A 56,001-nucleotide genomic window follows, 5' to 3' on the forward strand; every position below is an offset into this window, starting at 1 on the left:
TCCACGGTGAAGTCCCCACGGCCCGGACAACGCCCAACTCGCCTACGAGGCACGGCCACCAGGGCTGATGTACCTCATTGTGTTAGCCGTTCTTAGACGTCGTTGCAATTGGTCAGCTCTCCTGCCGTTGCCCCAGCAGGCGGGTCTGTTCCTTCTTCAGCGCGGAGAATCCCTGACGCGCGTAGGCGGCGAGTTCCTCGCTGGGGAACGACACCACCGAGAGGTGCTGGTCGTGGTTTCCCTGTGCCCACCGGGCAGCTGTGATCTCGTAGCCCGACACGTGCGCGCACAGCTGGAGCAGGAGCGGTGGCATCTCTGGTTCGCTCAGCAGGTCCGCGTGCTTGATGACCAGGTCGCGCATGGCCTGGATGTTCGGCAGAAAGACGGTAGTCACCCACAACCGCCACTCGGTGAGCTCTTCTGGAGTGGGCGGGGTCTCATGAACGAACGGTGACGTTCCACCAGGGCGAGCATGACGTTCCAGGAACGCACCGAAGGTGCGACTGTTCGCTTCCGTAAGGGCGAACAGGGGCCCATAGAAGTCGCTGAGCTGGCGATTCACGCGGGCCAGGTGTTCTTGCCGCTGCGAGAGGCGCAGGCCGTTGAGGTAGGTGACAACATAGCCGACGAACGCCAGCCCAATGGTGACGACCACTGCGATCATGAGGGGCGATGCTAGCGAGCAGGGCGTCCCCTCGTTAGACGGCCGTAGCAGATAAGGGTTGCTGCGATGCCTACGAAGACCAGGAAGTGTTCGGCCTTGCGTTCGTAGCGGCGGTGGAGTCTGCGGATCCCGCCGAGCCAGCTGACCGTCCGTTCGACGGTCCAGCGGTGTCGGCCGAGCCGGGCCGAGGAGTCAACGCCCCTACGGGCTATCCGGGGCACGATGCGGCGGCTGCGGAGCCATCGACGCAGGTGGTCGTAGTCGTACCCCTTGTCGGCATGGAGCTTGGCGGGACGGCGTCGTCGGGGACCGCGGCGGGAGCGGATGGGCGGTATACCCCGCACCAGCGGCTCAAGTCCCAGACTGTCATGGGTGTTTGCGGCGGAGATCCCGATCGAGAGAGGCAGACCGGACCGATCGGTCAGTAAGTGGATCTTCGAGCCCTTCTTGCCTCGATCCACAGGATTCGGGCCTGTCAGATCCCCCCTTTCAGGGCCCGCATATTCACCGAGTCGATCGCGCACCGCGACCAGTCCAGATCCCCTTGCGAGCCGAGCTCGTCCAGGACAAGGCGATGAAGCTTGGCCCATACCCGAGCCTGGCTCCACTCGGCGAAGCGCCGGTACACCGTTGACCACGATGGTCCGAATGCTTCCGGCGTCTGTCTCCACGTACAGCCGGAGGCTGCTACGAACAAGATCGCGGCCAGTACGTTCCGGTCGCTGTACCGTCGCCGGCCGCCTCCTTGGGGTCGTACCGGCGCTGCTGGCACAACCCGCTCGAACAACTCCCACAGCCTGTCAGGGACCAGACGCTCCACGATCGTCACGCCCGAACACTAGCGATCGAACCAAATGCAACGACGTCTTAGCCGCAGGAGGAGGTTACAGATCCACGGTTCGCCCAGGTCGGCGGCCCAACTGCCCCAAGAGCTCGCAACTTCCCAAGCTGAAAGCTTCCGTGCCGTCGTCACAGACCCGCCCGAGGCTTGCTCTGGCCGGCGGCGGACACGCACTGAGACCGGTGGAGGTGCAGCGAGGCACGCGTGCGTAGTCGGTCGGCTGGACCGGCCGCCGCGGCTGTCTGTCGTCGGCTGAGGTACCAGTGCACACCGGGCGCGTTCGCGGCTATTGACACTCCGCCGACCTCATTCGGAATTAATTCGCTCATTCGCAGCACCCACAAGCATCCTAGCCCGCGTCCTGATGAAAATCTCGTAATCATCATCAAACAGCTCATCGGGTGGGCACAGGGCTCGCCTTAAAACGGTTTCTTGGTTAGAAATTCGAGCCCTATAAGCACTTGGCGCGTCACCGCCGAGGACCTTGTTATCAATAGCATTAATGAAGCACATATTCGCTAGCGGACTTTGCCTGTCGGTGGGGACGCCGACGGTGCGCAAGAAGGCCTGCGGATAGAGGTGATGGAATTCGTTCCTATTGTACGCCTGCAACGCCTCAGAGAGGCTGATGGCTGAACCGCCGACCAAGCTGAGGGGGCGCTCTTGAGCCAGAAGGAGGACGAACGTCTTAGAACTGACTGCATTCAGGTTAAAGTTGTTCTCCAAGAAGAATCGATCATCTACCTGAACAGGGATATCGTCGAGCTCAGAAGGCTCACCATTCTTGAGCTTAATGATCTCTTCGATGTCAACCTGAAGATTGCGCTGAACTACTCGGCCGTACCGTGCAGAAAAGCAAGCTTTCCAGAACCAGCGCAATAGGACAGCTCGCTGATCGCTCGAAATCTTCACAGACTTAGAGTCGGGAACGGCAAAGAATACTGCGAGAGGTACCAGAAGCGTCGCATGGGGTAGGTTGTCAAGCTTCTGAACACGCAACTCCTTCCGCACAAAATCGATCGCTCCCTTGATCCCATTCACTACATGCTGGAACTGCTCTCGAACCTTCGTGCCGTTCAAAGCCATCAGGGTCTTTGGTGAAGCATCGCCATCGACTACAGCGGCACAGCACCGCAGCAGCAGCGTGATATCCTCCCCGACTCCTTTGAATCCGAAAGGTTCGAGCTCTTCGCTTAGATCCTCGAAACGCCGCTGCAAATCGAAGTCGTCCGACCAAGTCCAAGCACTCAGCAATTGCAGTGTATCGAGCTCTACCCCAAGTCTATTAACTCGCTCGAAAACAATTGCAACGCCGGCGCGATCGTCGGTAGTGAATGTTTGCACCGGCACGTCTGCTTCCTTGAAGCGACTATACAGATCATCAATCTTAGGCGTGACCTCTTCAGGGAGAGCGCGAAATGCGGGCCCATATTTAGCCGCATCGAAAAATACATTGAGTGGGAAGTGGCGCTCCGGGTCAACCTCACTCTCGTCAAGAGATACAAATAGACTCTCTTGAGCGTCTGCATCGACACGATAGTCGAAATAAATGTCGGACCAGACAGCCTTCTCCTTCGGGTGAAGCTCGGTCTGAAAAACGCCAAAAATACTTGTCAATCTCTGCTGACCATCAAGTACATAATCGATCGGATAGTCATCTGGTCGCGGAGGCAACTGGAACGGGCCCAAATCGCGCTCGGTTTTAAGCTCGGCGCGAGTTCGCCAAAAAAGCAGGGCGCCAAATGGGTAACCTTTGTAAATGCTGTCCATTAGCTGAGCGACGCGATCCGCATCCCACACAAATCCTCGCTGAAAAGCTGGGATTCGAACGCGGCCATCAGATACAGCTTCAATCAGCTGACGAATGGACGGCATGAGGGCTCCTCACTCTAGTTGAGCGCAAGCGTAGCCGGATGCCTGGCTTCTAATGCCGGTTTTGCTCAAAATGGTGCAGAGCGAACTTTGGATACCTCGGCAGCCTCGATGAGCGATGAGCTGCACGCGATCACCCTCACCCAGTACGAGCAACTCCTCGCCGATGCCCACCCCGACGCCTTGGCCAGCCTCAACAACCTTGCAGGCGCTCGACTTTCGGCGCGGAGCAGGCTGCACCACAACCGCACCAGATCGAGCGGGGAACAGCGGGGAACCACGGTGACAGCAGCCTGGGCCAGCGAGACCTCAAGGCGACCGTCCATGCAGGTCAGCGCCCGAGCCTGCCGTGAATGCTCGCAGCTTCCCAAGCTGAGGTTCCAGGCGCGTCCGCGCAGAGGAAGCCGTAGGGTTCCGTCCATGGTGACTGCGACTGTCCGCGAGTGGGACGACGAGGCAGGGTGGGGCGTTCTCGACTCCCCCGATACCCCCGGCGGCTGCTTCGGCCATTACTCCAACATCCAGGCGACAGGCTTCCGCGCGCTGTCGCCCGGACAGCAGGTCGAACTCACCTGGGAAGCCCCTGGCTTCAAGCAGGACGGGTACGACTACCGCGCGGTGAGCATCGTGCCTCGGCCTGCCTGACATCCACAGCTGACATCAACGACGGCGTACACCCACGGTCCCCAGCGGTCCGCTACGCCAACGCATCCTTTACCGCAGCATGCAGTAGCACCCAGTTGATCGAACTCCTAAAGCGAGTGTCACAAGGTGCGAGCCGTGCCGGGGCACCAGCACACGCACCCAGGACGCATAAAGGCCGACCAGGGTGCTCCGGGGCGTCGGCCCCTTGACCGTGATCACCCGTGGGAGAAGGATCCTCCTCCTGATAAAGGAGTTGTGATGCTGCGGTTCATGGACTGGTCCGTGGTCGCGATGGGGTGCTCACTGGTCCTCATGAGCCTCGGCGGCCAGTGGTGGGAGCGGACCAGGGTTCGGAAGGGAAAGAGTCCCGATCAGGACATGCGCTTCTATCGGGCATGGCTCCCTCTCCTCGTTGGTCTGGGGTTGATCAGCGCCAAGGTGCCGAGCCTGCTGCTCGCACCCCACCCCATCGTCATAATCATGGACACTCTCGACGGCGCGCTCTGGGTCACAGTGCTGATCTTGGTCCTTCGGGCCGGGCATCGAGTCTCCCGGGCGCGGAGTCCCCGCACCTGATTGCCGGCAGCGCTGCTGGCAACGAGCGCGAGGGATGAGTGTTTAACTGCGTGACAACGCCGACGCACAGCGGCGGACGGGCGCGTAAGCCTACGGACGGTCAGCGCAGGTGAGCACCACACCAGCCCAAGGCAGCACCCCCACCCAAGTTGCTTCGGGACGAAGAGGTCCTCACGCAAGGTCTCACCGCCACGCTTCCGCCGGCGCAGCTTGCTCTGGTCGACGGCATGGCAGCGTGGCTGAGGCCAGTGGGGGTGCAGCGAGGCACACGCGTGCGTGCTCGGTCGGCGCGCCCCTCCGTCGTGGCTGACTGTCGTCGGCTGAGGACCAGACACTCTGGAGCCCCAGCTCCACCAAGGGACTTTCGAGGCGGAGAGACCGTGCCATTCGCGTGCCAGATCCTGCGGGGAACCACGGGGAACAGCGGGAAGTTGCCCAAGGTGCGACCAGAACTCCAACAGGACTCCGAGGCAGTTCAGCGCAGCAACCGCCACGGGAAAACCCAAGCTTCCCAAGCTCAGGGCGCTCATCCCGTTTCCGGTGGCGTGGCCTCTTGATACGAGCTCTGTGGCGAGTTGCACGTGAAGCGCGGCCACGTGCAACTGGCCACTGTCGGGCGTCACCCCGCTCCGGCACGTTCCTTCGCTGATGCTTGCCGGGGCGTCGGGGGGTCCAGGTGGACTATTACGGTGGTGTAGAAGCGGTGCACGGCGTCGTCGACGCTTCGGATGAAGCCGGATTCGGCGTTCCCGCGGCTGCTTCCCATGCTTTTGAAGAGGGACAAGCGGAAGCCGGTGATGTGGGCGTCGTTGTTCTTCGGGAGCATGTCCGCGGGCTCCGGGCGGAGCCGTTCCAGCGTGCCCCGTGGCCCCCCGGTCTCTCCTTCGACCAGGGTTTCGATGTGGAGGTCTGCCGGTGCCTCGGCCAGGCGGCGAATGAGGCGTTTGGCCCAGGTCAACGGGTATCCCTGCTCGGGTGCGGAGATCTCGATGGAGGTGCGGAGCTTGGCGGTACGCAGGTCGGCGATGATCGCCAGAATTCCTGGTGCGCCCTCGATCCGGAGCTCTGCCTGAAGCCTGCCGTCGAGGCAGAGCTGATCAGCCAGGCGGCTGCGGCGTGCTTTCGGATCGGCTCCACGCTTGGCGCGCTGGACGGGCAGTACCTTCTGTCCGAGTTCGCCACCGAGGCTGAGGCAGATCTGACGGATGAGCCGTTCCCAGCTCTCGACCACATCCAAGGCGCGCAGGTCGCCCTGGCACAGGGTTTCGTCGTCGATACCGTTGCGTACGGGGACCCAGGCCGATCCCATGTTCTGGAAGCCGTGGCAGCCGGAGTTCTCATGCCGCAGGTAGTGCAACAGTTCCTGGAGCAGCCAGGCATGTACCTTGTCTCCGACGCCCTCGTGCCGGATCAGCATCTGGGCCTGGTGGGTGACTTCGGCCCAGGACAGGTGCCAGAGAGCCACCTTGTGCTTGCGCCGGCCGTCGATCTTGACGTCGACGAGCGGGCTGCCTTCAAGCGCAACGTCGTTCGACAGTGTGATCACGGCCTCGTAGCCACGGCGTGCGGCGATGTCCACGTATGCCTGCACCTGCTCGGGCTTGAGGTCGTTGCCGTTGGTCTTGGTCTCCACCAGTGCAGTCCACAGTTTGCCTGCCCGCTCGACACGGATCACCCCGTCAGGGCGTCGCGGTGTATCGCCGTGCGGCAGGGAGACCTCGGTGAATGTCTCCATACGGCCCGCCGGTGCTCCGAACGCCGCCGTGAGTCTCCGGCCGAATTCCGGCACCTGCGCCATCACCGACAGTAGTACCGACGTAGCGCGCATCTCCCGGTCCCGGTCGCTCTTCAGCACCGAGACCGGAAAGAGCCTGGCCTGCTTCCAGGACTCATTGTCCGCCAGAGACTTCCTGGCCACCCTGGGCACCGTGACCTTCTTCTTCGCGGTGCGAGGCCGTGCCGCCTTCTTCGGCCCCACCTCGTCGCCAGGCGGGCGGGGAGCCGGAACCAAGCCTGGTGCCACCGGCGGTTCCTGCTCAACGGCTGAAGCCGGAACTGCCGTATCAGCCTGCTCGCTGCTCTCTGCGCCGTTCAGCGCTTCTTCTGCGCCCGCGTCATCATCGATGTCGACACCGAAGTCCGTCGCCAGACCGGCCAGGCCTGTGTCGTAGCCCTGTCCGACAGCACGGAACTTCCACTCTTCCCCACGCCGGTACAACTCACCGAAGATGATCGCGCCCACCGTTCCGGCGTCATCAATGGCGAACCTGAGGAGGCTCTCGCCGCCCCCGTCGGCCAATGTCACCTTCAGGTCTTCCAACTCCCCGAAACCGGCTCCCTCGTAGCGGCTCGCCGCCACCACGATCCGGTCGATGCCGGGTGGGACCGCCGTCAGGTCGAAGCTGATCCGGTCTTCGTCGCCGCTCTCCGTCGGCGTCTTACCCAGCAGTTGCACACTCCCGTCAGCGGCAACCGGGTTGTTGTAGAAGTAGAAGTCGCTGTCACTGCGCACTTTGCCGTTCGCATCCAGCAGCAGGACGGACACGTCCGCATCGCCTTCACCGGTCGGACTGACCCAGCTCAAACTGACGATCAGCGAACCGGCGTTCTCACTGAGCGCCGCCAGCGCCACGTTCGAGCCCTTGACCATCTCATGCATGAAGCCCCCCAGATCATTGCAGCTCGGGCACTTGGCTGCCCCCACGCAGGCCACCCACCCCACGCCGCCAATATGTGACGTACGGCACAACGAGAGACTTTAGTACCTGACGACGAGACCGTGGCAGCAGCCGAAAACAACAAGCGACGAGAACCAAGGGTCAACAGAGCAGCTCCACAAGCCCCGCCAGCCCGACCGAGGGACACCCCGGACGTGGATCACGGAGCATCGCTCACGAATCTGCCGGCATAGTCCCGCCGTCTCACTTTCCGTCTCATTCACTTGCGTTCACGGCCGTTCAGACGGGACCCGAACCCGTCCCAGCGCCGACGGCCAGCCGCCCATGAACCCTGGTGAACGCCCCTGAACCCAGCCCAGCACCCCACCATCACAGTTGGAAAGCGTGTTGGGGGCAACCCCTCACGAGTTCGAATCTCGTATCCTCCGCAGCCGCCTGAACAGGCGAAACGAAGCGGCCCCGCTGATCACAGCGGGGCCGCTTCGTTGTTCACTCAGGCGCCGTTGTCCTGGTTTTTGTCCACAGGGGAGCTTCCGGGGCTCCCCAGATGGCACCGGCGATCTTCCGGGCCACCTCCTGAGCATGGCGTCCGGCACGTGCAGGCACCTCGCCCGCATGCTTGCGGATGTGCCAGGCTCCCACCCCGTGATCTGATCGATGACCCGGTCCGGGAGACCGAGCAGCATGAGCACGGTGGCGGCCGCGTGCCGAGCGTCGTGCAGCCGGGCGTTCCGCACCCCCCGCGTCTTCCAGCAGCCGCTTCAAGTAGTGATCGTCACTCCTCCGCCGGTGCCTCACCGGGCAAGACTCCGAAGGGGCCCACCGCGAGGTGGAAACCTTCGATGAGCGGTTAACGGGGCGGCCGAACAGCCACGGAGCGGTTGCCGTCATTCCAGATGTAGACACCGCTGGTACCTGCGCCATACCAACTCTCCGGCCCGACTTCGGCCGTGAGAGACGGGTACTCGCTGATGTAATCCCAAACCTCGGCCGGGTCCACCTGTCTGTACGGCTGGTTGAACACCAGAGCGGGCCTGCCGGTGGTCCGCGAAAGCCACGTGGTCGTGTGGTCGTAGAACCCCGGCCTGCCTCGGCATTCCCTCTTGGCGCAGCGGCCCCTGCCGAGCCAGTGGAGTCCGGACGAACACCCCGTGTTGCCACTCTTGAGGTCGTGCCGGTCCGCCCAGTTCAACAGGTCCGCGCGCATCTGGACGTAGATGTTCGGGCCGTAGGGCCAGTGCACGCCGTCGGCGTCACGGTTGAGCACGCCCCGGGCGTGGTCATCCAGAGAGCTGATCAGTTCCTTCTGATCGGTGCTCTGGCAGCGCCAGCACCACCACTTCGCTTCTCCGATCCCGGAGCCGAAGAACAATCCCTGCCGGGACTGTCCGCATCCCTCGCAGTCGTACATGGTCTTACTCCTTCGCTTCTCGTCGGACCCGACTCGGTGGTTCCCTCCCTGTAGAGGAGAGAGAACCGCAGAACCATCCGGCTCCCGCGCGGCCGTCCGGGGGCGTTCGTGGGGACTCAGGGAGCAGGTCAGAGGGGGCCCGTACGGCGGTGAACGGTGGCGGCCGGCGATGCAGGGGGCAAAGGGCAAAGGGCAGGACAACAGACGTCCTTGTTGGATGTCACCATCCGCGCTATCGGGGGTTTTCGTGCGACCGAAGCCGCCGACGCGGAGCCGCTCGACGGATCAGCAGCGCACCGACCATCCACATGCGCCCTACCAACCCGTTCCATGCCGGCGTCACCACGGAGGGTGGGACGTTCGCGCGGCCTGCCTTCCGATGTCGCACTCGGCCGGCGGCGGCCAGCCCTCAGTCCCATCTCCTCGCGAACTCGGCTCCGGCCAGCAGGTCGACGATCCGCACCATCGGATCATCGAGACCCATGGCCACCAACACATCGGCGGGAAGGACTACGTACTTCCCCTTCTCTTTCGTGACACGGCAGGGGAAGCGGCCCGCCCTCACCAGTCCGCACGCCTTCGCTGCGTCGACCCCGAGAAGATCTGCCACCTTGCGGAGGGGCATTGGCTCGCCCAGCCACTGCGACAGTCGCCTTGCGCTCGGGTTCACTCGGCTTCCTTCTGCCGTCCGTCGAGTTCGCCGGACTCACCCCCGGGCACCTGCCCCGAACCCGAGGCGAGGAACGCGGCCAAGAGCCCGAGGCGGTGCAAGGTAGCGCCCATGCGTTCGCCGCTGATGCGCTCCCCCAGCAAAGAGTCCACCTCACCGACGGCCTGGATGTCCGACTCGTTGCGGATGGGCGAGTAGCCGCCGTCAAGGAGGCTCGCACGGTCGACAAGGCTGTGCGGATCCGTCGTACGCTCGGCCGGGTCAGACCGCTCCACCGCCCAGCCGGCGGCATTGGCAGCCCGGATGACCTCATCACGGACGTCGTCGGCTTCAGCGGCCAGTGCCAGCCCGTACAACGCGCCGACGAGCATGGCTGACCTCACCTCTGCGACATCGACGCAGAGCCTCCTTGAGACTCTCGCGGCCGACTTCCGCAGGTAGGGGATGATGAAGTACAACGCGAGCAACTGGCCACGCTGAGCCAAGTTCGGCACGTCGCTTCGGGCATCGCGGCCCACGCACCGCCACAGCGCATCCCGCACAGCAGCGTCAGCGGCATTCCGTGCCGCCGCTTCCTTCGCCTCCGAGAGCGTGAGGTGCTCGCCGACCGAACATCTCTCCCCGGGTACATGTGGACAGACCAACTGTCCACCGAGCAGCTGCGGAACCTTTAGCTCGATCGACCTGAAGACGTCTGCCGAAGGCAGCAGGGACATGGACTCTCCTCCTGTCGTTCCGTCAACGGCAGGAGGCTCACCACCGCGAAGGACAACCATCCTCATCCGACGCAGCATGCGCTGATGAGAGTGAACGGCACGCGGTGGCCGAGTGAAGCGGTACAAGTCGGCGATCACGCATGGGCAGGGCTCACGGATTGGCCATTGGCCTCCTTGCCCTACGGGTCACGAGAATCTGGTCGGGGCATTCACACCAAGAGTATGGTGACTTGTATGGCAACCAAGAAAGTAACGGTGACGATCCCCGAAGATCTCCTGGACGAGATCCGCGCCGAGGCAGCTGAGCGGGGACTTTCGGCGTACGTCGCCGAAGCACTGCGATTCAAGCGCGACCGGGACCGTCTGCTGGAACTCGTCGACTGGCTGCAGGAGGAACACGGCGCGGTCACCGAGGACGAGCGCGCGGCAGCACTCTCGGAGCTGGAAGATCTCGACGCCGAGCACGAGCGTCGCCTCACCGCCGGAGGACACAACGCCGGAGAGGCCGCGTGACCAAGCGGGCCAGTGAGCACGGGCAGCGGCCACTGCGCGCCTTCGTACTCGACTGCGAAGCCCTGTCCCTCGCTGTGCGTGGCGACCGGAAGATGATCGCCTGGCTCGATCTCGCAGCACGGGGCGAAGCCGAGGTGGTCACGTCGCCCATGACGCTGGTGGAGGCGTACGACGGCAGAACCACCGAGCAGCGCTGGGACTGGGTGCTCTCCCGGCTCAAAGTCGCCGACATCGGGAAGGACGAGGCCCGCCAGGCCCGCCGACTCCTGTCCGACGCCAAGCTTCACGGCCACAAGTACGCGATCGACGCAGTGCTCGCCATCATCGCCCGACAGCAGAAAGGGCAGGTCACCATCTTCACATCGGACGTGGACGACCTGGAGAAGCTGGTTCCGGAATCGATCGTCATCAAGCGAGTATGACCGGCGCCCTGGTCTCAGTTCTGGTCTCAGTTCTGGTCTCATTCGTCGCCGTCCGGCGCCGTTCACCAGCCGTCCGGTGCCCTACTCCACCCCAGGTCAGAACACCCCCGTCCCGCCCCGAACCCGCAGACGAACATTTGGAAAGCGTGTTGGGGGCAACCCCTCACGAGTTCGAATCTCGTATCCTCCGCAGCCGCCTGTACAGGCGAAACGAAGCGGCCCCGCCGATCACAGCGGGGCCGCTTCGTTGTTCGCTCAGGTGCCGTTGTCCTGGTTTTTGTCCACAAGGGGTGTTTCCGGGGCTCCATGACCCGGTCCGGGACTCCGAGCAGCATGAGCACGGTGGCGGCCGTGTGGCGGGCATCGTGCAGCCGGGCGTTCCGAACCCCCGCGTCTTCCAGGAGCCGCTTCCAGTCGTGATAGTCCGTGTTCGGGCTGAGTGGGCCACCCAGCGGCTTGGTGAGCAACGTAGTCCGACTCGATCCACAGGTCGCCGGCCTCCTTGCGCTCGCGCTCCTACGTCTCGGCATGGGCACGACGCATGGCGACCAGCGGACCCGGCAGGGGCACGGCGCGGCGGCCGGTGCGGGACTTGGTGTTCTTGGTCTCGTGCCGGATCTGCGCCTTGTCCGGGCAGTATCCCGGCTTGCGGCCGCACGGTGAGGCCTCGGGGCACCCGTGCTTGTACCGGGGCCGCAGACGGCTCCGGCGCAGCTTCAGGTATTCATGGGCCAGGTCGACATCGGCCTGCCCCAGCCCGAACGTCTCGCAAATCCCACACTCTCCGCACAGGCCGGCGAGGGCGCTCACCAGGGGGTGCCCTGGACACGGGGGCACCCCTCTGGCATTCACCGCACCCCGCGTGGCGCAGCATCGCGGTCGCTCTCGTCAGGCGTGCAGCTCCCGGTGGAGGTTGCTGTTCCGGACCGTCAGTACAGCGCCTTGTAGACGCCCCAGCCGCTGCCGATCTTCACGCGTGCGCCGAAGCCGCCCTTGCCGTTGCCCGCCCAGCGGTACAGGTTGCCCGCGGTATCGCGGGTGAGGAGGTCGTTGCGGCCGTCCTGAGTCAGGTCGCCGACACCGACCAGGGCGTTGTAGGCGTTGAAGCCCGAGGCGATCTTCACGCGCCCCCCGAAGCCGCCCTTTCCGTTGCCGTACCAGTGATAGAGGTTCCCGGCCTTGTCCCGGCCGAGAAGGTCTCCGGTTCCGTCGCCGTTGAGGTCGCCCACGCCCACCAGCGCCGTATAACCGGACAGCCCGGTGCCGACGCGCACCCGGGCCTTGAACGTGCCCTTGCCGGTGCCGGCGTAGAACCACAGGACTCCGGCCCGGTCACGGGCCAGCAGGTCGGACCGGCCGTCACGGTTGAGGTCCCCGGACGACGTCAGCAGGTTGTACGTGTTCCAGCCCTTGCCGATGACAGTGGACTTGTTGGTTCCCCGGGCGAAGTACACCTGCCCGAAGCCCCAGTACGCACGCAGTTCGCCGGTGGAGTTGCGGACCAGCATGTCCGCGAACCCGTCGCCGTTGAGGTCGCCGGCCGGCACCAGGGTGGAGGAGGTCGGCCAGTCCGCGGTGTAGCTGCGGTTGTAGAAGTACCCCTTGGGATGCCCCTCCCATGAGTCGGTCCGGCCGTCCTTGCGGACCGCCACCATGTCCGGAAACCCGTCGCAGTCGTAGACATGGGTCGGCAAGGCGCCGCACATCACGTCCAGGCCGCCGCTTCCCACCCGCACCGGCACGGTTCCACCGTCGAACCTCGCGGTCAGCTGCCAGGTGTAGAGACCGCTCGGGGCGGGAGCACCGTTCGGCTCCCGGCCGTTCCACGAGGCCGAGATGCCGTTGAGACCGCGCTCGGCCCCACCGCGCACCACAGCCACCCGGCGCCCGGTCGTCTTCTGGACGATGCCCAGTTCCCAGGAGTCCACGGGGCGGCTCAGCAGCAAGGAGGCTGTCCAGGTCGAGTAGTTCGACGAAGTGGTCCTCGGCGCGACGCTCCCGGAGGTATACGCCTCCCCTATCACCGGAGCGGAGTCCGGTACCCCGTCCGCGCTCACATGCACGCGGCGATCGGCGTCCACGTAGGCGATGTGGCCGCCGTACTTGTCCACGGTCCACGTGATCCTGCGGTCGTCCGCGAGCGTTCCGGCCGGGAGGTCTGCTACGGAGCGCTCCGCGAGCGGGCTGCCGGTGTGGAAGTCCGTCAGCTTGAGTTCGCCCGCGTCCCGGTCGTGCCGGACCACGTAGCCGTCACCGAGCATGGCGGGACCCGCCGGCACAGCGAAGCCGCGGTTGTTCGTCAGGTCGTACACCCCGGCCTGCTTGTCGGCACCGCAGGACCAGTAGAGCCAACGCGCTGTCGCCTGCAGTTCGGTGGGCACGCAGGCGGCACCGGTCCGCACGGTGCGGACGGGTTTGCCGGGCGTGGCCGCGTCCGCGTTCAGCCGCTCCGCGGTCAGCGTGCCGGGGCTGCCGGGGGTCGCGCTCCACAGGGTGGAGTACCAGAGCGCCGCGGCCTGCACCGGGCGGCTGCGTACCACCTTGTTGTAGCCCGGGTAGATCAGGTACTGGGTTCTCGGGGACTCGCCGTCCACCACCACGTACGAGGAGGACGCGTCCCTGACCTCGCCGCCGCTGCCGGGCAACGGCACCTGCACGTGCGACGTGTAGGCGTCCACGCGGGTCTCCAGGTACGTCCGCCCTCCTGTCTCGGACAGGAAGGACAGGCCGTACCAGTTGCCCTCCACGATCCGCACGCAATCCGCACCCGTCGCACAGCGCACGGCGGAAGTGGGCATGCCGGCGGGCAGGGGCTTGGCCGCTCCGGCGACGGGGACCGCCCCAGTGCCGACATCCTGCTGGTAAAGGGAGAGCCTGCCCTCGGTGCTGTCCACCCGGTTGAGGGTGCCCCGGTACAGGTTCAGTCCCAGGACGTCGGCAGTCACCGGGGGCAGCGGCTGGACCACCTCGTGCGCCGGCTTCCCATCAGGGCCTGCGGCGAAGCGGTGCACCGCCCAGTCGCCGGTGCCGGAGCCGCCGACGAGCAGGGCACTCCCGTCCGCCGTCTGCGGTGGATAGTCCGACACGAGCGCGATGTGGTCGAGTGCGGTGCTCGGCTCCCCGCCGTCGAGCGGCCGGGCCGTCAGCCGCCGGCCGAGAGAGGTGCCCGAGGTGGCGTCCGGGCCCGAGGTCAGGAGGGTGTCGCCGAGGAGGGCCACGGGGGCCGCGTCGGCGGGGAACGGGAACTCCTGCGTCCCGGAGGACACGTCACCGCGGGGCAGCCAGCGCAGCCCGGTGAAGCCCTGCCCCCACCAGGCAATGCGGTCGGCGCTCAGCAGGATGCGCAGGCCCTGGCCGCTCATCGCCTCCGGGAGCGGGGTGATCACGGCGGTACCAGGGTCCAGCAGGCCGTAACGGTACGCGCCGTCCTGCCGGAAGGAGATCACCGCGCCGTGGTCGTCCGTGGCGCCCTGCTGCAAGGAGAGGCTGCTGAGCTGAGCGCCCGCGGGCAGGCCGGTGATGTGCAGCGGTTGCGCGGGATCGGTTCCGGTGTCGAGGAGTACACCGGCGGAGCTGGTGGTGCTGGTCGCGGACTCCAGCGCCAGCACCTTGCCCCCGACGGTCCCCCGGAACGTGTAGCCGGCTGGGAGCTGCGCCTCCCGGCGCTCACCGGTGTGCGGATCGAGCAGGGTGTACCAGGCGGTGCCCCGGGCCGGGCTCGGTGAGACGGCGAGCAGGTCTCCGCCGGCACCGACGGGGCGTACGAGCGCGTTGGCCGGCAGGGTCTGCAGGCCGAGCACCTGCGTCGAGGTGCCGCTCGCGAAGTCGGTCCAGGTGTAGCCGTCCCTGCCCTCCTGCTGGTGCAGGAACCCGGTACTGCCCACCGCCAGTGGGGTGTCCACACGGGGTGTGGCCCGGTCGGCGGGCGGGATCACGACCTCCTGGGACGAGTCCGCCGCGGCCGTCGTCTGGACGGCCCACGCGGGCGGCGCGTCCACGGCGAGCGGGACGGCCGTACCCGCGACCGCCAGAATCGTGCCGACCGCGAGGCCCGCGCCACCTCTGCGGCGGCGACCTCCGTGCAGTGGTTCAGTCGACGTCCGGGTCATTGCCCCCACGTCTCCCCCCATTGATGTGATGAGCTGCCGTCGCGCGGCGCCCCGGCGTGGCCGGACGCGCTGCCGCGTCACCCCCTGTGGCCACGGTGGATCTTGCCAGCCGCTCGTGCGGTAGACGCTAGCCGATCAACGAAGTCCCGGTCCGCCCTCACGGGATTACGATCAGACAACCCGACGCCCCGGCGGGCGGCCGGGGAGCGACCATGCGAAGGCGCGGCCGGAGCCCGGGTTCGTCCCCCATGGAGCTTGTGAGTGCCCAGGCCGGGCACGAGGTGAACGCGTACGTCGACCTCGTACCCGTCGTACGTGTCACCCGTGCGAGCTACGCGCGAGAGACATCTGGAGGGTGACGCCTCCGGGCTGCCGAATCCGTAGCGTCTGTGGTGTCGCCGCCGCACACCGGCAGAGGCGCCGGACAAGGGTCCGCGCACCGTCCGGGTGGGGGCCCGGACCCCACAGCCCTGCTGCGACTTTCCGTTATTCCGCCTGGAGGCCCCCGTGAACCGCATGCTCAAGACCATTGCCGTGGCTGCCACGTTCTCCGCCGTGGCCGGCGCGGGCTTCGTCGGCCACGGGGAACTCACCGCCAGAACGCAGACGTTGACGCGGACACAGAACGTGGTGGCCACCAAGACTGTGCGGCACGGTCACCTGGACTCGTTCACGGGGACCAGGAAGATCCGCGTCAACGGCTACTCGGTGAACGTCTCGTGCTCCGGCCGTACGGCGGCTCGCAAGCCGGTCGTCATGCTCATGGCCGGTGCGGGCGACGGGCTGGACACGATGGCCGGCCTGCAGAGGACCTTGAGCAAGGAGGACAGGGTCTGCTCCTACGACCGGCTCGGCGAGGGCCGGAGCGACCAGCCGAAGGGCCCCCAGACCATCCGCGACAGTGGCGAGATCCTCACCGGCGTGCTCGACCGGATCGCCGGTGATCGCCCGGTCGTGCTGGCCGCCCACTCCCTTGGCGGGCTGATCGCCGGCCGGTACGCCCCCGACCACCAGGACCGGGTCAAGGGTCTGGTTCTGATGGACGCCACGATCCCGGCCCTGAAGGCGAGCATCCTGAAGGTGATCCCCGAGACCGCCACCGGGATCGCGGCCGAGGTGCGTGCCCAGGTCATCTCGATCAACGAGGGCCAGAACCCGGAGCAGATCGTCATCCCCGACGCCGAGGTCCGCTCCGCCGGAGACATCCCGGTGCAGATCATCAAGCACGAGGCACAGTTCGGCGGGATCCCCGACTACGGCCCCGCCCTGGAGCAGGCGTGGTCCGAGGGCCAGCAGCAGTGGCGCGCGCTCTCCAGGCGCAGCGTCCTCAGCACCGCCGCCGGCAGCGGTCACTACATCCACGTCGACCGCCCCGACCTCGCCGTCAAGGCCATTCAGACGGTCACCGACCAGGCCGCCGCCGCTCGCTGGTAGCCGCGGAGGGCCCGGCCGCCGCGCTGTCGATCCGGCCCGTCTCCGCTCGGGAAGCTGACCGCCCCTGACCACGATCTCGTGGCCGCGGAGGGCGCCGACGACGACGTCAGATCCGTGCCAGGTCGAGCCGGGGAAAATGGGGGAAGACCGGGGAACACCAGGGGGTTGTGGCTCGGCTCTTCCGCTCTCTGGGGGGAAGCTGCGCTCATGCGGCGCCCGCTGATCACTGGCGTGCGCCATCCTTGAACCCGGCGTCGCCGCCTCGGGAAACCGGACGGTGCGCACCCTCAGCCGCCTCATGCTCGACCCGCCCTACCTCGAGGCCTGGTGCCACCTGTGAGAAGACGAGCGCGTTTTCACCCTCTCCCGAATCCACAGCGTCATGAGCCCCGTGCCTGAGTAAGAGGGTCCTGCCCGCCGCTCCGGCGATCGGCGGGCCGAGGAGCACGACCTGGCCGCGCTGCAGAAGCACCGGGCAGCGATCACCGACGAGCCGGTACAGCTCGTGCCGGTCTCCGGGGCATGGCGTGCCCGCTCCGGGCTCGGTTCTGACGACGTTCGGGCGACCAGGTACAGTCTCCGCTCGTCTCTGGAGGCACTGCCGCCGTCGTACTTGTCCGGGCCGGGCCGTATCTCGTCGGGGCGGATGAACGGGGGAACGGGGGAACGGAATGGACGAGGAGTGGGGTCGGTGAGTGGCGACGAGCGGGTGGGACCGCCCAGTTTCGGCAGTGAGCGGGACATGCTGCGGGCTTTTCTCGACTACCACCGGGCGACCCTCGCCATGAAGTGCGAGGGGCTCACCGACAAGGAGTTGCGGCGGCGGTCGATGCCGCCGTCCACGTTGTCGCTGCTCGGTCTGGTGCGGCACATGGCGGAAGTGGAACGCGCCTGGTTCCGCCGGGTGTTCGAGGACCAGGACGCGCCCATGGTGTGGTCCGACGAGATCGACTTCCAGGCGGCGTACGACGCGAGCGAGTCGACCAGGCAGGAGGCGTTCGCCGCCTGGGAGGCCGAGGTGGCCGCCTCGCGCCGTATCGAGCGCGCGGCCGGCTCCCTGGACCAGGCCGGATACCAGCCGAGGTGGGAGGAAGAAGTGTCGCTGCGCATGGTGATGCTGCACGTCCTCCTGGAGTACGGCCGCCACAACGGGCACGCCGACTTCCTGCGCGAGGGCGTCGACGGGACCGTGGGCGCCTGAGCGGGCAGGCGCCGCGCTCAGGGTTCGGCTAGGCGGCGATCCGGATCTTCTTCGTCACCGTCACCTGGTCCAGGTCGGACACCCTCACCGTCACCGTCATCGTCCACTCGCCCGCGATGGGGAGGTTGACGGAGTCGGCGGCCCAATAGCCGCCGCGGTCGGTCACGCTGGCGGGGAGGGGACCGATCTTCTGGGCGGCGAGGGTGAAGGAGAGGCGGAGTTCGGGGACGGAGGAGATGCCGCCGTCGGGGCCGAAGGCGACCGCCTGCACCGAGTTCGCGCCGACCCGGCCCGGGTCCAGGGTGATCTGTACCTTGCCGTGGCCGTTCGGGGTGCCGACGTCGAAGGGGACGACGGCGACGGCGGCCGCGGGGATGCCGGTCGTGCCCGACGCCGTACCCGACTCGGCCGCCTCGGCCGCGGCCCGGCCGGGCAGGGTGCCGGTGAGGATCGTGGTGATGCCCAGGACGGCGACGCCGACGGCCACTTCGGTGAGGACCGAACGGCGCAGGGCGGCCTGGTGGCGGCCGGTGGGGGTGGTGGCGGGCGGTTCGTCCGGGCTTGACGGTTTGCCGAGGGGGGATGGTTTGCCGAGGGGGGACGGTTCGGCCGCGGGGGGTGGGTTCTCGGCAGTCGGTGGGTTCGCCGGGGCCGGGGCACCGACCGGCAGGGGGACGCGGTCGGGAGTCGGCACGGCCGGGGCCGTCGCCAGCTTCGCCGTCCAGCGGCGGGACTGCGAGGCCGCCGCCAACAGCAGGGCGACCGCGGCGAGTTTGAGGAGGAGGAGCCGGCCGTACGACGTGTCGGTGAGCGCCTGCCAGGAGCCGAGGCCGCGCCAGGACTGGTAGACGCCGGTGCCGACGAGGACCGTCACCGCGGCGAAGGCCACCCGGGAGAAGCGGGTGACCACGGCGGCGGGCAGGGGCGTGGCGGAGCGCTGGAGGGTGATGAGGAGGGCCGTGAGGCCGCCCAGCCAGAGCGCCATGGACAACAGGTGCAGCACGGAGGACGTCATCGCCAGCGGGACCTGGATGCCGGCCGAGGCGTGTTCCGCCGCCGCCCAGGTCAGGGCCAGGGCGATGGAGAGGACGGCGGCCGTGGCGAGGAGGGGGCGGGACGGTCGGGCCCCGTTCACGCGCTTGCGGAGGACGAGGTACAGGGCCGCCGTGAGGGCAAGCAGGGCCACCCGGGTCAGCAGGGCGAGGCCGGGGCGGCCGGTCGCGGACTTGGCGAGGGCGGAGAGGTCGAAGGCCGTCGCCGGGGAGGTGCCCTCCTCGTACGGGGAGCGGAGGATGAAGAGGAAGAGGGTGGAGGCGAGCAGGGTCCACCACGCCGCGCGGACCGGTCGGCGCAGAGGGGCGGGGTCCGGCGGGCGGCAGACGGCCATGAAGGCGACGGCGCCTATGAGCAGCGCCACGGCTGCGTACGCGACGTAGCGGCCGATGTTGTAGAGGCTGTCGGTGACCGGGTTCTCGCCGGGCCCGGTGGCGACGGTCGCCCTGGTCGCCGACGGCTTGCCCACGGAGAAGGTGAGGGCGCCGGAGATGGGGTGGCTGTCCGCCGAGACGATCCGCCACGCCACCGTGAACGTGCCGGTTCCGAGTTTCTTCGGGAAGGTGATCCGGGCGGTGTCCGAGCCGGCCGGGCCGTGTTCGGCGTCGCCGGTGGTCACCCGGTGGTTGGTGGGGTCGTACACCCGGAACGAGTCGTCGAGGAGGCCGACGGACTCGGTGAAGGTGAGGGTGATGGATCGGGGCGACGACTTGAGTACGGCGCCGTCGGCGGGGTCGCTGCCGCGCAGGGCCGCGTGCGCGGTGGCGGGGGTGGCGGAGGCCAGGAGGAGGGCGGCGAGGAGAGCGCCGAGGAGTGCGAGGGCGCGCAGGGTCCTGTTCCTGTGGTCGCCGGTCGGCGTCCTCCGCCGCTTGTCGTGTCCTTCGCTCACGTCACCCGCTCCGAGGTCGGAAACACGCGTTCCCAGGTCGTACGGCTGATAAGGCTGTGGTGCTCATTTTGCCTGCGGGATCTGCGGGATCTGCGAGTGGTGGGATCTGCGGGTTGGTGGAGGCTACGGGTTGGTGGGGGGGCGGGCCTGACCACCGCCGCCTTCGCCGTGCTGTAGTGGGCGTGGCCGGGGGCCGGATGGCCTGCCTCGATGGAGGCGATGTGGGTGACCGTGCCGCCGCCGGGCTGGGCGCGCATGATCTCGGCGGCGGCCTGGGTGCAGGCGAAGACGCTGGTGAGGTCGGTGTCGACGACCGCGCGCCAGTCGGCCGCGGTCATGCCGGGCAGCGGCTGTACGGGCTGGACGTCCGCGTTGTTGACCAGCGCCGTCAGCCGTCAGCCGGCCCACTCCGCGTACCGCCGTACGGCTGGGGGGTACCCCCTCTGGGGGAGCACGGCCACCGCCGCCCCCTCCTCCGCCAGGCGCCGGGCGATGACCCGGCCGATGCCGCCGCTCGCGCCCGTGACCAAGGCGGTCTGTCCGTCCAGCAGATGAGGCGGGCGAGGTGGACGAGGTGGATGAGGCAGGTGGGTCGTCATGGACGGCAGAGTTCCGTGATGCGGGCGGCTTCGGACGGGTAACGCGCCGTGAGGTGGGCCGGGTTCCCGTGTTCGTAACCCTCGAAGGTGAATCCGGGGGCCATCGTGCAGCCGAAGAGGGTCCAGGCGCCCGGGGGTGCCACGCGGGCGCCCATCCAGGTGCCGGCCGGGACGGTCAGCTGGATGTGCTGGCCGCCGAGGAGGTCGGGGCCCAGGACGGGGGTGCTGGTGGTGCCGTCGGGGGCGAGAAAGAGGAGGTTCAGGGGGTCGCCCAGGTAGAAGTGCCAGATCTCGTCGGTGGGGAGGCGGTGCAGGGCCGAGTAGTCGTCGGCGGTGAGGAGGGCGACGATGGCGGTGCCCTCGGGGCGGCCGTCGGCGCGTGCGGGACCGGCCCAGGTCTGCCGGAACAGGCCGCCTTCGCGCGGGATCGGCTCCAGGCCGTAGTGGGCGATGAGGTCATCGGGGGTCGGTGTCGGGAAGGACATCCGGGAAGGCTACCGGCCGCGTGAGAAAAGCCAGTTGAGCGTGCTTTTCGGGCAGGTGGACGTCGGGGAGGTCGATCTCGGGGAGTACGACGGCGGGGCCGGGCTCGAAGCCGTGGCGCCGGAAGCGGGCGATCGCCTTCTCGTTGCGGACGTCGGGGTCCACGACGAGGCGGTGACGGTCGGGAGCGCGCAGGACGTACGCCGTGAAGGCGGTCAGCAGGGCCTGCGTCCAGCCGGGGCGGGGGCCGTCGGGGCCGGCCGGGGCGAGGAGGACGTGGATGCCGATGTCGCCGGGGCGGACGTCGTAGCACTCGCTCACCCGGTCGGCCTCCGGCTCGTACGTCTGGAGCAGCCCGACCGGGGTGCCGCCCTGCTCGCCGAGGTGGGCGAGATGGGCGAGGTAGGCGTGGTGGGTGTCGAGGGTGGCCATGTGGGCGTAGATCCCGGCGACCTGGGAGCGGGTGAGGCCGGTCATGCCCCAGAAGGCGGCGCGTTCCGCGCTGACCCAGGTGTGGACGACGTCCGCGTCGCGCTCGGGGTCGAGGGGGCGCAGCCGGACGGTGCCGAAGCCGGGGGCGGGGTGTTCGAAGGCGGGGTCGTGCTCGTGGTGCTCAGACATCGGTGTCCTCCGCGTGTTCTGTCAGGTGTACGCGTTCCAGGCGGGTCCAGTCGGTGACGACCGGTGCCAGTTCTCCCTTGAGCCACAAGGGGAGTTGGTCGGTGTGGTGCGGTGCGCCGGGGACGCCGTCCGTGCCGAACGGGACCACCCAGAGGCTGTTGTCGCGGTGGGCCAGGTCCCAGACGTAGCGGGCGGCCGGGCCCCGCGCGAAGCGGTCGGTGAGGCCGGGGACGGCGGAGGTGCACAGCACGCAGTCGTGGTCGCCGGACAGCGCCGGTCCGTCGTACGGCGACGGGTCGGGCAGCGCCTGCCAGGGGGCGAGGCGGTGGGTGTCGCCCCAGGTGCCGGCGGGTAGGTCGGCCGCGACGTCCTCCACGGCCGCGCGGACGGCGGCGGGGCGGTCGACGCCGTACAACTCCTCCGCCCTCAGGAGGTGTTCGAGCGCGTAGCCGATACGGGGGGTGAGGGCCAGCCACGGGAGCAGGACCTCGGGGTGGGCCGTGGGTTCGGCGAGGGCGGCGAAGGCGGGGTGGGCGGCGAGGTGCCGTACGACGGCGGAGCGTACGGCCGCGTAGGCGGCGGCGTCGGTGCTGTCGGCGTCCATCCGGCGGTCCCAGGCGAGGAGGCGGTCGCGGAGGTCGGTGGCCTCGGGGGTGAGGCCGTCGAGGGCGGCCAGGTGGTCGAGGAGGGGGGCGGCGGAGGCGAGGTGGGTGTCGGTGTGGATCGCGCGCAGGTCGGCGGCGGACCAGGTGCGGCGCTCGTCGAGGAGGGCGCGGATGCGGTCGGCTCGGTGGGGTGGGGCGAACTCGACGCCGAGGGGGGTGGCCGGGCCGCGCTGGTTCGCCATCACGGCCACGCCGTCGGTGAGGTCGCCGTACGGCATCTCGTGCCAGCCGAGCCATTCGTGGCCGGGGAGCCAGGCGGGGGCGAGGCGGGTGCGGTTGGTGTGGGAGCGGACGGGGACGCGACCGGCGACGCGGTGCAGGAGGCCGCCGGCGGTGTCCGCGGCGTGGACGACGTTGACGGGCTCGGCCCAGGCGTCGAAGGCACGGTCGACGTCGGTGACGTGGCGGGCGCGGAGGAGGGGGAGGAGGGCGCTGAAGCCGAGGTCTTCCGTGACGCGGGGCGGGTACCGGAGCGCCAACGCCTCGGCTTCGCCATCGGCGTGTGTTCGCCCACCCGCACCACCCGTGACGGTCTCGTGGTCTGGTGCGGGTGGCCCCTGCGGGGGCTGAGCACCGTCGGCGGGTGCCGGTGCGTGGAAGGGGAGAGACGTGCCGGATTCGGGGGCGGGCTCGGGTTGCCCCTGTGGGGGCTCAGCGGCGTCGGTGGGTGTCGGTGCGTGGAAGGGGAGAGACGTGCCGGATTCGGGGGCGGGCTCGGGTTGCCCCTGCGAGGGCTCAGCGCCGTCGGCGGGTGCCGGTGCGTGGGAGGAGGGTGCCGTAGTTTCCGGGACTTTCGCTGTGATGGTTTCCGAGGTGTTCGGGGGCGCGGTGATGATCGGGCCCCGCGGGGTTTCGAGTAGTTCGATGTGCAGTGGGGGGTTGCCGGAGATGTCGATGGTCTCCGTGTGTTGTTCGACCGGGGTCCAAGCGCCGTCCGGGGCGAGGGCCTCCACTCCGGTCTCCGTGCGCCGCAGGCGCTCCCGGTAGACGTCCTGGTAGTCGGCCATCGCGTTGGTGATGGACCAGGCGACCGTGCCCGTGTGGGCGAAGTGGGCGATGCCGGGGACGCCCGGGACCGCCAGGCCGATGACGTCGAAGTCGGGGCAGGAGAGACGGATCTGCTGGTAGATCCCGGGGGCCTCGATGAAGCGGTGGGGGTCCCCGGCGAGGAGGGCGTGGCCGGTGGTGGTGCGGGGGCCGGCGAGGAGCCAGCCGTTGCTGCCGGAGGTACCCGGGCCGTCGGTGGCGAACAGGGGGATCGCCGCCTCACCCAGGTGCCGTACCGCCTCCTCGCGCCACAGTTTGGCCGGGAAGCCGGCGAACAGGATGTGGGCGGTCAGCCAGATGCCGAGGGGATGCCACGGCTCCCAGGTACCGGGGGCCAGGCCGGTGCGGGCGAACTCGGGCGTACGGGCGGCGCCGGGCGGCAGGCCCTCGTTGACGCCGGCCACGTACGCCCGTACCCAGTCCGCCGTCTCCGGGTCCCGTCTCTCCAGCGCCTCGAAGCAGCGGCTCGCCGTGTCCGCCAGGCGGGCCCGGCGGGCGAAGACGTCCCAGGCGATGGCCTCGGTGCCGAGGAAGGACGCCGACGTGCCCTGCGCGCGGTGCCGTTCCACCTCCAGTTGCCAGGCCCGGTCATGCGCCGTGACCCGGCCCTGCGCACGGGCGAGTCCGCGGACGTCGCCCGCTCGCAGATGCGGGATGCCCCAGGCGTCGCGGTACGTCTCGATGGTCACCCGACGACTCCCCTTTCTGAGGTTAGCCTTACCTAACTCAAATCGTGGAGGAATCGTACGTGAGGGGAAGACGGGCGGGAGGGGAGGGGGAGGCCGACACCCTCGGTCGCGCGAGGCCGGTCCTCGCGCGGGATCATCGAGCCATGGACGCCAACGCCCCCGCCTTGCGCCTCGCCCAGGACCCCGAGGCCGACGAACTCCTCAGCCGCAGCAGGCTCGCCGCGCTCACCGGCATGCTGCTCGACCAGCAGGTGCCGATGGAGTGGGCCTTCAAGGGGCCGGCGACCATCGCACAGCGCATGGGTACGGACGATCTGGACGCCCATGAGATCGCCGCCCAGGATCCGGAGGCGTTCGCCGCGCTGCTCTCCGAGAAGCCGGCGGTGCACCGGTACCCCGGTTCCATGGCAAAGCGGATCCAGCAGCTGTGCCAGTACCTCGTCGACCACTACGACGGTGACGCCGAGGGCGTCTGGCGTGACGTCGACAGCGGGACCGAGCTGCTCAAGCGGCTCCAGGAGCTGCCGGGGTTCGGGAAGCAGAAGGCGCAGATCTTCCTGGCGTTGCTGGGGAAGCAGCTGGGGGTGACGCCGAGGGGGTGGCGGGAGGCGGCGGGGGCGTACGGGGAGGCGGCGGCGTACCGGTCGGTGGCCGACATCACCGGGCCCGAGTCGTTGGCGAAGGTGCGGGCCCACAAGCAGGAGATGAAGGCGGCGGCGAAGGCGGCGAAGGGCGGGGGCAGCAGCAAGTAGGACGGGGTGAAGTGCTCGTACGTCACCGCGTCACCGCGTCACCCCGTCCTCCCCTCGCGCCCTGTCACCTGATCAGCCGCTCCCTGCTGGCCCGGCCGCCTCCCCCGGTCTCAGCTGGAACCATGACCGAGCCCCCGAGCACCGGCCCCGCCGACGACAACCGGAAGGCGCATGCCACCGGTACCGTTCGGCATGAGCCCGAACCGCCCCTCGAAGGACCGCTGCACGCCCTTTCCCGGGCCGCCTGGCAGATCGTCCTGGTCACCGGGATCGCCTCCCTGATCCTCGGCGTCCTGGTCCTCGTCTGGCCCGGCGCCTCGCTGCTCGCCGCAGGCGTGCTCTTCGGCATCTACCTGCTGATCGCCGGTGTCTTCCAGCTGGTCGCCGCGTTCGGCACGCACCGGGCGACCTCGCTGCGGGTGCTGGCCTTCATCAGCGGTGCGCTGTCGATCCTGCTGGGCCTCTTCTGCTTCCGCGGCCCCATGGAGTCGATCCTGCTGCTCGCCCTGTGGATCGGCATCGGCTGGCTGATCCGCGGGATCACCCAGACCATGGCCGCCGTCTCCGACTCCCGGATGCCCGCCCGGGGCTGGCAGGTCTTCCTCGGGGTCGTCACGTTCATCGCCGGCATCGTGCTGATCGTCTCGCCGTTCAAGTCGGTCGCGGTGCTCACCCTCGTCGCCGGTATCTGGCTGGTCGTCGTCGGCATCGTCGAGATCGTCACGGCCTTCGGCATCCGCGGCCGCGCCAAGCAGATCCCACAGACCCTGTGAACGCGGGCTCCGCGGACGCCGGCTTCGCAGACGCGGGCCTCATCGACGCACGCCACGCAGACGCGGACCTCGCCGGCGCGGGCCTCATGAGCGCCGGCCTCATGAGCGCCGGCTTCATGAGCGCGGGCCTCGCATACACACGCCCCGTCGACACCAGCCCTCTCGACACCAGCCCTCTCGACACCGGCCCGTCCGCCTCGTCAACCTCGCGCCCCGCCGGTACGCCGAGCGAGCGGATCTCGTGCCCCGCGCGATGAACACCGGCCGCAACAGGGGGACATGACCGTCATGAGCAGCGGTCGCTCGACCGGACGTCACCCGCGGCCAGGCCCCGCCTGGTCGCGGGCGCTCGTGCTGCTGCTCGTCCTGCTGCTGGCCGGCGTCCCGACGGCGGCCGAGGCGCTCGCGGCCGCCACCCCGGCCGTCTCGGCGGAGAGCGTCGAGCACGACGTCCTCGACACCCCGCTACGGCCCCCCGCCCGCGCCGTCCACCGCACCGACGTACCCCAGCGTCCCGCGCCGCTGCCCGACCCGGCGCCCGCCGGCCCGGCGGAGCACCACCGTCCCTGCCCGACGGCACCGCGTCCGCCGGATGCCACGCCCCTCCTGCGCACCGTGGTCCTGCGCTGCTGACCGACCCGCCCGTCCCGCACTCCACCCCAGGTCAGTCAGCTCTACGCAAGGAACACAGCCATGTCCTCAGACCCGTACGCGGTCCTGCGCGCCCTGCTGCGCGCGGAGGCCCTCCGCAGCACGCCGAAGCCGGAGGAGACGAAGACGGCAGAGCCGCCGCGGCCACGGCCGCAGGAGCAGAAACGCGGTTGACCGTGCCGAGGTGAGCCGGGCGGCCCGTGCAGGACTCCGCTCCGGCTCACCTGCGCCTGCGGGCCGTACCGAACAGCGACCGCGTGATCTCCCGGCCGAGCTGGGTGCCCACCGACCGGGCGAGGGACTTGAACATCCCGCTGCTGACCACCTGTTCGACGAGAGAGGGCTCTTCCTTCCGGTCGGCGGCGGCCTCGGCGTCGGCCTTCGGCTCGGCCGGCGCTTGCCGCAGCTTCTCGTACGCCGACTCCCGGTCCACAGCCTGTGCATAACGCCCGTGGAGCGCGGACCCGCGCACCGCCGTGTCCACCTCCGCCGCGGGCACCGGCCCCATCAGGGACTCGGGGGCCCGCAGCCGGGTCGCCGCGACCGGTGTCGGGGCGCCGGTCTCGCTGAGCACGGTGACCACGGCCTCGCCGGTGCCGAGCCCGGTGAGCAGCTCTTCGAGGTCGTACGACGACTTCGGGAAGGTCCGCACGGTGGCCCGCAGCGCCTTCTGGTCCTCAGGGGTGAAGGCCCTGAGCGCGTGCTGGACGCGGTTGCCGAGCTGGCCGAGGACGTCGGACGGTACGTCCTTCGGGGTCTGTGTGACGAAGAAGACGCCGACCCCTTTCGAGCGAATGAGGCGCACGGTCTGGGTGATCGACTCCAGGAACGCCTTCGAGGCGTCGTTGAACAGCAGGTGTGCCTCGTCGAAGAAGAAGACCAGCTCGGGCCGGTCGGCGTCGCCGATCTCGGGGAGATCGTGGAAGAGGTCGGCGAGCAGCCACATCAGGAAGGTCGAGAAGAGGAGGGGGCGGTCCTGGACGGCGGTCAGTTCGAGGACCGAGACGATGCCCCGGCCGTCCGGCGCCGTACGCAGCAGGTCGGCCGTGTCGAACTCCGGCTCCCCGAAGAAGTCCGCCATGCCCTGCGCCTCGAAGGCGGTGAGCGAGCGCAGGATCACCCCGGCCGTGGCCGTCGACAGCCCTCCGATGTTCTTCAGTTCCGCCTTGCCCTCGTCGGAGGTGAGGAAGGCGACCACCGCCCGGAGGTCCTTGAGGTCGATCAGCTCCAGGCCCTTCGTGTCGGCGTAGTGGAAGACCAGGCCGAGGGACTGCTCCTGGGTCTGGTTGAGCTGAAGCACCTTCGACAGCAGCAGCGGGCCGAAACTGGTGATCGTCGCGCGGACGGGGATGCCGTGGCCGACGCCGCCCAGCGCGAGGAACTCGGCGGGGAAGCCGGTCGCGGTCCACTGCCGGCCGACCTCGCGCGCCCGGCCCTCGACCCTGTCGTTCGGCTGCCCGGGCCTCGCGACACCGGACAGGTCGCCCTTGACGTCCGCCAGGAACACCGGGACGCCGTGCGCCGAGAGCTGCTCGGCGATCAGCTGGAGCGTCTTGGTCTTGCCGGTGCCGGTGGCGCCGGCGACCAGGCCGTGCCGGTTGAGCATGGGGAGGGGGATGCGAACGGGGACGTCGGGACGGCACCGCCCGTCCCAGAGCAGGGCACCGAGCTCCAACGCCTGACCGGCGAAGGCATACCCGGCGGCGATCCCGGCGACCGCGGGATCCTCTGCGACGGCAGGATTCCCGGCGACGGCAGGATTCTCGGTGAACGTGGGAATCTCGGTGCCCACGGGGCCCTCGACGCCCACCGGGCCCTCGACGCCCACCGGGCCCTCGGTGGCCACCGGGCCCTCGGCGGCCGCGGCGCCCTCGGCGGCCGCAGCATCCTTGGCCGGGGTCGGGGCACCGGCCTCCTCGGCCTCACCGGCATTCATCATCGGACCTCCTGTTACCTTTTAGCCCGTTTGATGACCTTTACGGCGTCTTTTCCAGCGTCGCACTCGGTCGCCATGGCTGCGCCCGGAACGTCTGGACCGGTAGGCTTTCCGTGTGATCTTCAAGCGCATCGGAAACGGCCGGCCGTACCCCGACCACGGCCGGGAAAGCACCCGGCAGTGGGCGGACGTCGCACCGCGCCCGGTCCGCCTCGATCAGCTCGTGACGACCAAGGGGCAGCTCGACCTGGAGACCCTCCTCGCCGAGGACTCGACGTTCTACGGCGACCTCTTCGCGCACGTCGTGAAGTGGCAGGGCGACCTGTACCTGGAGGACGGGCTGCACCGGGCGGTCCGCGCCGCCCTCCAGCAGCGTCAGGTGCTGCACGCGCGCGTGCTCGAACTCGACTGACACCCGTCGGCCGCCCGGCATTTGGCGCCGGTTGACCCTTTCGGGTCACAGCGGACACCGTCGGATGATCATCTATTAGTCAACGCACCCGTGGCGCACTACGCTGCGCTCATGAGCATGCTGACTCCCCCCGGCATGGGCGGCCAGTACCGGATCACAGGGGACAAATACCCACGCATGCGCCCGCGCCGGCGGCGTGCCCGGCTCGTCCTCTCCGTGGTCGCCTCCGTCACCGCGCTCGGCCTGGTCGGCTGGGGCACCCTGCAGCTCATCGACGTCTTCACCGGCGGTGGCGGAACGGCCTCGGCGGCCGGTTCGTCGGACGAGTGCGTCAAGCGGGCCACCGCCAGCGCGAGTCCCGCGGCCGGGACGTCGAGCGGGGCGTCGGCCACGGTGCTGCCGAAGCCGGCCCAGATCACGGTGAACGTCTACAACGCCACGACCCGCACGGGCCTGGCCAAGGACACCGCGGACGAACTGAAGAAGCGCGGCTTCAAGATCGGCGACGTCGGCAACGCGCCGGCGAAGTTCGACCAGAAGGTCAAGGGCACGGCGATACTGGTCGGCCCGGCCTCGGCCCTGAAGACCTCGCTCCCGGTGCTGGCCACCCAGGTGACGGCCGCCGACCAGCGCACGGAGGCCGGCCGCAAGGGCACCGCCGTGGACCTGATCCTGGGCAACGCCTTCAAGACCCTGACCCCCCAGGCGACGGCCGCGAAGGCCATCACGGCCCTGTCCGCCCCCAGGCCGACGGCGTCGACGACGAAGAAGAGCTGCTGAGGGCCGGGCACCGCCGGGCACCACCGCCGTGGCCGGTCACCGTGGCCGGTCACCGTTCCCGCGGAACGCCCTGAAGAGGCGCGGGGCGGTGTTGGATCTGCGGCCGCCGCCGCGGGGCGCGACAAGCCACGACAGCCCCCACCCGCACCCGCCGACGCACCCGCGACCGCACCGCACCGCACTGCACTGCACCGCACCGCACCGCACCGCACCCGCGGCCCTACGGCGCCCGAGCGAACGGCCCGCTACTCGGCCGCCCCGTACAGCCGGTCCCCCGCGTCCCCCAGCCCCGGCACGATGTACCCGTGCTCGTTGAGGTGGTCGTCCACGGCCGCCGTCACGACCGTGACCGGCGTTCCCGCCAGCTCCCGTTCCATCAGTTCGACGCCCTCGGGCGCGGCCAGCAGGACGACCGCCGTCACGTCGTCCGCGCCGCGCTTGATGAGCTCGCGGATCGCCGCGACCAGCGTGCCGCCCGTGGCCAGCATCGGGTCCAGGACGTACACCTGGCGCCCGGAGAGGTCCTCCGGCATCCGCGAGGCGTACGTCGACGCCTGCAGCGTCTCCTCGTTGCGGATCATGCCCAGGAAGCCGACCTCGGCGGTCGGCAGCAGCCGGACCATGCCGTCCAGCATGCCGAGCCCGGCCCGCAGGATCGGCACCACCAGCGGGCGCGGCCGGGCGAGCTTGACGCCGGTCGTGGCGGCCACCGGGGTCTGGATGTCGACGGCCTCGGTCCGCACGTCCCGCGTCGCCTCGTAGGCGAGCAGGGTGACCAGTTCGTCGGCGAGCCGCCGGAACGTCGCGGAGTCGGTGCGCTGGTCGCGCAGCGTGGTGAGCTTGTGGGCGACCAGGGGGTGGTCGACGACGTGGAGACGCATGTCCACAACAGTAACCGCGCCCCAGCCCGCCTCGTGCAGGCCTGCGCAGGCCCGCGCAGGCATCAAACCGCCGTCCGGGGGAAAGTGGAGGTGTCGGACTGGGGTGGTGTGACGTGCCTGAACTGCCAGGGCCGCCTGAGCGGCCCGACCGCGCCTACGGCGCGCCCGAGGGCGAGACGGAGTCCGAGCGGCGGCGCCGCCGGGCCCGGTTCCTGCGCGAGCTCGCCGAGGCGCGGGCGCTGCGCGAACGGGTCCAGCCCCGCCGCACCAAGGTGGCCCGGCTGCGGCACGCGCTGCGCATGCGGACCTTCCGCTGGTAGGACCGGGCAGGACCGCCAGGAGACGGCAAGGGTCCACCGGCCCCGCCAGGCGTCGGCAGGGGTCGCCAGGAGTCGGCAGGGGAGCGCCGACCGGACGCGGCGACACTCGGCGACACTCGGCAACAGTCGTAAAGCCGATCCTTCGCTAAAGATCCACTGCTTGTGGCGCGTTGCGGTCCGTCACGGGGAAGGCCGTGCGTGGGCCGCGGGAAAACCCGCGTACGATCCGCAGGTGGCGGCAACGAGTGCGCTGGTGACTGCGTTGACGGACGCGCGGACGCCTCTTTGCATACGTGCGATCAAAACTGCCAGACACAGGGAGCCGAAGACGTCCCCTGAACGCCTTGTTTCTGCCACGATTCCGAGTGGGCGGGGCTCGGAGCACAGCTCTCCCCGCCCAGAACCTCCGCCGGGGGGACCCCCAACCGGCACGCCTATGACCAGTGGGAGAGTCACGGTGTACTTCGCCGCACTGCTCGCGCGCACCGAAGACGGGTGGGAAGCGAGCGACACAGAACTCGACGACGTGGAGACCCTGTCGGACCTGGCCGACCTGGCCCGGGAATCGGCCTCGGAGGCCGACGACACGGTGCTCGTCTTCATCGAGCAGGAAGACGCGTGGTTCGGCGTCGTCCGCGTCGACGGAGAGGAGGACCCCCGGGTCTTCGTCTCCAACGCAGCCGCCGCCGCCCGCAGCTCGTACGGTGAGCTCCTGCTCACCGACGAACTGCTCGGAAGGGAGCCCAAGGACGACGCCGACGACCTGGACGCCCTCGACCTCGACGGCACCGAGGACGGTGAGCCCGATGCCGAGGTGGACGACGACGCGGACGGTTCCGCCGTGCCGGCCGGCCCGGTCGGGGACGCCGCGATCCTGGACGACCTGGGCGTGAGCGCGAAGGAGCTGCTGTCCCTGGACGAGGACGCGCTCGGCGAGATCGCCGACGCCCTGGGCGCCTCCGACGTCCTGGAGACCGTCCGCTGACCTTCCACGAGGCATCCGGGTCCCCCGACCCGGTACGCGACCGCTGGCGGGCCGCGATGCGGCTCGCCCTGGACGAGGCCGGCCAGGCCGTCCGGGGCGGGGACGTCCCCGTCGGCGCCGTCGTGCTGTCCCCGGACGGTACGACGGTCCTCGCGGCCGGGCACAACGAACGCGAGGCAACCGGCGACCCCACCGCGCACGCCGAGGTCCTCGCACTGCGCCGGGCCGCCGCCGCGCTGGGGCAGTGGCGGCTCACCGGCTGCACGCTGGTCGTCACGCTGGAGCCCTGCACGATGTGCGCCGGCGCCCTGGTCCAGTCCCGGGTGGACCGGGTGGTCTACGGCGCCCGCGACGAGAAGGCCGGAGCCGCCGGGTCCCTCTGGGACGTCGTCCGCGACCGGCGCCTGAACCACCGCCCCGAGGTCGTCGAGGGCGTCCTGGCGGCCGAATCCGCCCGTCTCCTCACGGACTTCTTCCGCACCCGCTGACGCGCCCTCCGCGGCCCCGAATACCGATTTCGGAGCGCGGCCTCCCGTGCTGTAAGGTCTCTCTCGGTAGCGTGTCCGAGCGGCCGAAGGAGCTCGCCTCGAAAGCGAGTGTGGCGCAAGTCACCGAGGGTTCAAATCCCTCCGCTACCGCTGTCGCACGAAGGGCGGCTCCGCATCGGAGCCGCCCTTCGTGCGGTCAGGGCCGGGAGGCCAGGGGCTCGGCGCGCTTGCCCGCGTAGTTCCAGACGAGGGCCCCGAAGACCGGGGCGTGCAGCAGGAACAGCAGCCAGAGCCACTTCGGGACGTACCTGACCCGCTCCGCCGGTGTGCGGACGCAGTCGAGCACCGCCGCCACGACGAGCACGATCAGCAGGGTGACAAGGCCGAAGGCCATCGCTGTCATCAGCATCCGCGTTCTCCCTCTCGACTCCGGCTGACCCGGGTTCGCGTTCATTGCCTCGGCCCTTCATCGGACCGGACCCCGCGAGCGGTTCACGCTCCGGCGGTCCGGCAGTCCAGGGGTCCGGCGGTTCGGCGGTCCGGCGGTCCGGCGGTCCGGCGAGCGGAGTTCGGAGATTCGGAGAAAAAAACCCGGCATCCAACGTGCCGTTGGTCATACAAAACGATCGGAGCGTTACACTCGCGCCCGGCAACCGGGGGAACGGACAGGGGAGAGGCCAGGTGGCGGTGAACGCCAAGAAGATCGCCGTCTATGTGCTCGTGATCTTCGCGCTCTACGTGATCATCACAGACCCGCCCAAGGCGGCGGACTGGGTCCAGATAGTCTTCCAGGGCATATCGGACGCCGCGAAGTCCGTCGGCAACTTCTTCACCTGGCTGGCGGACGGGGCGAAGTAGACGCACTGGGAGTGCCTCATGATCCGCCACCTGGTCCTCTTCAAACTCAACGAAGGCGTCGAGCGCGACGATCCGCGGGTCGTCGCGGGTGCCGCGGCCTTCTTCGCCCTCGGCGACCGGATCGAGGAGCTGCGCTTCTGGGAGTGCGGCTGGAACGTCAGCGACCGCCCCATCGCGCACGACTTCGCGATCAACTCGGCGGTGGACGACCTGGACGCGCTCAAGCGGTACGTGGAGCACCCGGACCACCAGGCGGCCGCCGCGAGGTGGCGGGAGTTCGCCACCTGGGTGATCGCGGACTACGAGTTCTGAGCCGTACGGCCGCCTCCCGAACCTGAGCCCCTCGCCTGCCACGGCGGGGGGTTTTGCTGTGCCTCATACCTCAACTTGCCCGTATTAATACCCAACACGACGTTATCAGGTGCTTGCACACAGTGCACATGTCTTGTGATGCTATGACCGCTTTTGACGGATGATTGACCGATGAAGAGGTGGCGTTGACCGTGTCGGCCAGTTCTGCGCCGCCCCAGGAAGAGGCGCCCGCCTCCACTCAGACTCCCGCCCAAGCCGCCGCCCCCGCGCCGGAGAAGCGGCGGGGTGCCGACACCCGGGCGCTGACCCAGGTGCTCTTCGGCCAGCTCAAGGAGCTCAAGCCGGGCACGCCGGAGCACAACCGCGTGCGCGCGGCGCTCATCGAGGCGAACCTCCCGCTCGTACGCTACGCGGCCGCCCGCTTCCGCTCCCGCAACGAGCCCATGGAGGACGTCGTCCAGGTCGGCACCATCGGCCTCATCAACGCCATCGACCGCTTCGACCCGGACCGGGGCGTGCAGTTCCCGACCTTCGCCATGCCGACCGTCGTCGGCGAGATCAAGCGCTACTTCCGGGACAACGTCCGCACCGTGCACGTACCGCGCCGCCTGCACGAGCTGTGGGTCCAGGTCAACAGCGCGACCGAGGACCTGACCACCGCCTTCGGCCGCTCCCCCTCCACCGCCGAGATCGCCGAGCGGCTGCGGATCAGCGAGGAGGAGGTGCTCTCCTGCATCGAGGCCGGCCGGTCGTACCACGCGACCTCCCTGGAGGCCGCCCAGGAGGGCGACGGGCTGCCGGGCCTCCTCGACCGCATCGGCTACGAGGACCCGGCCCTGGACGGCGTGGAACACCGCGACCTGGTCCGCCACCTGCTCGTCCAACTCCCCGAGCGGGAGCAGCGGATCCTTCTGCTGCGCTACTACAGCAACCTCACCCAGTCCCAGATCAGCGCGGAGCTCGGCGTCTCCCAGATGCACGTCTCCCGCCTCCTCGCCCGCAGCTTCCAGCGCCTGCGCTCGGCGAACCGCATCGAGGCGTAGGGCCTGTCCGGCAGGCTCGTTACCGGTCCGAGACCCGCTCCGGGCGACTTGGTACGACCGTAACCGCAAACGGGATCGAGCCATCACCGGTGAGAGCGAATCGCTCACCAGCGCACTTTCCGACAGTTGGGGGACGAAAAAGCGTCAGACCCCCTTCATCCAGGGCGGATTCACGTTTCACATGTCGACATGTCACTACAGCGTGTTGCCGACATGTGACATTCTTCCGGAAGCGCGTTTGCCGGGCCTCCGGCTCCGGTATTCAGGTGAAGGCATCGTTCCTCGCAGGGAACGGCGCCGCGACCGTCCCGCGACCCAAAGGGGGTGGCATGTCCGCAGACCAGGGCAGCTCGAAGGTGCTCACGCCCACGAAGAGCGAGGCAGCGCCCAAGGAGCTCGACGCCATCGACGTGCTCGACAGCATCGATGGCGCGATCGACGGCGCCCCGGCGCTGGAGGCCCCTCCGACCCCGGAACTCCCGGTGGCCCCGGAGAGCATCGACACCCGCACCCTGTCCCGCTCCCTGTTCCTGCGCCTTGCCGCACTCGAAGAGGACAGCCCCGAGCGTGCCTATGTCCGGGACACCCTGATCGAGCTCAACCTCCCCCTCGTGCGCTACGCGGCGGCCCGCTTCCGCAGCCGCAACGAGCCGATGGAGGACATCGTCCAGGTCGGCACCATCGGCCTGATCAAGGCGATCGACCGCTTCGACTGCGAACGGGGCGTGGAGTTCCCGACGTTCGCGATGCCGACGGTCGTGGGTGAGATCAAGCGCTTCTTCCGCGACACCTCGTGGTCGGTGCGCGTGCCGCGCCGCCTGCAGGAGCTGCGCCTGGCCCTCACCAAGGCCAGCGACGACCTCTCCCAGAAGCTGGACCGCTCCCCGACGGTGACGGAGCTCGCGGCCGTCCTGGGCGTCTCCGAGGAGGACGTGGTCGACGGCCTCGCCGTCGGCAACGCGTACACCGCCTCCTCCCTCGACTCCCCGGCCCCCGAGGACGACGGCGGCGAGGGTTCCCTGGCCGACCGCCTCGGCTACGAGGACACCGCCCTGGAGGGCGTCGAGTACCGCGAGTCGCTCAAGCCGCTCCTCGCCAAGCTCCCGCCGCGCGAGCGCCGGATCATCATGCTCCGCTTCTTCGCGAACATGACCCAGTCCCAGATCGGCGAGGAGGTCGGCATCTCCCAGATGCACGTCTCCCGCCTGCTGACCCGCACCCTGGCCCAGCTCCGCGAGGGCCTGATCTCGGACTGAAGTCGCGCTCGCCGCTTCCTTCCTGACGGTGCGTCAGCCACACTGGCGCGATGCTTCTCCGTTGGACTGCGAGGACTGCGAGCACTCCGAGGACACCGGGGGCACTGGGGACACCGAGGCCCCCGGGTGGCCGCCGAGGCGCCGTCATGGCAGCTTCGGCGGCCGCCGTCTGCCTGGCCTCGGCACTCACGGCATGCGGTGGGGCCGGTGACGGCGGCTTCACGGCGGTGGGGGCGGCGGGCGGCCCGGCACGGACGCCGGCGGCGCGGCCGACGGGATCGGTGACGCTGGTCCCGCTGGACGGGGCGAAGCGGACCCGAGGCCGGCCGACGACGACCGCGGCCTCCGGGCCGGCCGGACCGAGCGGCACGGCCGGCTCCGCTTCCGGCCCGGCGGCCTCGTCCCGATCGGCCGCGCCCTCCGCGCCCCACCGCAACGGCACCCCGCCACCGGCCTCCGGCCCGGCGGTGCCCAACTCACCCCAGCCCGGCGCCTCTTCGGCATCGCCCGCACCCGCCGCGCTCACCTGGAGCACCCCCACCCGCGAGGCCACGGACCAGCGGTGGTGCGAGAAGGCGACCGTCACCTTCGTCAACTCCGGTGGTACGGCGGTCCGTTCCGGCACGGTCACGCTCGGCACGCACATCATCGACCTCCTCGGCATCGACTGGTCGACGATCAAGTCGACCGAGCCCCTGCCGACGCCGATCGCGCCCCACTCCCGTACGAGCAGGACGTGGACCGTCTGCGTGGACGACTGGCGCGTCCCCCTGGGCATGCACATCGAGACCCGGGTGGCGGCCGTCGACTGGAGCTGAGCACGACGAAAGCCCGGGGCACGTGACCCCGGGTCTTCTTCGTCGCACCGCCGGCGCGGCCGGTCGCACCGCCGGCGCGGCCGCCGCGCTACATGAGCGCGAGCCAGGCCACCGCCGCCACCACGACCACCACGGCGACGACGCCGAGGATCAGGCCGAGGCGGGGGCCGGAGGATGAGGAGTACGTGGTCGCCGTCTGCTGGGAAGTCTGCGGGGCCTCGTCGACGAACGCGCGGAACATCTGGGTGCTGCCGGCGGGGTCGTAGTTGCCCTGGGGGCCCTGGGTGTTAGCCATGGCCCGAGACACTAGCGAATCCGCGTGTGTGGCCCAAGTGGGGGGCCTCCTGTAGGTGCGACCGACCCCACCTGCACGTTTACGATCGCAATACTTACCTTTGCCAAGTTTTTGTGCCCACTCTCGCCGGTTTATTTGCCTGCGGCAACCAAGCACTTCTATGGTTGCCCCGAGCAACAAATACAGTCGTGAGGAGGTGTGAGTGATGGCGGAGCAGGCGCAGTTCGAGGAGCTGGCGCGTCAGCTCAGCGCCGTCGGAGCCGTGAAGCGGGACCTGGGGCGCATTCTGCCGCCCGAGTGCCCCACCGGCTCGGCGGCGGTGCTGACGCTGCTCGGCCGCCACGGCTCCATGCGCATGAGCAAGCTCGCGGAGCTGCTCGCCGTGGACATGTCGGTGACCAGCCGGCACGTGGCGCACGTCGCCGAACGCGGCTGGATCGAGCGCTCCCCCGACCCGGCGGACAAGCGGTCCCGCATCCTGCGCCTCACCCCAGCGGGCGAGGCGACCCTCGCGGAACTGTCCCGGCGCAGCACCGAACTGCTCGCCGAGCGGCTGGGCGACTGGAGCGACGCGGAGGTCGACCAGCTGATCAGGCTGATGACCCGGCTCCGCGCCAGCTTCGGGGACTGCCGGGCCACGGCCCCGCACCCCCGGCCCGCCCCCGGCACCGCCCCGGCCCCGGACACCGCGAAGCCCCCGGCCAAGGCCATGGCCGCGGTCGCCCCCGCCGCCCGCGCCCCCACGCCCGTAGACGACGTACTCGAACCGACCAGCACCCGTACACCCGCATAAGACGCAGAAAAGGAAGCCCATGGCAACGACCACACCAGCCGGTGTGCGGGCTCACGCCAAGCACGGGGGAGGCAGCTCCGTCGAGCAGGCCCCGATGTCCCACCGGCAGATCATGGAGGCCATCTCCGGCCTGCTGCTCGGCATGTTCGTGGCGATCCTGTCCTCCACGATCGTCACCAACGCCCTGCCGCACATCATCACCGACCTGGGCGGCGGCCAGTCCGCCTACACCTGGGTCGTCACCGCCTCCCTGCTGGCCATGACCGCGACCACCCCGCTCTGGGGCAAGCTCGCGGACCTGTACAGCAAGAAGATCCTCGTCCAGATAGCCCTGGTCATCTACGTCCTGGGCTCCGCCGCCGCCGGTCTGTCGCAGAACGCCGGCATGCTGATCGCCTGCCGTGTCGTCCAGGGCGTCGGCGTGGGCGGTCTGTCGGCGCTCGCCCAGATCGTCATGGCCGCGATGATCTCGCCGCGGGAGCGCGGCCGTTACTCCGGCTACCTCGGCGCCACCTTCGCGGTCGCCACCGTCGGCGGCCCGCTGCTCGGCGGTGTCATCACCGACACCTCGTGGCTCGGCTGGCGCTGGTGCTTCTACGTCGGCGTCCCGTTCGCCGTCATCGCGCTGATCGTGCTGCAGAAGACCCTGCACCTGCCCGTGGTGAAGCGGGACGTCAAGGTCGACTGGGCCGGCGCGTTCTTCGTCGCCGCCGCCGTCTCGCTGCTGCTGGTCTGGGTCACCTTCGCGGGCGACAAGTACGACTGGATCTCCTGGCAGACGTACGCGATGGTCGGCGGTTCGGTCGTCCTCGGTCTGATCTTCGTCCTGGTCGAGTCGAAGGCCAAGGAACCGATCATCCCGCTGCGGCTGTTCCGCAACCGCACCATCACCCTGGCCTCGCTGGCCTCCCTGTTCGTCGGTGTCGCGATGTTCACCGGCACGGTGTTCTTCAGCCAGTACTTCCAGCTGGCCCGCGACAAGTCCCCGACGATGTCCGGTGTGATGACGATCCCGATGATCGGCGGTCTGTTCGTCTCCTCCACCGTCTCGGGCCAGTTCATCACCCGTACCGGCCGCTGGAAGGCGTGGCTGGTCAGCGGTGGTGTGCTGGTGACGGCCGGCCTGGGCCTGCTCGGGACCATCCGCTACGACACGGCGTACTGGAAGATGTCGATCTTCATGGCGCTGCTGGGTCTCGGCATCGGCATGATGATGCAGAACCTGGTGCTGTGCACGCAGAACCAGGTCGCGCCCTCCGACCTCGGCTCGGCGAGCTCCACGGTCACCTTCTTCCGGTCCCTGGGCGGTGCGGTCGGCGTCTCGGCGCTGGGCGCGGTGATGGCCCACCGGATCACGCACTACGTGACGGAGGGCGCCGCCGCCCTCTCCCCCAAGTACCAGGCCGCCCTGGCCGGTTCCAGCTCGTCCAGCGACAGCCTCCCGGACCTGGGCAAGCTGCCGGTCCCGCTGCGCACCCTCATGGAGAGCGCCTACGGCCACGGCATCGCCGACGTCTTCCTGATCGCCGGCTGCCTCGCGGCCCTCGCGTTCCTGATCAGCCTGTTCATCAAGGAGGTCCCGCTGAGGACGAAGGGCGGGCTCGCCCAGGCCGCCGAGGCGGAGAACGCGGGAAGCCCGGAGACGGTGCCCGCCGCTGCCGCCGTCGCCGCTCCGGCCGGGGAGCAGCAGGTCCCCAGCTGGGCCGCCCCGGTCCTGGACAGCACCCCGCAGGCCGCGGCCGCGCCGGAAGCCACCCGGCAGCTCGCCGCCGTGGCCACCATCGCCGCCCCCGAGCAGTCGGCGGGCTCCGCCGGCACCCCGGTGCACGGCTTCGTGCGCGGGGCCGAGAGCGCCCCGGTCGCGCAGGCCGCGGTCACCCTCATCTCGCTGTCCGGCCGCCAGCTGGGCCGCTCGGTCGCGGGCTACGACGGTTCCTACCGCCTGGACGCGCCCGGTGCGGGCTCCTACGTCCTGATCGCCGCCGCCGACGGCTACCAGCCGCAGGCCTCCACCATCGTGGTGGGCGACGAGCCGGTGCCGTACGACATCCTGCTCAGCGGTACCAGCGGGCTCAGCGGTGTGGTCCGCGGCGCCGGCAGCGCGCTCCCGGTCAAGGACGCGATGGTCATCGTCACCGACGTGCGCGGCGACCTGCTGGCCACCGCGGCCACCGGTGAGCAGGGCGACTTCCGCTTCGGCGAGCTGGTGCCGGGTGCCGTCACGGTCGCGGTGAACGCGGCCGGCTACCGGCCCCGCGCCGTGCCGGTCGAGATCGGCGGCACCGGCGTCACCCGGATCGAGATCGACCTGGACGCCGGCGCCCAGCTCCAGGGTGTCGTACGGGCCCCGCACGGCCCGCTGGCCGACGCCCGCGTGACCCTCGTGGACGCGGCGGGCAACGTGGTCGGCACGGCCACCACCGGCGTGGACGGCGCGTACGCCTTCGCCGACCTGGACGGCGGGGACTACACCGTGATCGCGACGGGCTACCCGCCGGTCGCCACGGCCCTGCACGTCACCGGTACCGGTGTCGACGGCCACGACATCGAGCTCGCCCACCCGGGCGAGTAGTTCGCACCCCGGCCCGTGGCGGGCGCGCCCACAAGGAGGCGCCCGCCGCGGGCCGGCCTCATGAGGCCCCTTTGTCGTCGTTCGAGTGTTCGCAGGGAGAAACGGGATGGGACTGACCGCGAGGATCCGCACCCGGGACGGATGGGCCGTGTCGCACGCGGTCGTCACGGTGACCGACATGACCGGTACGCAGGTGCTGCGCGCCGAGGCCGACGGCGAAGGCACGGTACGGGACCCGAATCCGCTCGCGCCGGGGGCGTACACCGTCATCATCACGGCCGTGGGCTACGCGCCCACCGCCTCCAGCGCCATCGTGACCGCGAGCGGCCGCGCCGAGGTCGGCACGGTGACGCTGGCCCGGCAGGGCGGCACCGAACTGCCCCCGCCGGGCCCGTGGACGGTGGACCCCGCGCACTCCACCGTGGGCGCGGTCGCCCAGCACCTGGGCATCTCCAGCGTCCGCGGCCGTTTCACGGACTTCTCCGCCGGCATCGAGATCGCCCCCGACGACGTCACCAAGTCCCGCGTCCAGGCGGTCATCCGTGCCGCCTCCATCGACACCGGCAACGGCATGCGCGACACCCACCTGCGCTCCGCCGACTTCCTGGACGTCGAACGCCACCCCGAGATCACCTACACCTCGACGGGCCTGACGGCGGCCGGCTCCGACCGCTGTACGGTCCACGGCGAACTCTCGCTGCACGGCGTCGTACGACCGGTCGACCTCGCCCTCGTCTACCTCGGCACCGGCGCCGACCCGTGGGGCGGCACGCGCGCCGCGTTCCGCGCGACGACGGAGCTGCACCGCGAGGACTTCGCCATGAACTACAACCAGGTCGTGCAGGCGGGCATCGCCGCGATCGGCACGACGCTGAAGGTGGAGCTGGAGATCCAGGCGGTGCAGGGGGAGTCGCTGCCGCAGGCCTAGTCACGGCCGGGGCCGGGCCGGCCCGCCCGCTCATCGCCGTACACCCCCGGGATGTGCGCGCGCGACACCGCGATGAACTCGTAGATCAGGGTCCGTGACGCCTCCCGGGCCGGAGCCAGTTCCGCACGCGAGGCGGCACCGGCCAGGCGCTCCACCGACCGGAGGGCGCGCCGCCCCAGCGCGTCGAGTTCCGCGGAGTGGGTCAGCAGCTCGGACCGGAACATCGCCTCCATGGCCGCGGCCCTCAGCCGCTGGGCCTCCCGGCGCAGTTCACGGAGCGACTCCTCCTCGACCGCGCGGCCGTCGTGCTTCGCGAACCAGTAGTCCATCTGGCCGCGCCGGTAGTTGGCCAGCGCGCCGCCGAACTCGCTGAAGGCGTCGATGCGTTCCTGGCGCAGCCGCTCACCGCGGGTGAAGTGCTCCGCCCGGGTCTCGGTACGGCGCTGGAACCGGTAGGTCAGGGCGGAGCCGAGCAGAGTCCCGAGCACGGCTATGAGGCTGGTGGCCACGGCTTGCATGAGGTCAGCGAAGCACGCCGGGCTCCCCGTCGTCCGCGTCTTGTCCCACGCCACGAGCGTGAAGGTGCGCACGGCAGTGACAGGCTGAGCGGCCCCGGCGGCCCTAGGCTGGCGCCATGGCACCGAACATCGCGACGAACACCGCCGTCTCCCTCGACGAACTGCTGGACTTCGTACGACCGCGCCACCGCGCGATCCTGCTCACCCGACGCGCCGACGGCAGCCCGCAGGGGTCGCCGCTGACCTGCGGGGTCGACGACTCCGGGCGCATCGTCGTCTCCACGTACCCGGAGCGGGCGAAGACGCGGAACGCGAAGCGGGACGAGCGGGTGAGCCTGATCGTCCTGAGCGACGACTGGAACGGGCCGTGGGTGCAGGTGGACGGACGGGCCGAGGTTCTCGACACACCGGAGTCGGTGGAACCGCTGGTGGAGTACTACCGGAACATCGCCGGGGAGCATCCGGACTGGGACGAGTACCGGGCGGCGATGGTGCGGCAGGGCAAGTCGATCATTCGGGTGACGCCGGAGAAGTGGGGGCCGGTGGCCACAGGGGGCTTTCCCGCGCGGTTGGCTTCGCCTGAGGCCTGAGGCCTGAGGACTGAGGCCTGAGGACTGAGAGCTCGGGGGCGCGGCTTGGTGCGCGGCCTCGGCCCGTGTGTGGTTGATCGCGCCCACGCGGCGGAGCCGCACCTCGGACACGGCCCCGCGCCTCTAAGCCGGTCGGCTCACCTTCGCTTCGATGCCGGCGATCAGCACGTCCAGGGCGAAAGCGAAGTCCCTGTCCAGCATGTCGGCGACGGTGTCGCCGCCCCTCGCCGCCATGAGGTCTTTCGACTCCTCGACGATGGCGGCCGTTGCCGGGGCCTCGGTCACCGCGTTCATCGCGGTGTCGAAGTACTCGTCCTGGGTCATGCCGGCCGCTGCCACGCGCTCGGCGAAGTGGCCCTCCATCGTGCCGTAGCCGTAGACGAACTGGAAGACGGCCGAGATCGCGCCGGTCACGCCGTACGCGGGCAGACCGGCGCGGCGGACCACCTGCTGGACCACCCGGGAGAAGGCGAGCGAGTGGGGGCCGATGTTGAGGTAGCGGCCGGCCAGCGGGGAGAGCCAGGGGTGGCGGACCAGCAGGGCGCGGTACTCCGTGGCCAGCGCCCGCAGTCGCTCCCGCCAGTCACCGGTGTCGGCATCGGGCAGACGCAGCTCGCCGAAGGCCGCGTCGAGGGCGAGTTCGAGCAGGTCGTCCTTGGTGTCGACGTACCAGTACAGGGACATGGCGGTCACCTTGAGCTCGGCCGCCAGCCGCCGCATGGAGAACTTGTCGAGTCCGTCGGAGTCGAGGAGCCGGACCGTGGCGGAGGTGATCCGGGCCCGGTCGAGACCGGACGGCTGACCGCCGCGACCGCCGCCCCGGGGCTTCTCCTCAAGCCACACACTGGCCCGCGCCATCGCGACACCCTCCTCCACGACCACTTCTCACGATGCTAAAGCTCCAACGCCCCGTCAGGGGCGCGGGGCTGTGTCTGACATGCGGATACACGGCGTGGGCGCGACCAGCCGCTACGAGCCCGCACCCGCCGACGGACAAGCATCCCTCCCCCTCGGGCCACATTCTCCTCCGCCCTCCCGAGAAGCCCCGCGGCCACGAACTCCCGGCCGCGAACTCCCGGCCGCGACAGCCGCGGCCCCGGCTCCCCGGCGGTTTCTCGCGGGCGTACGGCAAAGGGCGGTGGCCGAAGCCACCGCCCTCGCGCCGCTCAGGAGTCCGTCAGCTGCTGCTCGCCTTCTGTGTGAGGTCGTAGAAGGTGGACGAACCCACCGTCACCTTCTTGAAGTTCTTCTCGACCCAGGAGGTGATCTGCGAGGCCGTGCCGCTGCTGCTGCCGCCCATCATGCCGCCGCCGGTGCCGGAGGAGATGAAGTAGTGGATCTTGCCTTCCGCCACGTACTTCTCGAACTGGGCGAGCGTCGGGGACGGGTCGGTGCCGTTGAAGCCGCCGATCGCCATCACCGCGTCGCCGGTGGAGAGCTGGTAGCTCGCCGCGTTCTGGGCGCCGACGGCCGCGGCGACCCAGGTGTACTGGGAGGAGTTCTTCTGTAGCAGGGCCTTGGCTTCGGAGGAGACGGTCGCGCCGTTCAGCAGGCCGCCGACGCCACCGCCGCCGCCCATGCCGCCGGTCTCGCCCGTCAGGCCGCCGCCGGGGAAGCCGCCGGTGCCGTTCTGCGTGCTGCCGTTGCCGTTCTGCTGGTTCTGGCCGAAGCCGCCGGCCGTACCGCCGCCCATGCCGCCGCCGGGGAAGCCGCCGGTGCCGTTCTGGCCCTGCCCCTGCCCCTGGCCCTGGCCCTGCGTGGTGCCGGTGCCGCCCTGCTGGTTCTGGCCGAAGCCGCCGCCCATGCCGCCGCCGAAGCCGCCCCGGCCGCCGCCGGGACCGCCACCGCCGCCGAAGCCCATCGTGCCGGCACCCGCCGGACCGGCTGTCGGGATGGAGCCGGTGTGCGCGGAGTTCACCGTGCTGAGGGTGTAGGCCGTCGGGCCCGCCAGCGCGGCCACCAGGCCGACCGCGGCCGCCCCGAGGGCGAGCCGGCGCGGGATCCGGCCCGCGAAGATCAGGCCGAGCGCGGCGGCCAGACCGCCGATCAGGACCAGGTACTTCAGCCAGGGCAGATAGGTGGAGGTGCGGTTGAGGAGGACGTAACCCCAGACCGCGGCCGAGACCACGGCGGCGGCGAGGGTGATCGACGCCCACAGCTCGGCGCGCTTCTCCCACAGCAGACCCGCGCCCATGCCGACCACGGCGGCGATGTAGGGGGCCAGGGCGACCGTGTAGTACTGGTGGAAGATGCCCGCCATGTAGCTGAACACGATCATGGTCATCAGCAGCGAGCCGCCCCAGACCAGGAACGAGGCCCGGGTCACCGAGGTCCGCCGCAGCTTGCGGGTCGCCACCAGACCGGCGCCGAGGAGGATCAGCGCGGCCGGGATCAGCCAGGAGATCTGGCTGCCGATCTCAGAGTTGAACATCCGGTCCCAGCCGGTCTCGCCCCACTGGCCCGAGCCGGTGCCGCCGCCACCGCCGCCGACGCTGCCGGTCTCGTCGCCGCTGATGCGGCCGAGGCCGTTGTAGCCGAAGGTCAGTGACAGGAAGCTGTTGTCCTGGGAGCCGCCGATGTAGGGGCGGGAGGAGGCCGGCCACAGTTCGACGATGGCCACCCACCAGCCGCCGGAGACGACCAGCGCGCCCGTGGCCAGGGCCAGTTGCCCGATCCGCTTCTTCAGCGTGTGCGGGCCGACGGCCGCGTACACGAACGCCAGCGCCGGCAGGATCAGGAACGCCTGGAGCGTCTTGGCGAGGAAGGCGAAGCCGATCGCCACGCCCGCCCACACCAGCCACCTGGTACGCCCGTCCTCGACGGCGCGGACCACGAAGTAGCAGGCCAGCGCCATCAGCAGGGCCAGCATGGCGTCCGGGTTGTCGAACCGGAACATCAGCGCCGCGACGGGGGTGAGGGCGAGCACGGCGCCCGCGATCAGACCGGCCGCGGGGCTGAACCGGCGGCGCACGGAGGCGTAGACGACCGCGACCGTGCCGACCCCCATGAGGACCTCGGGGCCGAGGATCGTCCAGGAGTTCAGGCCGAAGATCCGGGCCGCGATCTCCATCGGCCACATGAACGCCGAAGGCTTGTCGACGGTGATCGCGTTGCCCGCGTCCAGCGAGCCGAAGAACATCGCCTTCCAGCTCTTGGTGCCGGCCTGGACGGCGGCCGAGTAGAAGGAGTTGGAGTAGCCGTTGGCGCTCAGGTTGGAGAAGTACAGCACCGCGGTGGCGACCAGCAGGCCGAGGAAGGCCGGGCGCGCCCAGCGCGGGTCCTCGGGGCGGCCGCGCCACAGTCTCCGTACGAAGGGCTGCTTCGGTTCACCCGACTCGGGGACCGGCGGGGCGTCCTGGCCGTTCCGGCCGTCCGGTGCGTACGGCATGTGCTGGGGCCGCGGGGGATCCGCGGGCGGCGCGGTCGGAGGCGGCGCGGTCGGAGGCGGACCCCACTGCGCGGGGTGGTCGGTGTTCGTACTCATCGGGTTTCCCCCGGGTCGCTGTCGTGGGGGCGCACCGGCTGCAACCGCATGGTGCTGTCCCTCCAGGTGCCGTCCGCGGCTTCACCGGCGCGGAACTGAGTGGTCGTGGTGCCGTTCTGGGCGTAGGGCTGCTGCGCCGGGCGCTGCGGGAGGGGGCCCTGCGGCTGGTACGGCTGCTGGTACGACCGGAATCCGCCGGCCGGGTAGGCCGGGGACGACGGGCTGTGCGTCGCCACCACCGTCGACTCGTGCCCCTCGGCGCCGTCACGGTCCGGGAAGACCCAGGCGCGGAAGAGCAGGAAGCGCAGCACGGTCGCCGCGAGGTTGGCGGCGATCAGCACCGCCAGCTCGGTGGAGTGCGCGGGGTGGCTGCTCGCCGCGTTCAGGGCGGCGAGGGAGCCACTGGTGAGCGCGAGACCGATACCGAAGACGACCAGGCCCTGCGCCTGGTGCCGGACCGCCCCGCCCCGGCCGCGCACTCCGAAGGTGAGGCGCCGGTTGGCGGCCGTGTTCGCCACCGCCGACACCAGCAGCGCGAGCGCGTTGGCGATCTGCGAACCGGAGAACTCCCGGAAGACGCTGTAGAGGAGAAGGTAGAAGAGGGTCGACAGGCCGCCGACCACGCAGAACCCGACGAGCTGGCGGGCCAGGCCCTTGGGCACGTCCTGGATGTCGCGGTCGCGGGGGTCGTCGCCGAACGGGCGGGTGAGCCGGTCCAGCGGCAGCGACCCGGTGGTCAGCGCCTTGCCGACCCGCCACACGCCCTTGAGGTCGTCGGTCGCCGTCTTCACGATGTGCACGGTCGAGTCGGGGTCGTCGACCCAGTCGACGGGCACCTCGTGGATACGGAGCCCGGCGCGCTCGGCGAGCACCAGCATCTCGGTGTCGAAGAACCAGCCGGTGTCCTCGACCAGGGGCAGCAGCACCTGTGCGACGTCACGGCGGATCGCCTTGAAGCCGCACTGCGCGTCGGAGAAGCGGGCCTGTAGCGAGCCGCGCAGGATCAGGTTGTACGAGCGGCTGATGAACTCCCGCTTGGCGCCGCGCACCACGCGCGACGAGCGGGCCAGCCGGGAACCGATCGCCAGGTCGGAGTGGCCGGATATGAGCGGCGCCACCAGGGGCAGCAGCGCGTTCAGGTCGGTCGACAGGTCGACGTCCATGTACGCGAGGATCGGCGCGTCCGAGGCCGACCAGACGGTCCGCAGCGCGCGGCCGCGGCCCTTCTGCTCCAGCCGGAACGACCTCACCTCGGCGATCTCCGCCTCAAGCCGCTTCGCCACCTGGGGGGTGGTGTCCGTGGAGGCGTTGTCCGCGATGGTGATGCGGTACGCGTACGGGAAGGTGCGCTTGAGGTGCTCATGCAGTCTGCGGACGCATGGGCCGAGGTCCTTCTCCTCGTTGTAGACGGGGATCACTACGTCCAGGACAGGCGTACCGGCGTTACCGGCCGGGAGGTGCTCCCGCGCCGGCAGGGTGCCGGGAGAAGAGTCGGTTCGCATGACACCGACTCTCGTCAAGCGCCCTGTTCCACCCATGTGGTGGCACTGTGCTGTGCCTGTGAGTGCGATTGCCAGTTGGTTTCGGGGGCCAGCTGGGGGGCCGCCGGGGCAAGCGCGGGCAGGTACAGGGTGAACACCGTACGGCCGGGCACGCTGTCCACGGTGACGGCACCGCCGTGCGCGGTCGCGACGGCCTGCACGATGGCGAGGCCGAGACCGGTGGACCCGGTGGACCGCGAGCGCGCGGAGTCACCGCGCGCGAACCGCTCGAAGACGTGCGGCAGCAGATCCTGCGGGATGCCCTGCCCGTTGTCCTCGACGTCGACGCACATCCACGGTCCGCGCCGCTGGATGCGGGCGGTGACCGTGGTGCCCGGCGGGGTGTGCTTGCGGGCGTTGCCGAGCAGGTTGATCAGCACCTGCTGGATCCGGGCCGCGTCGGCGGCGACCAGCGCCGGCTCGTCGGGCAGATCGAGGCGCCAGGTGTGGTCCATGCCGGCGGCCCGCGTGTCGCTGATCGTGTCGACGACGAGCGGGATGAGATCGGTGTGCTCGAACTGCAGCGGACGGCCCGCGTCCAGCCGGGCCAGCAGCAGCAGGTCTTCCACGAGCAGGGTCATCCGCCCCGCCTCGGACTCGATACGGCCGAGGGCGTGCCGGGTGTCGGGCCCGACCTGCTCCCTGCCGCGCCGGGTCAGCTCGGCGTAGCCGCGGATGGAGGCGAGCGGGGTCCGCAGCTCGTGACTCGCGTCGGCGACGAACTGCCGTACCCGCATCTCGCTCTGCTGGCGGGCGTGCAACGCGCCGTGCACGTGATTGAGCATGCGGTTGAGCGCGGAGCCGACCTGACCGACCTCGGTGTGCGGGTCGCACTCCGTCTCCGGGACCCGCTCGCTGAGGTTCACCTCGCCGGTGTGCAGCGGGAGTTCGGAGACGCGGGTGGCGGTGGCGGCGACCCGGCGGAGGGGGCGGGTGGCGACGTTGACCATCACGGTGCCGGCCAGGGCGGCGGCGATGAGGCCGGAGACGGTGAGGCTGATCTCGACGATGATCAGGGTGTTGATGGTGCTGTCGACGTCGGAGGTCGGGATACCGACGTAGTAGCCGGTGGTGCCGTTGCTCGCGTACTTGACGAGGTACGTGCCCAGGCCGGGCATCTCCACGCTGTGGACGCCCTGGTCCTGGGAGACGGAGTTGAGCACCTTGATCTGGGCGTCCGTGAGCGGCTTGGCACTCATCGAGAAGTCGTCGCTGGACTTCACGCCCCGCTCGGAGTCGGTGATGCTGCCGTTCTGGACCATGGCCGCGATGGTGCCGTCCGGCTGCGGGCCCGTCACGAATTTGGACAGGTCGGTCGTGCCGTCGTCGTTCTGCTGCTGATTCGGCCCGGTGTTGACGGTGCCCGAGGTCGTCCCGGTCCCGGTGCCGTTGCTCTTGGGCCGGTTACCGAGCGGACCACCGAAGTCGCGCGGCGCCACGCGCGCCGCGACCTCGCCCAGTTTGCCTTCCAGCTGCCCGTACAGGTGATCGCGCAGCACGAGGGTGGTGACCGTCCCGATCACCGCGCAGACCACGGCGATCAGGGTCACGGACACGACGACGAGCCGAGTCCGCAGGGTGCGCGGTTTTCCCGCTCGTCGCTTCTGCGTACGCGGCCGTCGTCGCCCGCTCATGCCGCGGCTGGCTTGATCAGATAGCCGGCGCCACGCCGGGTGTGGATCATCGGCTCCCGGCCGGCGTCGATCTTCCGGCGCAGATACGAGATGTAGAGCTCGACCACATTGGCCTGCCCGCCGAAGTCGTACGACCACACGCGGTCGAGTATCTGGGCCTTGCTGAGCACCCGCCGCGGGTTGCGCATCAGGAAGCGCAGCAGCTCGAACTCGGTGGCCGTGAGGTGGATCGACTCCCCGGCCCGCGAGACCTCGTGGCTGTCCTCGTCCAGGGTGAGGTCACCGACGACGAGCACGGAGTCGGAGCGCCGGTCGGCCGCGCCGGAGCGGCGGATCAGCCCGCGCAGCCGGGCCACGACCTCTTCGAGGCTGAAGGGCTTGGTGACGTAGTCGTCGCCACCGGCGGTGAGACCCGCGATCCGGTCCTCGACCGCGTCCTTCGCGGTCAGGAACAGCACCGGCACGTCCGGCAGCTCGCGCCGCAGGCGCCCCAGCACGGTGAGGCCGTCCATGTCGGGCAGCATCATGTCGAGGACGACGGCGTCGGGCCGGAACTCCCGGGCGGTCTGGATCGCGCCCTGCCCGTCACCGGCACTCCGGATCTGCCAGCCCTCGTATCGGAGGGCCATGGAAAGGAGTTCGGTGATCGACAACTCGTCGTCCACCACAAGCACTCGGACGGGGCTCCCGTCCGGCCTCAGCAGTTCGGTGCGCCCCTGGGGCGAGGTCGTGGTCATGGTGGACACCTTGTCCGGGTCCTCTGAGAGCACGCTTTCACTAATCTGTGATTTCCCTGAGAAACACACAGGCGCCTCTCAGGCAACGCCTGGGAATCCCATCAGGGGTGCATGAACTCGTGACCACGCTCGCGCCGAGCTGTGCGGATCATGTCCGTCCGGGCCGCGCTTCCGGCCGTTGATGAAGTGCCGATGAGCCGCTGATGATCCACTGATGAGCCCCTGATGAGAGCGTACCGACCCGGCACGGCTCCCGCGCGCGGAGGACTTCCCGCGCTGCCGGGGCTCAGAAAAGTCCTTCCTGGGGAGCGTCGAACGCCCTTACGGGCAACCGCAGTTGGCCTTCCTCCCCCGCACCGGCAGCGGTCAGCTCCCACCCGGGCAGCAAGCGCGTGTCGAGGACGACGACCCCGTGCCGGGTGGCGAGATGCAGATCCGGCCCGGCCGCCGCGACCAGCTCACCGCTCACCACGCCGCCCGGCACCAGCTCGGCCACCTCGCCGACGGCGGCGGACACCCCGTCCAGCCCGAACACCCCCATGTGATCGACGACTTGGCAGGGCTCCGGGACGAGCGACTCGGGCCAGCCGCCGAGCGCCACAGCCCGCGCGTGCAGTTCCGTGATCTCGACCGCCCGCTCGGCCCGGGTCACCGGCAGCAGGGCGCGTACGACGCGCTTGTCGCCGTACGGGATCCGGTCCGGCACCCGGAGCGCGGCCCGCAGCAGCTCCTCGGCCCGCCGGGCGGCCATCAGCGGCCCGGCGCCGAGCCAGCTGAAGCACACGGCCCCCTGCTCCAGCAGCCGGGCCGACCCCCGCTCGACGGCCGTGATCCCCACCTTGACCATCCCGGGCCCGAACCACGCCAGATACACGTGGTACGGCCGGGGATCGTCGGCGACGGTGTCGGCGGCCACGGAGTGCGCCCGGTCCAGCCGCGCACACTCCTCGCACCGGGCGCCGGTGGTTCTGCCGGACACGGGGGTCCGGGTCGGACAGTCATGCCCGCGCGCCCCTGCACACTCCCGTTTCGCACCCCCGTCGGCGCCTCCTTCCGCGACCCCGAAGGCCACGCGCTTCCCCCGGGCGAGCGGACTGCGCCGCCCACCGCTCCACACCAGCACGGGTCCGTCGTCCGACCAGCGCAGCCCCGAGCATTTCCACACCTGTGCCATCAGTCGCGAGGGTAGACGGCGGCACTGACAACGGCCCGGTGCGGTGCGGCCGGCCCGGCGGGAGACGCACGTTCGAAGCACGCGGCGCCCGAGACGTCGGCCGTCAGTGCGTCGATCCACACGGAGGTTGCAGGTCGCTCGGAAAGCGGGCTGTGCAGCTCGGCCTCGCACTGGGCGACGCCCCCGAGGGATGAGGCCTTGCAGTCGGGTACCTTGATGACGCCGTCACTGAGACCCATCTATGGCCTGTCTCCTGGATCAGGCCGTGGGGCGCCGGCGAACCCGGAGCCGGTGAACGCCCTTCACGGCGTAGCCGACGGACATGAGCACGAAGCCGGGGACAGCGATCCAGATCCAGGGTCCCGCCACCACGAGACTCAGTGGCGAGCCGACAAAGAGCAACAGGCCACCGACGGTTTCCAGCAGGTCGAGGCGCGCCTTGAAGCGCGCCGCGGAGTCGTGTCCGCGCAGTCGGCGAATGATGGGGACGAGGGCGAGGACCTGCAATACGGCTAGGCCGAGAAAGATCCAGACGAACCAATCGGGTATGTCCCCGGCGCGCACTGCATCGCTCGCCCGGACCCTAGGATCGAAGATCCAAAGGAGACCAGCACCCTAGGCGTTGATGTCAGCCGTTGATGTCAAAGGCCCCGCCGGACGAACCAGCGGGGCCTTTGACCTGTGTGCACTCGGCAGGATTCGAACCTGCAACCTTCTGATCCGTAGCTCTACAGAGATCGGTCAACGGGGGTCATAGAGGCCGTCGCACGGTCCCTGAGAGTTGCTATAGGCCATGGTCAGTTGCCGTGGTTGCTGTACTCCGCTGCTGTACGGCAATCGCGGTTCGGACGGATGTTCTCTCCCTGAGGCGCCTGGATCTTGCGCACCACCCGCGTCCCCGATACCACCGTCTCATGACAAGCGACTCCGGGCCGAAGGCCCGGTGGACCAAGGACAAGGCTGGAGCCACCCTTGCGGCCACAACCGGCTTCTTCTTCACTCGCGGGCCGGCTCTTGAGACGACGAAGCAACTGACCCAGGAATATCCGCACACAGCAGCTTCGCTCGTAAGCCTCGCGGTCGCCGTCCTCGCGTACTGGATCGGGTTGCGGGTGATGAGGAAGCTCCCCTGACGGCTCCCACAGCCGAGTGACTCGCAGAGTCTTCCTGCAGTGTCCTCGTCCAGATCTTCCGGTCCCATCAGCTTGGGAAGCTGCGATCTCGTGGGGCCGGTCTGGGCGCTGACCTGAGTGAACGGTTGCATCGTGGCTCGATCGAGCTGTCCGCTCTCACCGTGATTCCCCGCTGTTCCCCACTCGATCTGGTGCGGTTGTGGTGCAGTGCTGCGGCTTGGCCTCCGCTGTGCCCGGACGGTGGCTCATTGGATGTCAGAGGGCTGCCAGCCCGGAGGTGTCTTGGGAAGGCCGATCAAGACGTCCATATTCAGGTGTTCCTTGAGCAGCGCCTTGAGATTGCGCCCGTTGATGAGCTGCATCCTGCCGTTTCGGTGAGCGAAGTCAGCGCTTGCCTTGCCAAACCAAGAGGTCGTCACCAGGACTCCGCGACTAGCAGCCTTGTCGTGCATCACCCCCGCCAATGCCCGAACCGTCTCAACGGGCACTGCGTTTTTCGACCTCTTCGCCTGGATGGCGAAGACAGTGGTCCCGACCGGGTCCCGCTGGACCGCGACGGCGTCCACACCGTCATCTCGCGAGCCCTGAGTACGCCACGTCTCGAAGCCCATCGCTTCGAACAGTTCGCGTACAAGCCGCTCAAACGCAAAGGGGTCCATCTGCAGGAGGTCGGGTCGGCTGTCGAGTCCTGCCACGGCGCCGGCATCCGCCGTAATGCGGTATCGCGACAGATCGATCTCAACGACTGGGGGCACTGCCTCCAGGTCGTGCGGATGGCGGGAGACGACAGCGCCGAGGTACTTCAGGCTCTCCTGAGCATCGAGCTCGGGCTCGTCCAATACGAGTTCGTCGAACTGCTCACGCTGGGCGACCACGCTCACCAGGCAAGGTCGCACCGGACGCCCGGTTGCGCGATCCTTTGCACTCACATGCCCGTTGAACACCACCGTTGTGACGAGATCAGGCGGAGTGGTGGAAAGGGCCTCGTCCAGTGCGCGCAGGACAAGGCGGGCGACCAGAGTGCGGTAAACCTTCTTCGTCTCGGCCTCCTTCCGTGGCTGAGCGACGATCTCAGTCCGCTGGGCCACAACCCGGTACTCCACCATGGCCGGCACTACATCAAGCTGAGGTAGCTCCACCTCAATGAGCAGCTGCTGAGCCTCAGGTATGTACGCCGCCCCCGCATCAACACGGCACCCTTTGGGCACGGAAGAGCCACGCAGCACTTCCTCCACAGCGTCTGCAACGCCCTGCGGGCCCTGCTTGGCGAGTGCCTGCTCGACATAGGGGTGCCAGCTCTTCAGGTTCCTGGGCCGGTCCGTCAGCACCGCCTGTAGCTCCGCCAGGCGCTCTTGGGCCTGGCGGGTGCGCTTCTCGGCATCGGCCTTCAGCTCCAGCAAGCGCGTCTCTCGCGCCTGCTTCTGGCGCTCCTTCTCCACACGAGCCTGCTCCCGCTCGCGCTGCTCAGCGGCGCGCTGCCGTTCGGCCTGGCGCTTGGCCAACTCACGCTCGATACGGGCGACCTCACGCTCCTGTGCAACCTGCTCCCGCTCCAGATGCTTCTGTCCTGCAGCCACCAGACGGGCGCGCTCGGCATCGGCTTTGGCGGCTTCCCGTTTCTGACGGCGTCGACGCTCCTCAGCGGCCTTCGCGGCCGCCTGCTCCTTCTGCTGAGCACGCTTTAACTCAGCAGCCTTGGCCTGCTGCTTCGCTTTGTATGCCTCAGCGAGCACTTGCATCACTGACTTACGGCGCGCCACGAGTCCCCCACATGTCTCCCGCCACCCTCGAAAGCCGAGCTGTGCCTCGCCAGGGCACCTATCAGCGATACCCCGGTCTGCTGAACGAGAATCGTGGCGCTGCAAGCGGGGCCTGGCCACTGCAAGGCCATGAGCTTGGGAAGCTCGGGTTGTCCACGGATGGTTGCGAGGCTGACCTGCGGCGGACCCGCTACGGGCCTGAGTCGCCAGCGACCTGGTCCCCGCCATTCCCCGTGGCACGCCGCACAACCTGGCACGGTTCTGGCACGAGTCTCGACCCTGACGGACCAATTGCCAGTGCATGTACGGCAACGGCTCCGGGGGGCCGCCTTGGTCCTACGGGAAATAGCTGGTTAGGTCCTTACATCCGCTGAACTAGGTCGCTCCTGTCTACAGACAGTCCACGATTGGCCGACTGCCGTCTCAGGTGTTGGAAAGGATCAGTCGATCGTTCGGACCGTACCGAACCCAGTCAGCGTCGCTGTCCCATGCGAGTACGGGCGTCGACCACAAAGAGGGACCACGCCATTTGATTTCGAGCTTTCCTATCCTTGATCCATTGAATTGCACTGAGGGCACCACCCAAAGCGCTACCCAAGCCGGGATGGATCAAATTTCCGGCAGTCCCGATCGCTGCAGCGCCAACGGTGTGAATCTTGCCCGTACCGCTGAGATATTTTTCGAGGCTGTCACGGGCATGCTTTAGTGCCAGATCCTCAACCTCTTTAGCAAGGGCAGCCACGTCATTCGCCGGGCGTTCTAGCAGGCTCAGATACTGTCGAAATTCGGCAACTCTGGGATGAGAGCGCAGCGACTCAATGCTTTCATGGTAAGCACCCTTTGGGCCAAGGAAGTCAATTGTCTTTACGGTGGTGATATGCTCGGCTGCCTCGATTCTCCACTGTTCGAGCGTTCCCCTATTCAGGGCTGACGGAATGTCTGAGATTGAATGCGCTGCAGTGAAGGAGTTCATAATTACCTCCAACTGCATATCTAGAGCTGCCGCAACCCCAATGTCTATGATTAGGTTGTGCTCGTCAGCATTTCCCATCCCCATGCCCAGAGCGCCGCGACCGTGATTGTCCGGCGCTAGATCGAATTTAACTGACTTCCGAAGGGATTCGACCGTAGACACGTAGATGCCGGGTTCGTCTTGACTTCTAGTATCAATCTCGGGCAGATTGAAGCGTTGCCAGTATTCTGGACTCCGACGCCACTCCCTGTAGAGCTCGGTGTACTGCGAGCGTGCAGTCTGCGCTCGACTTAGCAATTCCGGATCATCCGTAACGAATTTTACATACTCAATGTCGTGCAGGGCTAGCGGGCAAGCTTCACGCGAAAGAAACCAAATTTCATCGTAGCAAAGAAGGAGACCCATTGTGTTTTCAAGAATTGGGTTGGGAATATCAGCTTCATTCTCGCTGCGTGGTCTGATTGGGTTCCTGTAGTCGTAGCACAGTGGCGTTGAAAGCCCAACGAATGCCCTTTTCATGGATTGCTCCTGTATGGGTAACCCGTTAATCGATGCTAGTGTCGGCGGGGACTGACCGCCTTAGCTCCCCGCTGCGTATACTGTGCCAGCAAGTCCCTGTCCAAGAGAGCGACTTGAGGAAATTGAGGGACAACGAGTCACGTGGTCACTCGCGCAGCGCGAGATCCGCGCCAGCTCAGTTCTCCGGGCTTGGGCATGGTGGTACCAGTGTCGCAGATCCACTTGGGTGACCTGCGGCTCACGGTCTGGGAGCCTGTCGCTACCCGTCGTCATCTGTCGTCGCCGATCCCCCTCGGACGGCCCACAGACGGCCCAGCCGGCGAAGCCCGTACTCTTGAGCGGCTCACAAGTGGACTGCTCCGCCTTGGACTGTCTCGCCTCCGGCATGTGAGTCCGCTGGGCAAGTCAAGATAAACAGGCAAGCGCTCTAGCTGAGCTGGCATCAGGGAGAGCTGAGGCTACTCCGACGGGGATCGCACCCCTTAGGACATGTGACGGGGGGACCTGTGACTGCTTCAAACGTAACGACGGAAGCAACCTCGACCATGACGGTTCAGGGGTGCAAGCTCAACCGCCGCCTCATTAACAAATGGGTGCGTGCGCTTCGGGTTGGGTTGCCTGCCGAGGAACAGCTCGATTTTTCGACGACTCGCGCGATCACGACGTATAAGTCCAACTCAATCGATGGACTCGCCCAGGCACTTGCAGAATCAACCGAGCCCGGAGACGTCGAGGTAGTTGATAATCTTGTAATTTTCGCTAGTAACATTCGACACCGCAGCAACGGCGATCCACAGCGCGTAGCCCGCGTATCGATCACGCCTGCGAGATATGCATCTTGCACTATTTCAGGCGATCCAAGCTGGGTCAATGCGCAAACTGCGATCCTTCACCCGCTGCTCAAGGAGGCGCGCCCACGGAAGTGGTGGATCTGGTATGCACCTCGGGCAGCGTGGACCAGCTGGGGCGCATCACTTGCGCTGCTGATCAGTTCCTTCTTCCATTCCACACCCCTGTCAGTACTGAGTGCGGTGGCAGGAATGGCATGTGGGTTCACTATCGGCAGCATTCTAAAGCGCATTCTCAGAGTCGAAATCTGGCTCACGCGCGATGATTTCACGCTCTCATACTGGCGCTTCACAGCGAATGAGGTGGTGACGAGCATAATTGCGCTCATCGCGATCGCCGTTGCCGTAATCTTCGGCTTTATTGCACACAAGGATACCCAGAAAGAAAGCATTGGGAAGGTACCGACGCTGACGCGTTCATTGTGAACGCGTCTCGCCG

General features: G+C 68.9%; 53 protein-coding genes, 1 tRNA gene and 2 pseudogenes. 27 read left to right on the forward strand and 29 right to left on the reverse strand.

The window, feature by feature from the left end:
• Positions 1–112: 112 nt before the first annotated feature.
• The 3 genes from AB0P24_RS37635 to AB0P24_RS37645 all read right to left on the reverse strand — a co-directional run bounded on the left by AB0P24_RS37635 (position 113) and on the right by AB0P24_RS37645 (position 3,380).
• The gene (locus AB0P24_RS37635) at positions 113–664 is read right to left on the reverse strand and encodes a hypothetical protein (RefSeq protein WP_365802092.1); all 552 of its coding nucleotides are present in this window, start codon (positions 662–664) and stop codon (positions 113–115) included.
• 11 nt (positions 665–675) lie between these two features.
• Positions 676–1,487 (reverse strand): IS5 family transposase gene (locus AB0P24_RS37640; protein WP_365802173.1). Its coding sequence is split into 2 segments (ribosomal slippage): positions 676–1,149 and positions 1,152–1,487, totalling 810 coding nucleotides; the frame shifts between segments, so codons are not numbered across the junction.
• A 324-nt stretch (positions 1,488–1,811) separates the two neighbouring features.
• The gene (locus tag AB0P24_RS37645; RefSeq protein WP_365802094.1) at positions 1,812–3,380 is read right to left on the reverse strand and encodes a DUF262 domain-containing protein; all 1,569 of its coding nucleotides are present in this window, start codon (positions 3,378–3,380) and stop codon (positions 1,812–1,814) included.
• A 417-nt stretch (positions 3,381–3,797) separates the two neighbouring features.
• Between AB0P24_RS37645 and AB0P24_RS37650 the strand changes: the two genes are divergently transcribed.
• Both AB0P24_RS37650 and AB0P24_RS37655 read left to right on the forward strand, forming a co-directional pair.
• A complete protein-coding gene (locus AB0P24_RS37650; RefSeq protein WP_365802096.1) occupies positions 3,798–4,022 on the forward strand; it encodes a cold shock domain-containing protein in 225 nt (74 codons plus the stop codon).
• A 258-nt stretch (positions 4,023–4,280) separates the two neighbouring features.
• Complete coding sequence (locus tag AB0P24_RS37655) at positions 4,281–4,598, forward strand: hypothetical protein (RefSeq protein ID WP_365802098.1); 318 nt, start codon at positions 4,281–4,283, stop codon at positions 4,596–4,598.
• Positions 4,599–5,217: 619 nt separating this feature from the next.
• On the opposite strand, the gene AB0P24_RS37660 is transcribed toward AB0P24_RS37655, so the two are convergent.
• The 5 genes and pseudogenes from AB0P24_RS37660 to AB0P24_RS37680 all read right to left on the reverse strand — a co-directional run bounded on the left by AB0P24_RS37660 (position 5,218) and on the right by AB0P24_RS37680 (position 10,073).
• Positions 5,218–7,257 (reverse strand): TerD family protein, encoded by a 2,040-nt coding sequence (locus AB0P24_RS37660; protein ID WP_365802100.1) that lies wholly within the window; start codon positions 7,255–7,257, stop codon positions 5,218–5,220.
• A 512-nt stretch (positions 7,258–7,769) separates the two neighbouring features.
• Positions 7,770–8,056 (reverse strand): annotated as a pseudogene (locus AB0P24_RS37665) (site-specific integrase); the annotation flags it as partial.
• Positions 8,057–8,126: 70 nt separating this feature from the next.
• On the reverse strand, positions 8,127–8,687 hold the full coding sequence (locus tag AB0P24_RS37670) for a hypothetical protein (protein ID WP_365802102.1): 561 nt from the start codon (positions 8,685–8,687) through the stop codon (positions 8,127–8,129).
• A 409-nt stretch (positions 8,688–9,096) separates the two neighbouring features.
• Positions 9,097–9,297, reverse strand: coding sequence for a DNA-binding protein (locus AB0P24_RS37675; protein WP_365802104.1), 201 nt, complete (start codon positions 9,295–9,297; stop codon positions 9,097–9,099).
• A gap of 56 nt (positions 9,298–9,353) precedes the next feature.
• Positions 9,354–10,073: a hypothetical protein gene (locus tag AB0P24_RS37680; protein ID WP_365802106.1), complete on the reverse strand. Its 720-nt coding sequence runs from the start codon at positions 10,071–10,073 to the stop codon at positions 9,354–9,356.
• Positions 10,074–10,307: 234 nt separating this feature from the next.
• On the opposite strand from AB0P24_RS37680, the gene AB0P24_RS37685 reads away from it, so the two are divergent.
• A complete protein-coding gene (locus AB0P24_RS37685) occupies positions 10,308–10,586 on the forward strand; it encodes a CopG family transcriptional regulator (protein ID WP_079661300.1) in 279 nt (92 codons plus the stop codon).
• Positions 10,583–11,008: a hypothetical protein gene (locus AB0P24_RS37690; RefSeq protein WP_365802108.1), complete on the forward strand. Its 426-nt coding sequence runs from the start codon at positions 10,583–10,585 to the stop codon at positions 11,006–11,008. Before AB0P24_RS37685 ends, AB0P24_RS37690 begins: the two co-directional genes overlap by 4 nt.
• A gap of 516 nt (positions 11,009–11,524) precedes the next feature.
• Here the strand turns inward: AB0P24_RS37690 and AB0P24_RS37695 are convergent.
• A complete protein-coding gene (locus tag AB0P24_RS37695) occupies positions 11,525–11,818 on the reverse strand; it encodes a hypothetical protein (RefSeq protein ID WP_365802110.1) in 294 nt (97 codons plus the stop codon).
• Between the two features lie 119 nt (positions 11,819–11,937).
• Complete coding sequence (locus tag AB0P24_RS37700) at positions 11,938–15,117, reverse strand: VCBS repeat-containing protein (protein WP_365802112.1); 3,180 nt, start codon at positions 15,115–15,117, stop codon at positions 11,938–11,940.
• A gap of 516 nt (positions 15,118–15,633) precedes the next feature.
• On the opposite strand from AB0P24_RS37700, the gene AB0P24_RS37705 reads away from it, so the two are divergent.
• Entirely contained in the window at positions 15,634–16,551 is a 918-nt protein-coding gene (locus AB0P24_RS37705) for an alpha/beta fold hydrolase (RefSeq protein ID WP_365802175.1), read from the forward strand.
• A gap of 691 nt (positions 16,552–17,242) precedes the next feature.
• Entirely contained in the window at positions 17,243–17,752 is a 510-nt protein-coding gene (locus AB0P24_RS37710) for a DinB family protein (RefSeq protein ID WP_365802114.1), read from the forward strand.
• 28 nt (positions 17,753–17,780) lie between these two features.
• Here AB0P24_RS37710 and AB0P24_RS37715 read toward each other — a convergent pair whose 3' ends face one another.
• The 5 genes and pseudogenes from AB0P24_RS37715 to AB0P24_RS37735 all read right to left on the reverse strand — a co-directional run bounded on the left by AB0P24_RS37715 (position 17,781) and on the right by AB0P24_RS37735 (position 23,798).
• Positions 17,781–19,634: a copper resistance protein CopC gene (locus AB0P24_RS37715; protein ID WP_365802177.1), complete on the reverse strand. Its 1,854-nt coding sequence runs from the start codon at positions 19,632–19,634 to the stop codon at positions 17,781–17,783.
• A gap of 209 nt (positions 19,635–19,843) precedes the next feature.
• Positions 19,844–20,293, reverse strand: a pseudogene (locus AB0P24_RS37720) (SDR family NAD(P)-dependent oxidoreductase); the annotation flags it as partial.
• Positions 20,290–20,778, reverse strand: a complete 489-nt coding sequence (locus AB0P24_RS37725) for a cupin domain-containing protein (protein ID WP_365802116.1) — start codon at positions 20,776–20,778, stop codon at positions 20,290–20,292. The pseudogene AB0P24_RS37720 and the gene AB0P24_RS37725, both read right to left, overlap by 4 nt.
• A complete protein-coding gene (locus AB0P24_RS37730; protein ID WP_365802118.1) occupies positions 20,750–21,397 on the reverse strand; it encodes a GNAT family N-acetyltransferase in 648 nt (215 codons plus the stop codon). The genes AB0P24_RS37725 and AB0P24_RS37730 overlap by 29 nt, the downstream gene beginning before the upstream one ends.
• Positions 21,390–23,798, reverse strand: coding sequence for a penicillin acylase family protein (locus tag AB0P24_RS37735; protein WP_365802120.1), 2,409 nt, complete (start codon positions 23,796–23,798; stop codon positions 21,390–21,392). Before AB0P24_RS37735 ends, AB0P24_RS37730 begins: the two co-directional genes overlap by 8 nt.
• Positions 23,799–23,941: 143 nt before the next feature.
• On the opposite strand from AB0P24_RS37735, the gene AB0P24_RS37740 reads away from it, so the two are divergent.
• The 4 genes from AB0P24_RS37740 (at position 23,942) to AB0P24_RS37755 (ending at position 26,148) form a co-directional block, all read left to right on the forward strand.
• Positions 23,942–24,550, forward strand: coding sequence for an HhH-GPD-type base excision DNA repair protein (locus AB0P24_RS37740; RefSeq protein ID WP_365802122.1), 609 nt, complete (start codon positions 23,942–23,944; stop codon positions 24,548–24,550).
• 122 nt (positions 24,551–24,672) lie between these two features.
• Complete coding sequence (locus AB0P24_RS37745) at positions 24,673–25,323, forward strand: HdeD family acid-resistance protein (RefSeq protein ID WP_365802124.1); 651 nt, start codon at positions 24,673–24,675, stop codon at positions 25,321–25,323.
• 288 nt (positions 25,324–25,611) lie between these two features.
• On the forward strand, positions 25,612–25,956 hold the full coding sequence (locus tag AB0P24_RS37750) for a hypothetical protein (protein WP_365802126.1): 345 nt from the start codon (positions 25,612–25,614) through the stop codon (positions 25,954–25,956).
• A gap of 60 nt (positions 25,957–26,016) precedes the next feature.
• A complete protein-coding gene (locus tag AB0P24_RS37755) occupies positions 26,017–26,148 on the forward strand; it encodes a hypothetical protein (protein WP_365802128.1) in 132 nt (43 codons plus the stop codon).
• 46 nt (positions 26,149–26,194) lie between these two features.
• Here the strand turns inward: AB0P24_RS37755 and AB0P24_RS37760 are convergent, their stop codons facing one another.
• Complete coding sequence (locus AB0P24_RS37760; RefSeq protein ID WP_365802130.1) at positions 26,195–27,913, reverse strand: helicase HerA-like domain-containing protein; 1,719 nt, start codon at positions 27,911–27,913, stop codon at positions 26,195–26,197.
• Positions 27,914–28,025: 112 nt separating this feature from the next.
• On the opposite strand from AB0P24_RS37760, the gene AB0P24_RS37765 reads away from it, so the two are divergent.
• Positions 28,026–28,322 (forward strand): type II toxin-antitoxin system VapB family antitoxin, encoded by a 297-nt coding sequence (locus AB0P24_RS37765; protein ID WP_003999914.1) that lies wholly within the window; start codon positions 28,026–28,028, stop codon positions 28,320–28,322.
• 111 nt (positions 28,323–28,433) lie between these two features.
• Positions 28,434–29,102 (forward strand): LytR C-terminal domain-containing protein, encoded by a 669-nt coding sequence (locus AB0P24_RS37770; protein WP_365802132.1) that lies wholly within the window; start codon positions 28,434–28,436, stop codon positions 29,100–29,102.
• 245 nt (positions 29,103–29,347) lie between these two features.
• Here AB0P24_RS37770 and upp read toward each other — a convergent pair whose 3' ends face one another.
• Positions 29,348–29,983: a uracil phosphoribosyltransferase gene (gene upp, locus AB0P24_RS37775; RefSeq protein ID WP_217546064.1), complete on the reverse strand. Its 636-nt coding sequence runs from the start codon at positions 29,981–29,983 to the stop codon at positions 29,348–29,350.
• 122 nt (positions 29,984–30,105) lie between these two features.
• Here upp and AB0P24_RS37780 point away from each other — a divergent pair, with 122 nt between their 5' ends.
• The 4 genes from AB0P24_RS37780 to AB0P24_RS37795 all read left to right on the forward strand — a co-directional run bounded on the left by AB0P24_RS37780 (position 30,106) and on the right by AB0P24_RS37795 (position 31,926).
• On the forward strand, positions 30,106–30,303 hold the full coding sequence (locus AB0P24_RS37780; protein WP_365802179.1) for a hypothetical protein: 198 nt from the start codon (positions 30,106–30,108) through the stop codon (positions 30,301–30,303).
• Positions 30,304–30,760: 457 nt separating this feature from the next.
• Positions 30,761–31,288, forward strand: a complete 528-nt coding sequence (locus tag AB0P24_RS37785; protein WP_365802181.1) for a hypothetical protein — start codon at positions 30,761–30,763, stop codon at positions 31,286–31,288.
• Positions 31,289–31,344: 56 nt separating this feature from the next.
• Positions 31,345–31,776, forward strand: a complete 432-nt coding sequence (gene tadA / locus AB0P24_RS37790; RefSeq protein ID WP_234538915.1) for a tRNA adenosine(34) deaminase TadA — start codon at positions 31,345–31,347, stop codon at positions 31,774–31,776.
• A gap of 65 nt (positions 31,777–31,841) precedes the next feature.
• Positions 31,842–31,926, forward strand: a tRNA-Ser gene (locus AB0P24_RS37795).
• A 46-nt stretch (positions 31,927–31,972) separates the two neighbouring features.
• Here the strand turns inward: AB0P24_RS37795 and AB0P24_RS37800 are convergent.
• Complete coding sequence (locus AB0P24_RS37800) at positions 31,973–32,185, reverse strand: PLDc N-terminal domain-containing protein (protein WP_365802134.1); 213 nt, start codon at positions 32,183–32,185, stop codon at positions 31,973–31,975.
• A gap of 272 nt (positions 32,186–32,457) precedes the next feature.
• Between AB0P24_RS37800 and AB0P24_RS37805 the strand changes: the two genes are divergently transcribed.
• The 5 genes from AB0P24_RS37805 to AB0P24_RS37825 all read left to right on the forward strand — a co-directional run bounded on the left by AB0P24_RS37805 (position 32,458) and on the right by AB0P24_RS37825 (position 36,063).
• Positions 32,458–32,634, forward strand: coding sequence for a hypothetical protein (locus AB0P24_RS37805; protein WP_234538917.1), 177 nt, complete (start codon positions 32,458–32,460; stop codon positions 32,632–32,634).
• Positions 32,635–32,652: 18 nt separating this feature from the next.
• Entirely contained in the window at positions 32,653–32,946 is a 294-nt protein-coding gene (locus tag AB0P24_RS37810; protein WP_365802136.1) for a Dabb family protein, read from the forward strand.
• Positions 32,947–33,131: 185 nt separating this feature from the next.
• The gene (locus tag AB0P24_RS37815; protein ID WP_181808501.1) at positions 33,132–33,989 is read left to right on the forward strand and encodes an RNA polymerase sigma factor SigF; all 858 of its coding nucleotides are present in this window, start codon (positions 33,132–33,134) and stop codon (positions 33,987–33,989) included.
• Positions 33,990–34,318: 329 nt separating this feature from the next.
• Positions 34,319–35,245 (forward strand): RNA polymerase sigma factor SigF, encoded by a 927-nt coding sequence (locus AB0P24_RS37820; RefSeq protein WP_181808500.1) that lies wholly within the window; start codon positions 34,319–34,321, stop codon positions 35,243–35,245.
• Between the two features lie 146 nt (positions 35,246–35,391).
• A complete protein-coding gene (locus tag AB0P24_RS37825) occupies positions 35,392–36,063 on the forward strand; it encodes a hypothetical protein (RefSeq protein ID WP_365802139.1) in 672 nt (223 codons plus the stop codon).
• A gap of 88 nt (positions 36,064–36,151) precedes the next feature.
• Here AB0P24_RS37825 and AB0P24_RS37830 read toward each other — a convergent pair whose 3' ends face one another.
• Positions 36,152–36,358: a hypothetical protein gene (locus AB0P24_RS37830; protein WP_365802141.1), complete on the reverse strand. Its 207-nt coding sequence runs from the start codon at positions 36,356–36,358 to the stop codon at positions 36,152–36,154.
• 205 nt (positions 36,359–36,563) lie between these two features.
• On the opposite strand from AB0P24_RS37830, the gene AB0P24_RS37835 reads away from it, so the two are divergent.
• From AB0P24_RS37835 to AB0P24_RS37845, 3 genes are all read left to right on the forward strand, one after another.
• A complete protein-coding gene (locus tag AB0P24_RS37835; protein ID WP_365802143.1) occupies positions 36,564–37,151 on the forward strand; it encodes a MarR family transcriptional regulator in 588 nt (195 codons plus the stop codon).
• Positions 37,152–37,170: 19 nt separating this feature from the next.
• Positions 37,171–39,723, forward strand: coding sequence for an MFS transporter (locus AB0P24_RS37840; RefSeq protein ID WP_365802145.1), 2,553 nt, complete (start codon positions 37,171–37,173; stop codon positions 39,721–39,723).
• Between the two features lie 106 nt (positions 39,724–39,829).
• Positions 39,830–40,651 (forward strand): YceI family protein, encoded by an 822-nt coding sequence (locus AB0P24_RS37845; protein WP_365802147.1) that lies wholly within the window; start codon positions 39,830–39,832, stop codon positions 40,649–40,651.
• On the opposite strand, the gene AB0P24_RS37850 is transcribed toward AB0P24_RS37845, so the two are convergent.
• On the reverse strand, positions 40,648–41,169 hold the full coding sequence (locus tag AB0P24_RS37850) for a hypothetical protein (protein ID WP_365802149.1): 522 nt from the start codon (positions 41,167–41,169) through the stop codon (positions 40,648–40,650). The genes AB0P24_RS37845 and AB0P24_RS37850 overlap by 4 nt on opposite strands.
• A 116-nt stretch (positions 41,170–41,285) precedes the next feature.
• Here AB0P24_RS37850 and AB0P24_RS37855 point away from each other — a divergent pair, with 116 nt between their 5' ends.
• A complete protein-coding gene (locus tag AB0P24_RS37855; protein WP_365802151.1) occupies positions 41,286–41,759 on the forward strand; it encodes a PPOX class F420-dependent oxidoreductase in 474 nt (157 codons plus the stop codon).
• A 123-nt stretch (positions 41,760–41,882) separates the two neighbouring features.
• On the opposite strand, the gene AB0P24_RS37860 is transcribed toward AB0P24_RS37855, so the two are convergent.
• The 7 genes from AB0P24_RS37860 to AB0P24_RS37890 all read right to left on the reverse strand — a co-directional run bounded on the left by AB0P24_RS37860 (position 41,883) and on the right by AB0P24_RS37890 (position 50,893).
• Complete coding sequence (locus tag AB0P24_RS37860) at positions 41,883–42,617, reverse strand: TetR/AcrR family transcriptional regulator (RefSeq protein ID WP_365802153.1); 735 nt, start codon at positions 42,615–42,617, stop codon at positions 41,883–41,885.
• 319 nt (positions 42,618–42,936) lie between these two features.
• Positions 42,937–45,147, reverse strand: coding sequence for a glycosyltransferase family 39 protein (locus AB0P24_RS37865; RefSeq protein ID WP_365802183.1), 2,211 nt, complete (start codon positions 45,145–45,147; stop codon positions 42,937–42,939).
• A 92-nt stretch (positions 45,148–45,239) separates the two neighbouring features.
• Positions 45,240–46,745 (reverse strand): bifunctional glycosyltransferase family 2/GtrA family protein, encoded by a 1,506-nt coding sequence (locus AB0P24_RS37870; RefSeq protein WP_365802155.1) that lies wholly within the window; start codon positions 46,743–46,745, stop codon positions 45,240–45,242.
• Between the two features lie 14 nt (positions 46,746–46,759).
• Entirely contained in the window at positions 46,760–48,418 is a 1,659-nt protein-coding gene (locus AB0P24_RS37875; protein WP_365802157.1) for a HAMP domain-containing sensor histidine kinase, read from the reverse strand.
• Positions 48,415–49,155 carry a response regulator transcription factor gene (locus AB0P24_RS37880; RefSeq protein WP_365802159.1) on the reverse strand — a complete coding sequence of 247 codons (741 nt, stop codon included), beginning with the start codon at positions 49,153–49,155 and terminating at the stop codon, positions 48,415–48,417. Before AB0P24_RS37880 ends, AB0P24_RS37875 begins: the two co-directional genes overlap by 4 nt.
• 286 nt (positions 49,156–49,441) lie before the next feature.
• Positions 49,442–50,329: a DUF2797 domain-containing protein gene (locus AB0P24_RS37885; RefSeq protein WP_365802161.1), complete on the reverse strand. Its 888-nt coding sequence runs from the start codon at positions 50,327–50,329 to the stop codon at positions 49,442–49,444.
• A gap of 258 nt (positions 50,330–50,587) precedes the next feature.
• On the reverse strand, positions 50,588–50,893 hold the full coding sequence (locus tag AB0P24_RS37890; RefSeq protein WP_365802163.1) for a hypothetical protein: 306 nt from the start codon (positions 50,891–50,893) through the stop codon (positions 50,588–50,590).
• A gap of 350 nt (positions 50,894–51,243) precedes the next feature.
• On the opposite strand from AB0P24_RS37890, the gene AB0P24_RS37895 reads away from it, so the two are divergent.
• Positions 51,244–51,462, forward strand: coding sequence for a hypothetical protein (locus tag AB0P24_RS37895; protein ID WP_365802165.1), 219 nt, complete (start codon positions 51,244–51,246; stop codon positions 51,460–51,462).
• A gap of 245 nt (positions 51,463–51,707) precedes the next feature.
• Here AB0P24_RS37895 and AB0P24_RS37900 read toward each other — a convergent pair whose 3' ends face one another.
• Positions 51,708–53,222 carry a restriction endonuclease gene (locus AB0P24_RS37900; RefSeq protein ID WP_365802167.1) on the reverse strand — a complete coding sequence of 505 codons (1,515 nt, stop codon included), beginning with the start codon at positions 53,220–53,222 and terminating at the stop codon, positions 51,708–51,710.
• A 472-nt stretch (positions 53,223–53,694) separates the two neighbouring features.
• On the reverse strand, positions 53,695–54,714 hold the full coding sequence (locus tag AB0P24_RS37905) for a hypothetical protein (protein ID WP_365802169.1): 1,020 nt from the start codon (positions 54,712–54,714) through the stop codon (positions 53,695–53,697).
• 545 nt (positions 54,715–55,259) lie between these two features.
• Here AB0P24_RS37905 and AB0P24_RS37910 point away from each other — a divergent pair.
• Entirely contained in the window at positions 55,260–55,988 is a 729-nt protein-coding gene (locus tag AB0P24_RS37910) for a hypothetical protein (RefSeq protein WP_365802171.1), read from the forward strand.
• Positions 55,989–56,001: the final 13 nt, after the last annotated feature.

The sequence above is a fragment of the Streptomyces sp. NPDC086519 genome, from assembly GCF_040686075.1.
GTDB classification, from domain to species: Bacteria; Actinomycetota; Actinomycetes; order Streptomycetales; family Streptomycetaceae; genus Streptomyces; species Streptomyces shenzhenensis.

Excerpts from the sequence above, each read along its gene's own strand:
- AB0P24_RS37850 (WP_365802149.1), bottom strand. The coding sequence starts at position 41,169 with ATGCAAGCCGTGGCCACCAGCCTCATAGCCGTGCTCGGGACTCTGCTC.
- AB0P24_RS37660 (WP_365802100.1), bottom strand. The coding sequence starts at position 7,257 with ATGCATGAGATGGTCAAGGGCTCGAACGTGGCGCTGGCGGCGCTCAGT.
- AB0P24_RS37845 (WP_365802147.1), top strand. The coding sequence starts at position 39,830 with ATGGGACTGACCGCGAGGATCCGCACCCGGGACGGATGGGCCGTGTCG.
- AB0P24_RS37700 (WP_365802112.1), bottom strand. The coding sequence starts at position 15,117 with ATGACCCGGACGTCGACTGAACCACTGCACGGAGGTCGCCGCCGCAGA.
- tadA (WP_234538915.1), top strand. The coding sequence starts at position 31,345 with ATGCGGCTCGCCCTGGACGAGGCCGGCCAGGCCGTCCGGGGCGGGGAC.
- AB0P24_RS37875 (WP_365802157.1), bottom strand. The coding sequence starts at position 48,418 with ATGAGCGGGCGACGACGGCCGCGTACGCAGAAGCGACGAGCGGGAAAA.
- AB0P24_RS37820 (WP_181808500.1), top strand. The coding sequence starts at position 34,319 with ATGTCCGCAGACCAGGGCAGCTCGAAGGTGCTCACGCCCACGAAGAGC.
- AB0P24_RS37870 (WP_365802155.1), bottom strand. The coding sequence starts at position 46,745 with ATGCGAACCGACTCTTCTCCCGGCACCCTGCCGGCGCGGGAGCACCTC.
- AB0P24_RS37670 (WP_365802102.1), bottom strand. The coding sequence starts at position 8,687 with ATGTACGACTGCGAGGGATGCGGACAGTCCCGGCAGGGATTGTTCTTC.
- AB0P24_RS37760 (WP_365802130.1), bottom strand. The coding sequence starts at position 27,913 with ATGATGAATGCCGGTGAGGCCGAGGAGGCCGGTGCCCCGACCCCGGCC.
- AB0P24_RS37810 (WP_365802136.1), top strand. The coding sequence starts at position 32,653 with ATGATCCGCCACCTGGTCCTCTTCAAACTCAACGAAGGCGTCGAGCGC.
- AB0P24_RS37750 (WP_365802126.1), top strand. The coding sequence starts at position 25,612 with ATGAGCAGCGGTCGCTCGACCGGACGTCACCCGCGGCCAGGCCCCGCC.
- AB0P24_RS37825 (WP_365802139.1), top strand. The coding sequence starts at position 35,392 with ATGGCAGCTTCGGCGGCCGCCGTCTGCCTGGCCTCGGCACTCACGGCA.
- AB0P24_RS37655 (WP_365802098.1), top strand. The coding sequence starts at position 4,281 with ATGCTGCGGTTCATGGACTGGTCCGTGGTCGCGATGGGGTGCTCACTG.
- AB0P24_RS37745 (WP_365802124.1), top strand. The coding sequence starts at position 24,673 with ATGACCGAGCCCCCGAGCACCGGCCCCGCCGACGACAACCGGAAGGCG.
- AB0P24_RS37650 (WP_365802096.1), top strand. The coding sequence starts at position 3,798 with ATGGTGACTGCGACTGTCCGCGAGTGGGACGACGAGGCAGGGTGGGGC.
- AB0P24_RS37730 (WP_365802118.1), bottom strand. The coding sequence starts at position 21,397 with ATGTCTGAGCACCACGAGCACGACCCCGCCTTCGAACACCCCGCCCCC.
- AB0P24_RS37855 (WP_365802151.1), top strand. The coding sequence starts at position 41,286 with ATGGCACCGAACATCGCGACGAACACCGCCGTCTCCCTCGACGAACTG.
- AB0P24_RS37860 (WP_365802153.1), bottom strand. The coding sequence starts at position 42,617 with ATGGCGCGGGCCAGTGTGTGGCTTGAGGAGAAGCCCCGGGGCGGCGGT.
- AB0P24_RS37680 (WP_365802106.1), bottom strand. The coding sequence starts at position 10,073 with ATGTCCCTGCTGCCTTCGGCAGACGTCTTCAGGTCGATCGAGCTAAAG.
- AB0P24_RS37910 (WP_365802171.1), top strand. The coding sequence starts at position 55,260 with ATGACGGTTCAGGGGTGCAAGCTCAACCGCCGCCTCATTAACAAATGG.
- AB0P24_RS37830 (WP_365802141.1), bottom strand. The coding sequence starts at position 36,358 with ATGGCTAACACCCAGGGCCCCCAGGGCAACTACGACCCCGCCGGCAGC.
- AB0P24_RS37635 (WP_365802092.1), bottom strand. The coding sequence starts at position 664 with ATGATCGCAGTGGTCGTCACCATTGGGCTGGCGTTCGTCGGCTATGTT.
- AB0P24_RS37905 (WP_365802169.1), bottom strand. The coding sequence starts at position 54,714 with ATGAAAAGGGCATTCGTTGGGCTTTCAACGCCACTGTGCTACGACTAC.
- AB0P24_RS37885 (WP_365802161.1), bottom strand. The coding sequence starts at position 50,329 with ATGGCACAGGTGTGGAAATGCTCGGGGCTGCGCTGGTCGGACGACGGA.
- upp (WP_217546064.1), bottom strand. The coding sequence starts at position 29,983 with ATGCGTCTCCACGTCGTCGACCACCCCCTGGTCGCCCACAAGCTCACC.
- AB0P24_RS37835 (WP_365802143.1), top strand. The coding sequence starts at position 36,564 with ATGGCGGAGCAGGCGCAGTTCGAGGAGCTGGCGCGTCAGCTCAGCGCC.
- AB0P24_RS37645 (WP_365802094.1), bottom strand. The coding sequence starts at position 3,380 with ATGCCGTCCATTCGTCAGCTGATTGAAGCTGTATCTGATGGCCGCGTT.
- AB0P24_RS37895 (WP_365802165.1), top strand. The coding sequence starts at position 51,244 with ATGACAAGCGACTCCGGGCCGAAGGCCCGGTGGACCAAGGACAAGGCT.
- AB0P24_RS37725 (WP_365802116.1), bottom strand. The coding sequence starts at position 20,778 with ATGTCCTTCCCGACACCGACCCCCGATGACCTCATCGCCCACTACGGC.
- AB0P24_RS37865 (WP_365802183.1), bottom strand. The coding sequence starts at position 45,147 with ATGCCGTACGCACCGGACGGCCGGAACGGCCAGGACGCCCCGCCGGTC.
- AB0P24_RS37840 (WP_365802145.1), top strand. The coding sequence starts at position 37,171 with ATGGCAACGACCACACCAGCCGGTGTGCGGGCTCACGCCAAGCACGGG.
- AB0P24_RS37880 (WP_365802159.1), bottom strand. The coding sequence starts at position 49,155 with ATGACCACGACCTCGCCCCAGGGGCGCACCGAACTGCTGAGGCCGGAC.
- AB0P24_RS37770 (WP_365802132.1), top strand. The coding sequence starts at position 28,434 with ATGAGCATGCTGACTCCCCCCGGCATGGGCGGCCAGTACCGGATCACA.
- AB0P24_RS37705 (WP_365802175.1), top strand. The coding sequence starts at position 15,634 with ATGCTCAAGACCATTGCCGTGGCTGCCACGTTCTCCGCCGTGGCCGGC.
- AB0P24_RS37685 (WP_079661300.1), top strand. The coding sequence starts at position 10,308 with ATGGCAACCAAGAAAGTAACGGTGACGATCCCCGAAGATCTCCTGGAC.
- AB0P24_RS37800 (WP_365802134.1), bottom strand. The coding sequence starts at position 32,185 with ATGCTGATGACAGCGATGGCCTTCGGCCTTGTCACCCTGCTGATCGTG.
- AB0P24_RS37755 (WP_365802128.1), top strand. The coding sequence starts at position 26,017 with ATGTCCTCAGACCCGTACGCGGTCCTGCGCGCCCTGCTGCGCGCGGAG.
- AB0P24_RS37740 (WP_365802122.1), top strand. The coding sequence starts at position 23,942 with ATGGACGCCAACGCCCCCGCCTTGCGCCTCGCCCAGGACCCCGAGGCC.